Source organism: Tunturiibacter gelidiferens (genome assembly GCF_013410115.1).
Taxonomy (GTDB): domain Bacteria; phylum Acidobacteriota; class Terriglobia; order Terriglobales; family Acidobacteriaceae; genus Edaphobacter; species Edaphobacter gelidiferens.
On record NZ_JACCCV010000001.1, the window covers coordinates 1 to 57,671 of the forward strand.

Annotated in this window: 37 protein-coding genes and 1 pseudogene (1 of these 38 running past the window's edge); 11 read left to right on the forward strand and 27 right to left on the reverse strand. The window is 59.0% G+C overall.

Annotated elements, in window-relative coordinates; translation table 11 throughout:
* Nucleotides 1-15,073 (forward strand): Ig-like domain repeat protein (locus tag HDF12_RS00005; protein WP_179580186.1); only part of this gene is annotated, 15,073 nt, incomplete at its 5' end.
* Between the two features lie 29 nt (nucleotides 15,074-15,102).
* Nucleotides 15,103-15,723, forward strand: a complete 621-nt coding sequence (locus HDF12_RS00010; RefSeq protein WP_179580187.1) for an outer membrane beta-barrel protein — start codon at nucleotides 15,103-15,105, stop codon at nucleotides 15,721-15,723.
* A gap of 78 nt (nucleotides 15,724-15,801) precedes the next feature.
* Here the strand turns inward: HDF12_RS00010 and HDF12_RS00015 are convergent, their stop codons facing one another.
* The 3 genes and pseudogenes from HDF12_RS00015 to HDF12_RS22100 form a co-directional block, all read right to left on the reverse strand.
* Nucleotides 15,802-18,351, reverse strand: a complete 2,550-nt coding sequence (locus HDF12_RS00015) for a glycoside hydrolase family 31 protein (RefSeq protein WP_257025276.1) — start codon at nucleotides 18,349-18,351, stop codon at nucleotides 15,802-15,804.
* A gap of 397 nt (nucleotides 18,352-18,748) precedes the next feature.
* Nucleotides 18,749-19,105: a TetR-like C-terminal domain-containing protein gene (locus tag HDF12_RS22095; protein ID WP_257025533.1), complete on the reverse strand. Its 357-nt coding sequence runs from the start codon at nucleotides 19,103-19,105 to the stop codon at nucleotides 18,749-18,751.
* A gap of 33 nt (nucleotides 19,106-19,138) precedes the next feature.
* Nucleotides 19,139-19,339: pseudogene (locus HDF12_RS22100) on the reverse strand (helix-turn-helix domain-containing protein); the annotation flags it as partial.
* 107 nt (nucleotides 19,340-19,446) lie between these two features.
* Between HDF12_RS22100 and HDF12_RS00025 the strand changes: the two are divergent.
* From HDF12_RS00025 to HDF12_RS00035, 3 genes are read left to right on the forward strand one after another with little or no spacing between them, the layout of a single operon-like run.
* Nucleotides 19,447-19,827, forward strand: coding sequence for a DUF4267 domain-containing protein (locus HDF12_RS00025; RefSeq protein ID WP_179580190.1), 381 nt, complete (start codon nucleotides 19,447-19,449; stop codon nucleotides 19,825-19,827).
* 54 nt (nucleotides 19,828-19,881) lie between these two features.
* Nucleotides 19,882-20,205, forward strand: coding sequence for an NIPSNAP family protein (locus tag HDF12_RS00030; protein ID WP_179580191.1), 324 nt, complete (start codon nucleotides 19,882-19,884; stop codon nucleotides 20,203-20,205).
* On the forward strand, nucleotides 20,138-20,701 hold the full coding sequence (locus HDF12_RS00035) for an anthrone oxygenase family protein (protein ID WP_179580192.1): 564 nt from the start codon (nucleotides 20,138-20,140) through the stop codon (nucleotides 20,699-20,701). Before HDF12_RS00030 ends, HDF12_RS00035 begins: the two co-directional genes overlap by 68 nt.
* Nucleotides 20,702-20,806: 105 nt before the next feature.
* On the opposite strand, the gene HDF12_RS00040 is transcribed toward HDF12_RS00035, so the two are convergent.
* The 18 genes from HDF12_RS00040 to ku form a co-directional block, all read right to left on the reverse strand.
* A complete protein-coding gene (locus HDF12_RS00040) occupies nucleotides 20,807-21,223 on the reverse strand; it encodes a hypothetical protein (RefSeq protein ID WP_179580193.1) in 417 nt (138 codons plus the stop codon).
* 10 nt (nucleotides 21,224-21,233) lie between these two features.
* On the reverse strand, nucleotides 21,234-22,307 hold the full coding sequence (locus tag HDF12_RS00045) for an NF038122 family metalloprotease (RefSeq protein WP_179580194.1): 1,074 nt from the start codon (nucleotides 22,305-22,307) through the stop codon (nucleotides 21,234-21,236).
* A gap of 610 nt (nucleotides 22,308-22,917) precedes the next feature.
* Nucleotides 22,918-23,493, reverse strand: a complete 576-nt coding sequence (kdpC, locus tag HDF12_RS00050) for a potassium-transporting ATPase subunit KdpC (protein WP_179580195.1) — start codon at nucleotides 23,491-23,493, stop codon at nucleotides 22,918-22,920.
* An 8-nt stretch (nucleotides 23,494-23,501) separates the two neighbouring features.
* Nucleotides 23,502-25,541, reverse strand: coding sequence for a potassium-transporting ATPase subunit KdpB (gene kdpB, locus HDF12_RS00055; protein ID WP_179580196.1), 2,040 nt, complete (start codon nucleotides 25,539-25,541; stop codon nucleotides 23,502-23,504).
* Between the two features lie 20 nt (nucleotides 25,542-25,561).
* Nucleotides 25,562-27,337: a potassium-transporting ATPase subunit KdpA gene (gene kdpA / locus HDF12_RS00060; RefSeq protein ID WP_179580198.1), complete on the reverse strand. Its 1,776-nt coding sequence runs from the start codon at nucleotides 27,335-27,337 to the stop codon at nucleotides 25,562-25,564.
* 15 nt (nucleotides 27,338-27,352) lie between these two features.
* Entirely contained in the window at nucleotides 27,353-27,439 is an 87-nt protein-coding gene (gene kdpF, locus HDF12_RS22725; RefSeq protein WP_179583160.1) for a K(+)-transporting ATPase subunit F, read from the reverse strand.
* Nucleotides 27,436-27,648 carry a hypothetical protein gene (locus HDF12_RS00070; protein WP_179580178.1) on the reverse strand — a complete coding sequence of 71 codons (213 nt, stop codon included), beginning with the start codon at nucleotides 27,646-27,648 and terminating at the stop codon, nucleotides 27,436-27,438. The genes kdpF and HDF12_RS00070 overlap by 4 nt, the downstream gene beginning before the upstream one ends.
* A gap of 129 nt (nucleotides 27,649-27,777) precedes the next feature.
* Nucleotides 27,778-28,635: a DUF1003 domain-containing protein gene (locus tag HDF12_RS00075; RefSeq protein WP_179580200.1), complete on the reverse strand. Its 858-nt coding sequence runs from the start codon at nucleotides 28,633-28,635 to the stop codon at nucleotides 27,778-27,780.
* A gap of 163 nt (nucleotides 28,636-28,798) precedes the next feature.
* Entirely contained in the window at nucleotides 28,799-30,214 is a 1,416-nt protein-coding gene (locus tag HDF12_RS00080; protein WP_257025277.1) for a sensor histidine kinase, read from the reverse strand.
* Entirely contained in the window at nucleotides 30,204-31,610 is a 1,407-nt protein-coding gene (locus tag HDF12_RS00085; protein ID WP_179583162.1) for a sigma-54-dependent transcriptional regulator, read from the reverse strand. Before HDF12_RS00085 ends, HDF12_RS00080 begins: the two co-directional genes overlap by 11 nt.
* A 19-nt stretch (nucleotides 31,611-31,629) precedes the next feature.
* Complete coding sequence (locus HDF12_RS00090; RefSeq protein WP_373563823.1) at nucleotides 31,630-33,543, reverse strand: TolC family protein; 1,914 nt, start codon at nucleotides 33,541-33,543, stop codon at nucleotides 31,630-31,632.
* Nucleotides 33,540-34,247 (reverse strand): ABC transporter ATP-binding protein, encoded by a 708-nt coding sequence (locus tag HDF12_RS00095; protein WP_179580202.1) that lies wholly within the window; start codon nucleotides 34,245-34,247, stop codon nucleotides 33,540-33,542. Before HDF12_RS00095 ends, HDF12_RS00090 begins: the two co-directional genes overlap by 4 nt.
* Before the next feature lie 72 nt (nucleotides 34,248-34,319).
* Nucleotides 34,320-36,863 carry an ABC transporter permease gene (locus tag HDF12_RS00100; RefSeq protein ID WP_179580204.1) on the reverse strand — a complete coding sequence of 848 codons (2,544 nt, stop codon included), beginning with the start codon at nucleotides 36,861-36,863 and terminating at the stop codon, nucleotides 34,320-34,322.
* A gap of 192 nt (nucleotides 36,864-37,055) precedes the next feature.
* Entirely contained in the window at nucleotides 37,056-37,355 is a 300-nt protein-coding gene (locus HDF12_RS00105; protein WP_179580206.1) for a hypothetical protein, read from the reverse strand.
* Nucleotides 37,352-38,071 (reverse strand): ABC transporter ATP-binding protein, encoded by a 720-nt coding sequence (locus HDF12_RS00110; protein ID WP_179580208.1) that lies wholly within the window; start codon nucleotides 38,069-38,071, stop codon nucleotides 37,352-37,354. Before HDF12_RS00110 ends, HDF12_RS00105 begins: the two co-directional genes overlap by 4 nt.
* Before the next feature lie 37 nt (nucleotides 38,072-38,108).
* On the reverse strand, nucleotides 38,109-39,368 hold the full coding sequence (locus HDF12_RS00115; protein WP_179583168.1) for an efflux RND transporter periplasmic adaptor subunit: 1,260 nt from the start codon (nucleotides 39,366-39,368) through the stop codon (nucleotides 38,109-38,111).
* Nucleotides 39,369-39,496: 128 nt separating this feature from the next.
* The gene (ligD, locus tag HDF12_RS00120) at nucleotides 39,497-42,337 is read right to left on the reverse strand and encodes a DNA ligase D (RefSeq protein ID WP_179580210.1); all 2,841 of its coding nucleotides are present in this window, start codon (nucleotides 42,335-42,337) and stop codon (nucleotides 39,497-39,499) included.
* Nucleotides 42,338-42,345: 8 nt separating this feature from the next.
* On the reverse strand, nucleotides 42,346-43,242 hold the full coding sequence (ku, locus tag HDF12_RS00125) for a non-homologous end joining protein Ku (RefSeq protein WP_179580212.1): 897 nt from the start codon (nucleotides 43,240-43,242) through the stop codon (nucleotides 42,346-42,348).
* Between the two features lie 280 nt (nucleotides 43,243-43,522).
* Here ku and HDF12_RS00130 point away from each other — a divergent pair, with 280 nt between their 5' ends.
* The gene (locus HDF12_RS00130) at nucleotides 43,523-44,398 is read left to right on the forward strand and encodes a CPBP family intramembrane glutamic endopeptidase (protein WP_179580214.1); all 876 of its coding nucleotides are present in this window, start codon (nucleotides 43,523-43,525) and stop codon (nucleotides 44,396-44,398) included.
* Here HDF12_RS00130 and HDF12_RS00135 read toward each other — a convergent pair.
* Both HDF12_RS00135 and fusA read right to left on the reverse strand, forming a co-directional pair.
* Nucleotides 44,323-45,093 carry a CPBP family glutamic-type intramembrane protease gene (locus HDF12_RS00135; protein WP_179580217.1) on the reverse strand — a complete coding sequence of 257 codons (771 nt, stop codon included), beginning with the start codon at nucleotides 45,091-45,093 and terminating at the stop codon, nucleotides 44,323-44,325. The two genes, HDF12_RS00130 and HDF12_RS00135, sit on opposite strands and share 76 nt — an antisense overlap.
* Before the next feature lie 64 nt (nucleotides 45,094-45,157).
* The gene (gene fusA / locus HDF12_RS00140) at nucleotides 45,158-47,311 is read right to left on the reverse strand and encodes an elongation factor G (RefSeq protein WP_179580219.1); all 2,154 of its coding nucleotides are present in this window, start codon (nucleotides 47,309-47,311) and stop codon (nucleotides 45,158-45,160) included.
* Nucleotides 47,312-47,359: 48 nt separating this feature from the next.
* On the opposite strand from fusA, the gene HDF12_RS00145 reads away from it, so the two are divergent.
* Nucleotides 47,360-47,506 carry a hypothetical protein gene (locus HDF12_RS00145; RefSeq protein WP_179580221.1) on the forward strand — a complete coding sequence of 49 codons (147 nt, stop codon included), beginning with the start codon at nucleotides 47,360-47,362 and terminating at the stop codon, nucleotides 47,504-47,506.
* 195 nt (nucleotides 47,507-47,701) lie between these two features.
* Here HDF12_RS00145 and HDF12_RS00150 read toward each other — a convergent pair whose 3' ends face one another.
* On the reverse strand, nucleotides 47,702-48,676 hold the full coding sequence (locus HDF12_RS00150; protein ID WP_257025278.1) for a LacI family DNA-binding transcriptional regulator: 975 nt from the start codon (nucleotides 48,674-48,676) through the stop codon (nucleotides 47,702-47,704).
* Nucleotides 48,677-49,217: 541 nt separating this feature from the next.
* On the opposite strand from HDF12_RS00150, the gene HDF12_RS00155 reads away from it, so the two are divergent.
* The gene (locus HDF12_RS00155; RefSeq protein ID WP_179580225.1) at nucleotides 49,218-50,642 is read left to right on the forward strand and encodes a glucoamylase family protein; all 1,425 of its coding nucleotides are present in this window, start codon (nucleotides 49,218-49,220) and stop codon (nucleotides 50,640-50,642) included.
* 166 nt (nucleotides 50,643-50,808) lie between these two features.
* On the opposite strand, the gene ligA is transcribed toward HDF12_RS00155, so the two are convergent.
* Entirely contained in the window at nucleotides 50,809-52,959 is a 2,151-nt protein-coding gene (gene ligA, locus HDF12_RS00160) for an NAD-dependent DNA ligase LigA (RefSeq protein ID WP_179580227.1), read from the reverse strand.
* Nucleotides 52,960-53,032: 73 nt separating this feature from the next.
* On the opposite strand from ligA, the gene HDF12_RS00165 reads away from it, so the two are divergent.
* A complete protein-coding gene (locus tag HDF12_RS00165) occupies nucleotides 53,033-53,938 on the forward strand; it encodes a formate/nitrite transporter family protein (protein ID WP_179580229.1) in 906 nt (301 codons plus the stop codon).
* 81 nt (nucleotides 53,939-54,019) lie between these two features.
* Nucleotides 54,020-55,018 carry a zinc-dependent alcohol dehydrogenase family protein gene (locus HDF12_RS00170; RefSeq protein ID WP_179580231.1) on the forward strand — a complete coding sequence of 333 codons (999 nt, stop codon included), beginning with the start codon at nucleotides 54,020-54,022 and terminating at the stop codon, nucleotides 55,016-55,018.
* 144 nt (nucleotides 55,019-55,162) lie between these two features.
* Here the strand turns inward: HDF12_RS00170 and HDF12_RS00175 are convergent, their stop codons facing one another.
* Nucleotides 55,163-56,143 carry a substrate-binding domain-containing protein gene (locus HDF12_RS00175; protein WP_179580233.1) on the reverse strand — a complete coding sequence of 327 codons (981 nt, stop codon included), beginning with the start codon at nucleotides 56,141-56,143 and terminating at the stop codon, nucleotides 55,163-55,165.
* 218 nt (nucleotides 56,144-56,361) lie between these two features.
* A complete protein-coding gene (locus HDF12_RS00180; protein WP_179580235.1) occupies nucleotides 56,362-57,354 on the reverse strand; it encodes a substrate-binding domain-containing protein in 993 nt (330 codons plus the stop codon).
* Between the two features lie 153 nt (nucleotides 57,355-57,507).
* Here HDF12_RS00180 and mfd point away from each other — a divergent pair, with 153 nt between their 5' ends.
* Nucleotides 57,508-57,671, forward strand: the start of a protein-coding gene (gene mfd / locus HDF12_RS00185) for a transcription-repair coupling factor (protein ID WP_179580237.1). Its footprint extends 3,586 nt past the window's final position; the window shows 164 of its 3,750 coding nt (coding positions 1-164); the start codon lies at nucleotides 57,508-57,510; the stop codon falls past the right edge of the window.

Genomic DNA, 57,671 nt, shown 5'->3' on the forward strand with positions numbered 1-57,671 from the left:
TGGCACCGACACCCTCTCCGTCACCTTCACCCCCACCGACACCACCAACTACACCACCGCCACCAAGACCGTCCAGATCGTCGTCAATCAGGCAGCCCCCGTCATCACCTGGAACACTCCAGCCCCGATCACCTTCGGCACGGCGCTTTCGAACACCCAGCTGGATGCGAGCTCCTCCGTACCCGGCACCCTGACTTATACGCCAGCCGCGGGCACAATCCCGGCGGTCGGTACCGACACTCTGTCGGTCACCTTCACCCCAACTGACACCGCCAACTATTCCAGCGCCACCAAGACCGTACAGCTTGTCGTCAATAAGGCCACACCCGTCATCACCTGGCCCACACCCGCAAGCATCGTCTACGGCACCGCACTCTCCAACACTCAACTCGATGCCACGGCCTCGGTCGCAGGTACGTTTACCTACACCCCCGCCATCGGCGCGATCCCAGCCGCCGGCACCGATACCCTCTCGGTCACCTTCACCCCCACCGATACAACCGACTACACCACCGCTACCCAGACCGTCTCACTCACCGTAACCCAGGCCGCTCCGACCATTACCTGGCCGACGCCGGCGAGCATCACCTACGGAACAGTCCTCTCCAACACGCAGCTCAACGCGTCTGCCTCGGTCCCCGGCAATCTCGTCTACACTCCGGCAGCCGGCACCACCCCAGCAGCAGGTACCGACACCCTCTCCGTCACCTTCACCCCAACTGACACCGCCAACTACTCCTCCGTCACCAAAACCGTTCAGCTCGTCGTCTCCCAGGCCGCGCCCGTCATCACGTGGGCCACACCCGCAGCCATTACCTACGGCACGGTCCTTTCCAACACGCAGCTCAACGCGTCTGCCTCGGTCCCCGGCAATCTCGTCTACACTCCGGTCGCCGGCACCACTCCAGCAGCAGGAACCGACACACTCTCCGTCACCTTCACCCCCACCGACACCACCAACTACACCACCGCCACCAAGACCGTCCAGATCGTCGTCACCCAGGCTTCACCTGTCATCACCTGGGCCAACCCAGCCAGCATCACCTACGGAACAGCACTCTCCGCCATCCAACTCGATGCCACCGCCTCCGTTGCCGGCTCTTTCGTCTATACCCCCGCCGCGGGTTCCATTCCCAACGCAGGCATCGACACCCTCTCGGTCACCTTCACCCCAACCGACACCACCAACTACTCCACCGCCACCAAAACCGTGCAGATTACGGTCACTCAGGTTGGCTCAACCATCACCTGGTCGAATCCCGCCAGCATCGTCTACGGCACAACCCTCTCCAACACGCAGCTCAACGCAACTACTTCTGTCCCCGGTAGTTTCGTCTACACTCCCGCGGCCGGCACCACCCCTGCAGCCGGAACCGATAGCCTCTCGGTCACCTTCACCCCAACCGACACCACCAACTACACCAGCGCCACCAAAACGGTACAGATCGTCGTCACCCAGGCAACCCCGGTCATCACCTGGGCCAACCCCGCCAGCATCACATACGGCACTGCCCTCTCGGCAACCCAGCTGAACGCAACCGCCTCAGTCACGGGCAACTTGGTCTACACCCCGGCCATCGGCAACATCCCCGCCGCAGGAACCGACACCCTCTCGGTCACCTTCACTCCAACCGACACCACCAACTATTCCAGTGTCACCAAGACCGTTCAGATCGTTGTCAGTCAGGCTTCATCCACTCTCAGCTGGGCAACACCGGCGAGTATCGTCTACGGAACCGCCCTCTCGAACACCCAACTCGACGCCACCTCCACTGTCCCCGGAACCTTCACCTACACCCCCGCCGCAGGATCTATCCCTGCGGTCGGCACAGACTCTCTCTCGGTCACCTTCACCCCGACCGACACCACTAGCTACTCCACCGCAACAAAGACCGTTCAGATCGTAGTCACCCAGGCCTCACCAGTCATCACCTGGGCCAACCCAGCCAGCATCATTTACGGCACCGCACTCTCCGCAACCCAGCTCAACGCAACCGCATCGGTCCCCGGCACCTTCACTTACACCCCGGCCATCGGCAACGTTCCCGCCGTCGGCACCGACACCCTCTCCGTAACCTTCACCCCCACCGACACCGCCAGCTACACCACCGCAACCAAGACCGTTCAGATCGTCGTCACCCAAGCCTCGTCCAGCATCACCTGGGTCAACCCAGCCAGTATCGTCTACGGCACCGCTCTCTCCGCAACGCAGCTAGACGCCACCGCATCGGTCCCCGGCACCTTAACCTACACTCCAGCTGCTGGAAGTATTCCCGCCGTAGGCACCGACACCCTCTCCGTCACCTTCACTCCAACTGACACCACCAGCTACTCGAGCGCCACCAAGACCGTTCAGATCGTCGTCACCCAGGCCACGCCGACCATCACATGGGCCACCCCCGCCAGCATCACCTATGGAACCGCACTCTCCGCAACGCAACTGAACGCAACCGCATCAGTCCCCGGCACCTTCGTCTACACTCCCGCCATCGGCAACGTTCCCGCCGCAGGAACTGATACCCTCTCAGTTACATTTACCCCCACCGACACCACCGGCTACACCACCGCCACCAAGACCGTCCAGATAGTCGTCACCCAAGCCACATCCACAATCACCTGGGCCAACCCCGCCAGCATCACCTACGGCACCGCACTCTCCACCACCCAACTCAACGCAACCGCCTCGGTGCCAGGCTCCTTCACTTACACTCCCGCCGCAGGCAACATTCCCGCCGTCGGCACCGACACCCTCTCGGTCACCTTCACCCCAACCGACACCACCAGCTACTCCACCGCAACCAAAACCGTTCAGCTCGTCGTCACCCAGGCCACGCCAACCATCACCTGGGCTAATCCAACTGCCATCACCTACGGCACTCCCCTCTCCAATACGCAACTCGACGCAACCGCCTCGGTCCCAGGCACCTTTACCTACTCCCCTGCAGTAGGCAACGTGCCCGCCGCCGGAACCGATACCCTCTCGGCCACCTTCACCCCAACCGACACCACCAGCTACACCACCGCCACCAAGACCGTTCAGATCGTCGTCAACCCGGCCTCCTCCACCATCACCTGGGCGAACCCAGCCAGCATCGTTTACGGAACCGCACTCTCCGCCACGCAGCTCAACGCAACGGCCTCCGTCCCAGGCAGCTTTGCCTACACCCCGGCCGCTGGCTCTATCCCGGCCGTCGGTACCGACACCCTCTCCGTTACCTTCACCCCGACCGACACCGCCAGCTACACCACCGCTACCAAGACCGTCCAGATCGTCGTCACCCAGGCCTCACCGGTCATCACCTGGGCGAACCCAGCCAGCATCACCTACGGCACCGCTCTCTCCGCAACCCAGCTCAACGCAACCGCCTCCGTCCCAGGCAGCTTCACCTACACTCCTGCATCCGGCAGTATCCCCGCCGCAGGAACCGACACTCTCTCCGTCACCTTCACCCCCACCGATACCACCAGCTACACCACCGCCACCAAGACCGTTCAGATCGTCGTCAGCGCAGCGTCCTCCACCCTGAGCTGGGCCACTCCCGCCAGCATTGTCTATGGAACCGCCCTCTCCACCACGCAACTCGACGCAACCTCCACCGTTCCCGGAAGCTTCGTCTACGCCCCAGCGACAGGCAGCATTCCCGCCGCCGGTACCGACACCCTCTCGGTCACCTTCACCCCAACCGACACAACCAGCCACACCACGGCAACCAAGACCGTTCAACTCGTCGTCACCCAGGCCGCACCGATCATCACCTGGGCTAACCCAGCGAGCATCGTCTACGGCACCGCTCTCTCCGCGACCCAACTCAACGCCACCGCCTCGGTCCCAGGCTCCTTCGCTTACACGCCCGCAGCTGGCACCATCCCCGCCGCGGGAACTGATACTCTTTCGGTTACATTTACCCCAACCGACACCACCAACTACTCCAGCGTCACGAAAACGGTCTCGTTGACCGTCACTCAGGGCGCGCCCGTCATCACCTGGGCGAACCCAGCCAGCATCACCTACGGAACAGCGCTCTCCGCGACCCAGCTCAACGCCACCGCATCCGTCGTTGGTTCGTTCGCCTACACCCCGGCAGTCGGCAATATCCCCGCAGCGGGCACCGACACCCTCTCAGTCACTTTCACCCCCATCGACACCACCAACTACTCCAGCGCCACCAAGACCGTCCAGATCGTAGTCACCCAGGCTGGCCCAGTCATTACCTGGGCTACTCCGGCCAGCATCATCTACGGCACCGCACTCTCCGCCACCCAGCTCGACGCGACCGCCTCCGTCCCCGGCACTCTCGTCTACACCCCAGCCGTCGGCAACATCCCCGCAGCCGGAACCGACACCCTGTCCGTCACCTTCACCCCAACCGACGCCACCAACTACTCCACCGCAACCGCCACCGTGCAGCTCACAGTAACCCAGGCCGCTCCGACCATCACCTGGGCTACTCCAGCGAGCATCACCTACGGGACGGCACTCTCAGCCACTCAGCTCGACGCGACCTCTTCCGTCGCCGGTACCTTCGTCTACACCCCTGCAGTCGGTAATGTCCCCGCTGTTGGTACGGACACGCTCTCCGTAACCTTCACACCCACCGACACCACCAGCTACACCACCGCAACCAAGACAGTTCAGATCGTCGTCACCCAGGCAACACCCACCATCACCTGGCCGACCCCAGCCAGCATCACCTACGGCTCAACCCTCTCCAGCACGCAACTGAACGCTTCATCGCCCGTCGCAGGCACCTTCGTGTATACCCCCGCGGCTGGAACCACCCCGGCTGCCGGAACCGACACACTCTCGGTCACCTTCACCCCAACCGACACCACCAGCTACACCACCGCAACCAAGACCGTCCAAATCGTCGTCACTCAGGCCACACCCACCATCACCTGGCCGACCCCGGCGCCGATCAGCTACGGAACCACTCTCTCCGCTACGCAGCTCGATGCAACCGCCTCAGTCCCCGGTAGCTTTGTCTACACCCCGGCCGCAGGCACCACTCCGGCCACCGGAACCGATACCCTCTCAGTCACCTTCACCCCAACCGACACCGCCAGCTACACCACGGTGACCAAGACCGTTCAACTCACCGTCAATCCGGCAACCTCGGGCATCACCTGGAACACCCCGGCACCCATCACATACGGCACGACACTCTCCGCCATTCAGCTCGACGCGACTTCTTCTGTCCCCGGCACTCTCGTCTACACTCCCGCCGCAGGCACCACTCCGGCCACCGGCACCGACACTCTCTCGGTCACCTTCACCCCCACCGACACCACCAACAACTCCAGCGCCACCAAAACCGTACAGCTCGTCGTCAACTCGGCCACACCCGTCATCACCTGGAACGCTCCGGCCAGCATCACCTACGGCACCGTGCTCTCCGCAACGCAACTCAACGCCACCGCTTCGGTCGGAGGCACCTTCACCTACACCCCCGCCGCCGGAACCACTCCTGCCGCGGGCACCGACACTCTCTCGGTCACCTTCACCCCCACCGACACTACCGACTACACCACCGTTACCAAGACCGTTGACATCACCGTCACTCAGGCAACACCAACCATCACGTGGGCCACTCCAGCCGGCATCACCTATGGAACCGCTCTCTCAGCAACGCAGCTGAACGCAACCGCCTCGGTCCCAGGCAACCTGGTTTACACGCCCGCAATCGGCAACGTCCCCGCCGCAGGAACTGATACCCTTTCGGTAACATTTACCCCGACCGACACCGCCAGCTACTCCACCGTCACCAAGACCGTTCAGATCGTCGTCAACCAGGCCTCCTCCACCATCACCTGGGCGAACCCGGCCAGCATCGTCTACGGCACCGTTCTCTCCGCGACACAGCTGAATGCAACCGCTTCGGTCCCTGGCAACCTCGTATATACCCCGGCCGCTGGAACCACTCCTGCAGTAGGCACGGACACGCTTTCGGTGACCTTCACCCCCACCGACACCACCGACTACTCCTCCGCAACCAAGACCGTCCAGATCGTCGTCACGCAGGCCACACCCGTCATCACCTGGGCCACCCCTGCCAGCATCACCTACGGCACCGCCCTCTCTGCGACTCAGCTTGATGCAACCGCCTCCGTCCCCGGCACTCTCGTCTACACCCCAGCCGTCGGCAACATCCCCGCAGCCGGAACCGACACCCTCTCGGTCACCTTCACCCCAACTGACACCACCAGCTACTCCAGCGTCACCAAGACCGTCCAGATCGTCGTCACCCAGGCCTCCTCCACTCTCAGCTGGGCAACTCCTGCCAGCATCGTCTACGGAACCGCCCTCTCCAACACGCAGCTCGACGCAACCTCCACCGTCCCCGGCTCCTTCGCCTACACCCCGGCCGCAGGATCTATCCCCGCCGTCGGCACCGACACCCTCTCGGTCACCTTCACCCCCACCGACACCACCAGCTACTCCACCGCAACCAAAACAGTCCAGATCGTTGTCACCCAGGCCACGCCAACCATCACCTGGGCCAATCCCGCCGCCATAACCTACGGCACCGCCCTCTCCGCAACTCAACTCGACGCAACCGCTTCGGCCCCCGGCACCTTCGCCTATACCCCGACAGTCGGCAACATCCCTGCCGCTGGCACCGACACCCTATCGGTCACCTTCACCCCAACCGATACCACCAGCTACTCCACCGTCACCAAGACCGTTCAGATCGTCGTCAACCCGGCCTCCTCCACCATCACCTGGGCGAACCCAGCCAGCATCGTCTACGGAACCGCCCTCTCCGCCACGCAGCTCAACGCAACCGCCTCGGTCCCGGGCTCCTTCGCCTACAGCCCCGCTGCAGGCTCTGTGCCCGCCGTAGGCACCGACACCCTCTCCGTCACCTTCACCCCGACTGACTCGACCGACTACACCACCGCAACCAAGACCGTTCAGATCGTCGTCACCCAGGCCACGCCCAGCATCACCTGGCCAACTCCGGCCAGCATCACCTACGGCACAGCCCTTTCCGCCACGCAACTCAACGCCACCGCCTCGGTCCCCGGCACTCTCGTCTACACTCCCGCCATTGGCAACATCCCAGCCGCCGGTACCGACACCCTCTCGGTCACCTTCACTCCCACTGACACCACCAGCTACACCAGCGTCACCAAGACGGTCCAGATCGTCGTCACCCAGGCCTCCTCCACTCTCAGCTGGTCTGATCCAGCCAGCATCACCTACGGCACCGCACTCTCAGCAACTCAACTCGACGCAACCTCTACCGTCCCCGGATCCTTCACCTACACTCCTGCCGCAGGCAGCATCCCGGCCGTCGGCACCGACACCCTCTCGGTCACCTTCACCCCAACCGACACCACCAGCTACTCCACCGCCACTAAGACGGTTCAACTCGTCGTCACCCAGGCCACACCCACCATCACCTGGGCGACGCCAGCAAGCATCGTATACGGCACCGCACTCTCCGCCACACAGCTCAACGCAACCGCATCCGTCCCCGGCTCCTTCACCTACACCCCGGCCTCCGGCACCACTCCCGCAGTCGGAACCGACACCCTCTCGGTCACCTTCACCCCGACTGACACCACCAGCTACACCACCGCAACCAAGACCGTTCAGATCGTCGTCACGCAGGCCACTCCCACCATCACCTGGGCGACGCCAGCAAGCATCGTCTACGGCACCGCACTCTCCGCAACTCAGCTCAACGCAACCGCATCCGTCCCCGGCTCCTTCACCTACACACCCGCCGCTGGCAACATCCCCGCCGTCGGCACCGACTCGCTGTCAGTCACCTTCACCCCAACCGACACCACCAGCTACTCCAGCGCCACCAAGACCGTCCAAATCGTCGTCACCCAAGCCACACCCGTCATCACCTGGGCCAACCCAGCCAGCATCACCTACGGCACCACGCTCTCCGCCGCACAGCTTGACGCAACCGCCTCGGTCCTCGGCACCTTCGTCTACACTCCCGCAATCGGCAACATACCCGCCGCAGGCACCGACACCCTCTCCGTCACCTTCACCCCGACTGACACCGCCAGCTACTCCACCGCAACCAAAACAGTCCAGATCGTCGTCACCCAAGCCTCCTCCACCCTCAGCTGGGCGACTCCTGCAAGCATCACCTACGGCACCGCGCTCTCCGCAACTCAGCTCGACGCCACCTCCACCGTCCCCGGTTCCTTCGTCTACACCCCGGCCGCTGGCAATGTACCCGCCGCCGGCACCGACACCCTCTCGGTCACCTTCACCCCCACCGACACCACCAGCTACTCCACCGCTACCAAGACAGTCCAGATCGTCGTCACCCAGGCCACACCCACCATCACCTGGGCGACGCCAGCAAGCATCGTCTACGGCACCGCACTCTCCGCCACACAGCTCAACGCAACCGCATCCGTCCCCGGCAACCTGGTCTATACTCCGGCGATCGGAAACATCCCCGCCGCCGGTACGGACACCCTCTCGGTCACCTTCACCCCGACTGACACTACCAACTACTCCACCGTCACCAAGACCGTCCAGATCATCGTCACTCAAGGCGCTCCCACCATCACCTGGGCCAACCCCGCCGGCATCACCTACGGCACCGCCCTCTCTGCGACTCAACTCAACGCCACCGCTTCTGTCCCCGGCTCCTTCACCTACACCCCAACCTCGGGCACCACTCCTGCCGTCGGCACCGACACCCTCTCAGTTACCTTCACCCCAACCGACACCACCAACTACTCCACCGCTACCAAAACCGTCCAAATCGTCGTCACTCAAGCCACACCCACCATCACCTGGACGAACCCAGCCAGCATCACCTACGGCACCACCCTCTCCGCGACGCAACTCAACGCCACCGCCTCGGTCCCCGGCTCCTTCACCTATACCCCAGCCTCGGGCACCACTCCCGCCGTCGGAAGCGACACCCTCTCAGTAACCTTCACCCCGACTGACACCACCAGCTACTCCACCGCAACCAAAACAGTCCAGATCGTCGTCACCCAGGCTTCCTCCACCCTCAGCTGGGCAACTCCCGCCAGCATCGTCTACGGAACCACACTCTCCGCCACCCAGCTCAACGCAACCTCTACTGTCCCCGGCACCTTCACCTACACCCCAGCCGCAGGCGCTGTTCCCGCTGTGGGCACTGACACCCTCTCGGTTACCTTCACCCCCACCGACACCACCAGCTACTCCACCGCAACCACGACGGTTCAGATCGTCGTCACCCAGGCCACACCTGTTGTCACCTGGGCCAACCCAGCCAGCATCATCTACGGCACCGCACTCTCTGCAACCCAACTCAACGCCACCGCCTCCGTCGCTGGTTCCTTCACCTACACTCCCGCCGCAGGCAACACTCCCGCAGTCGGCACCGACACGCTCTCGGTCACCTTCACCCCAACCGACACCACCAGCTACACCTCCGCAACCAAAACCGTCCAGATCGTCGTCACTCAGGCCGCGTCCACCATCACCTGGGCAACCCCCGCCAGCATCACCTACGGAACCGCGCTCTCGGCGACTCAACTCAACGCAACCGCCTCGGTCCCCGGTAGCTTCACCTACACCCCGGCTGCAGGCGCAGTTCCCGCAGTCGGCACCGACACGCTCTCGGTCACCTTCACCCCCACTGACACCACCAGCTATACCGGCGCCACCAAAACCGTCCAGCTCGTCGTCACCCAGGCAACCCCGGTCATTACGTGGGCCAACCCTGCTGGCATCACCTACGGCACAGCACTCTCCACAACCCAGCTCGACGCAACCGCCTCTGTCCCCGGCAACTTCACCTACACCCCGGCGATCGGAAACATTCCCGCAGCCGGCACCGACACCCTCTCGGTCACCTTCACTCCCACCGACACCACCAGCTACTCCCCCGTCACCAAGACCGTTCAGATCGTCGTTACCCAGGCGTCCTCCAACCTTACCTGGGCAACTCCTGCCAGCATCACCTACGGCACCGCGCTCTCCGCAACCCAGCTCGACGCCAGCTCCACCGTTCCCGGTTCCTTCGTCTACACCCCCGCCGCTGGCAACGTACCCGCCGCGGGTACCGACACCCTCTCGGTCACCTTCACCCCCACTGACACCACCAGCTACTCCACCGCAACCAAGACCGTTCAGATCGTAGTCACCCAGGCCTCACCAGTCATCACCTGGGCCAACCCAGCCAGCATCATTTACGGCACCGCACTCTCCGCAACCCAGCTCAACGCCACCGCCTCCGTCGCTGGTTCCTTCGCCTACGCTCCCGCCATCGGCAATATCCCTGCCGCAGGCACCGACACCCTCTCGGTCACCTTCACCCCAACCGACACGACCAGCTACTCCACCGTCACCAAGACCGTCCAGATCGTCGTCAACCCGGCCTCCTCCACCATCACCTGGGCCAACCCAGCAAGCATTACCTACGGAACAGCTCTCTCCGCCACTCAGCTCAACGCAACCGCATCGGTCCCCGGTAGCTTCACCTACACCCCGGCTGCGGGCAACATCCCAGCCGCTGGCACCGACACCCTCTCGGTCACCTTCACCCCAACCGACACCACCAGCTACACCACCGCCACCAAGACCGTTCAGATCGTCGTCACCCAAGCCACACCCACCATCACCTGGGCCAACCCCGCCAGCATCACCTACGGAACCGCGCTCTCGGCAACCCAGCTCAACGCAACCGCATCGGTCCCAGGCAACCTGGTTTACACGCCCGCCGTCGGCAACATCCCCGCCGCAGGAACTGACACCCTCTCGGTCACCTTCACCCCAACCGACACCACCAGCTACTCCACCGTCACCAAAACCGTTCAGATCACAGTCACCCAGGCCTCCTCGAATCTCAGCTGGGCGACTCCGGCCAGCATCACTTACGGAACCGCCCTCTCTGCGACCCAACTCGACGCAACCTCTACGGTTCCCGGAACCTTCGTCTATACCCCGGCAGTTGGCAATATCCCCGCTGCAGGAACCGACACCCTCTCGGTCACCTTCACTCCAACCGACACGACCAGCTACTCCACCGCCTCCAAGACCGTTCAAATCGTAGTCACCCAGGCCACCCCGGTCATCACCTGGGCCACTCCAGCAGGCATCACCTACGGCACAGCGCTCTCCGCAACCCAGCTCAACGCAACCGCATCGGTCCCCGGCAACCTGGTCTACACCCCGGCGACCGGAAACATCCCCGCTGCAGGAACTGACACCCTTTCGGTTACATTTACGCCGACCGATACCACCAACTACTCCACCGTCACTAAAACCGTCTCACTCACCGTCACCCAGGGCACCCCGACCATCACCTGGACCAACCCCGCCAGCATCACCTACGGCACAGCTCTCTCCGCCACCCAGCTCAACGCAACCGCCTCCGTCCCCGGCAATCTGGTCTACACTCCGGCGATCGGAAACGTCCCCGCTTCCGGAACTGATACTCTTTCGGTTACATTTACCCCAACTGACACAGCCAACTACTCCTCCGCATCCAAGACCGTCCAGATCGTCGTCACCCAGGCCACACCGGTGATCACCTGGGCCAACCCAGCCGGCATCACCTACGGCACTGCTCTCTCCGCTACACAGCTAAACGCAACCGCCTCGGTAGCCGGCACCTTCACGTACACCCCGGCAGCTGGCAACATCCTTGCTTCCGGAACTGATACTCTCTCGGTTACATTTACCCCAACCGACGCCGTCAACTACACCACCGCAACAAAGAGTGTTCAGATCGTGGTCACTCAGGCGTCTTCGAACCTCAGCTGGGCCACTCCGGCCAGCATCACCTACGGAACCGCCCTCTCTGCCACCCAACTCGACGCAACCGCCTCCGTCGCTGGAACCTTTGTCTACACTCCTGCAGCTGGCAACATTCCCGCCGCTGGAACCGACACCCTCTCCGTTACCTTCACTCCGAACGACACCACCAACTACTCCGCGGCGACAAAGACCGTTCAGCTCGTCGTCACCCAGGCAACCCCCGTTATCACCTGGGCTAATCCCGCCGGCATCACCTACGGAACGGCACTCTCCGCAACCCAGCTCAACGCAACCGCCTCCGTCCCCGGCAATCTCATCTACACCCCGGCGATCGGCAACATTCCTGCGGCAGGAACCGATACCCTTTCGGTCACCTTCACCCCCACTGACATCACCAACTACTCCTCCGTCACCAAGACCGTCTCGCTGACCGTCAGCCAGGCCGCCCCCACCATCACCTGGACTAACCCAGCCAGCATCACCTACGGCACCGCACTCTCTGCCGTCCAACTCAACGCAACCGCCTCCGTCCCCGGTTCCTTCATCTACACTCCCCCCGCTGGCAGCACACCAGCCGCCGGCACCGACACTCTCTCGGTCACCTTCACCCCCACCGACTCATCCAACTACACCACCGCAACCAAGACCGTACAGATCGTCGTCACACAAGCCACTCCGGTGATCACCTGGGCTAACCCAGCCAGCATCACCTACGGCACAACTCTCTCCAACATCCAACTCGACGCCTCCACTCCCGTCGCTGGTAACTTCACCTACACGCCTGCCGCTGGCAGCACACCCCTCGCCGGCACCGATACGCTCTCGGTCGTATTCACCCCGACTGACTCCTCCAACTACACCACCGCAACCAAGACCGTACAGATCGTCGTCACCCAGGCCACTCCCGTCATCACCTGGGCCACTCCCGCTGCAATCACCTACGGCACCGCACTCTCCGCGACCCAACTCGACGCCACCGCATCCGTTCAGGGATCCTTCGTCTACAACCCGATTGCTGGAACGGTCCTGACCGCCGGCACCGACACCCTCTCGGTCACCTTCACCCCAACCGACACCGCCAACTACACCACCGTCACCAAAACAATCTCGCTCACCGTAAACCAGGCCACTCCAACCGTCACCTGGGCCGCCCCGGTCAGCATCACCTATGGCACAGCTCTCTCCGCCACCCAACTCGATGCAACCGCCTCGGTCCCCGGCTCCTTCGCCTACACTCCAGCAGCTGGCAGCGTTCCGACCGCAGGCACTGACACCCTCTCAGTCACCTTCACCCCGAGCGACACCACCAACTACGCCACCGTCACCAAGACGGTTCAGCTCACCGTCAACCAGGCCACACCAACCATCACCTGGACCAACCCTGCAACCATCACCTACGGCACTGCGCTCTCCAGCACACAACTGAACGCAACCGCCTCGGTCCCCGGCTCCTTCACCTACTCCCCGGCAGCGGGCGGCATCATCACCGCAGGCACTGACACCCTCTCGGTCACCTTCACCCCAACCGACACCACGGACTACACCACCGCCTCCGCCTCGGTTCAGATCATCGTCAATCAGGCCACTCCAACCATCGCGTGGACAAATCCGGCGCCCATCACCTACGGCACCGCGCTCTCTAACGCCCAGCTCAACGCCACCCCGTCGGTCCCCGGAGTACTCACCTACTCCCCGGCAGCGGGCGCCATCCTCACCGCCGGAACCGATACCCTCTCGGTCTCCTTTGTCCCAACCGACACCACCGACTACACCTCGGCCACCAAGACCGTCCAGATCGTCGTCAACCAGGCCACTCCCGTCATCTCATGGCCGACCCCATCCCTCATCGTCTACGGCACCGCGCTCTCTAACGCCCAGCTCGACGCCACCTCTTCCGTCCCCGGCAAGCTCGTCTACACTCCGGCAGCCGGCAGCATCCCACCCGCCGGAACCGACACCCTCTCGGTCACCTTCACCCCCACCGACACCACCGACTACACCTCGACCACCCGGACCACGCAGCTCACCGTCAGCCAGTACACCCCCATCATCACCTGGGCCACGCCGGCATCAATCGTGTACGGAACCCCGCTAAGCACCACCCAGCTGAACGCCGCCGTCTATCAACCCAACAGCACCAACCCGATCCCCGGCACCTACGTCTATAGCCCGGCAATTGGAACCAACCTCATGGTCGGCAACCAGCCCCTGTCCGTCACCTTCACCCCAACTGACACCTCCGACTACACCACCGCCACCAAGACCATCTCCCTCGTCGTCACCCAGGCCGGCCTCACCATCGAAGCCGACAGCTTCACCCGCCTCTACGGCACGCAGAACCCAGCCTTCACTGGCACCGTTACCGGCCAGCAGGATGGAGACACCTTCGTAGAGACCTTCTCCAACTCCGCGACGATCCAGTCCAACCCCGGTCAGTATCCGATCATCCCGTCGGTCAACGGAGCCAACCTCTCCGACTACACCCAGACCATCCAGGCCGGAAACCTCTCCATCACCAAGGCGCCAGCCCTCACCACGCTGAGCCTCAGCACCACCGCCATCCACTACGCCCTGCCCGTAACCTTCACCGCCAACGTCGCCTCCACCACCACCGGAACACCCACCGGAACCGTAATCTTCTTCGATAACGGCAACCCGCTCAACACCGCTACCCTCTCGAGCGGCGTCGCCACCTTCTCCACCACGTCCCTCTCCGTAGGCGTCCACACCATCACCGCCGTATACAGCGGAGACCTCGACTTCAGTTCCAGCACCGCCTCCGCCGCATCCGGAGCGAACACCATCACCATCGCGCCTCTCGACTTCACCATCGTCCTCACCAGCGCCCAGACCGTCGAAGGCACCTACGGCAGCACCCGTCTGTATACCTTCCACGTCTCTCCCGTCGGCGGATACTACCCCGGAACCATCAATCTCGCCGCCAGCCCGACCGGCCCCATCCTCGCCACCTATACCTTCTCGCCGTCAACCATCGCCCAGTTCGCCGGCCCAACCGACATCACCCTCACCGTCGCAACCCGCAAACTCGCCTCACTCGACTCCCCGCAGGATCGCTCGCGCCGCCTCTCTCACATCGCGCTTGGTCTCTTCCTCCTGCCTCTCCTCGGCCTCCGCTACTCGCGTCGTTCCAGCCGCAAACTCACACGCCTCATCATCCACTCGCTCCTCATCCTGTCCTCTCTCGGAGCCATCGGAACCATCACCGGTTGCGGCGCAGGTTACTTCGACCGCACCTACCCCATAGTTGTTACAGCCAACAGCAACGGAATCCAGCACACTGTGAACGTCGACTACCACATCGACCAGTCCCCACAGTAAAAATTGCAAGCTTCAAGAGAGACCTCCGCATGAGTAACAAATCGACTTCAAACAGATTCGCAAAGCTTGCAAAGGATCTCATCCCGGGAATCAAGATCTCTGCCCTGCTCTGCGTCGTGAGCTTCGCCGCCTCACACCTCCACGCCCAGGCACTTCCAACCGCCACCAGCGCCGGAGTCCTTCAGGCGGGCGGCGAGTTCAACTACGCCAACTCCGACTACGTGCCGCAAAAGATCAAAGGCGGAGGCGCATACGTAGGCTTTGACTTCAAATATCACTATGGAATCGAAGCCGAGTTCCATCAGATCAATGACCCCGACCCCACCACACAGATATACGAACGCACCTACGAGATCGGCCCGCGCTACGTCCTGCACTTTCACAGAATAGAACCCTTCGCCAAGGTCATGTACGGCCGCGGCGTCTTCAACTATCCGGAGGTCCCGAGCCTCACCCCCGGCGGTCCCCCGCAAGGCAACGCCGCCAACCTCGCCTACAACATCGCCGCCGCAGGCATCGGAGTCGACTACCGCCTGACGCGCTCCATCAACGTGCGCGCAGAGTATGAGTTTCAAAAATGGTTCGGCTTCCCGCCAAACGGTCTTTCCCCGCAGGTCTTGGGAATCGGCGCCGCCTACCGCTTCCACTAAAGTAAATAAGGTATACAAGTCACGAAGTGACCGCGCCACGCGCAGTGGGCCCGTCCGGCAGGACCTACAGAATCGAACCTACCTCCCGGCAACCTCCAACTCCCCGCCCTCAGGCCTCTCCGGCAACAGAATCGTCAGCGAGTGCATCGCCTCATCGAATCTAGAGTTCGCAATCGCTTCGCCGCCGTATGTAATCTTCCCCGGCGCAACGTTCCAACCGAAGATGGTCACCTCTACCCGATTCCACCAGGGCTGAAAACTCCCCTCTCGCGCCCCAACGTGAAGGCGCAAACCATCGCCAGTCGATTCGCAGCTATACTTCACGCGCAGAAAATCCTTCTCCTTATATGCGAAGCTGATTCCGTCATCCTGATACAGTGAGCCCGCGCATCCCTCGCCCGGATAGACCTTCAGCGTCAGCGGACCATCCGGCTTCTCCTGCGTACTCTCGACTAGCGGCGCAAACGGCAGGATCGACCCCGCCCGAACAAACACGGGCAACACATTCACCTCAGGCTTAATCGTCACCGACTGAAGCGCACCCACTCCCAGCGCCGCACCCGTACTCACCGCCACCGCCTCACGAGCACTAGCCGCAACTTTCGCTCCCGTCCAGTAGTCATACCAACCCACCGGAGGAAACGTTACCGCATAGCTATCCGGCGCCTCAGGATAAGGCGCAGGCGCGATCAACAGATCCGGTCCAAGCATAAACTCATTGGCAGCATCAAGATCAAGCGGATGCTTGTCTGCAGTCGCATCAGGAAACTCCAGAAACAGAGGCCGCATCATCGGAACACCTGTGCGGGAGTTCTCCTCCGCCAACGTATAAAGGTACGGCATCAACCGATACCGATCCTCAATGTACTTCCTCCGAACCGCCTCTACCTCAGGACCACCCACCCACGGCTCCTGATCCGCCGTGAACTTTTCGGTGTGGTCGCGATAGATTGGATTGAACTCCCCCACCTCAATCCACTTCGTCAGCAGATCCTGCGTGGACGAACCCGCATAGCCTCCAATATCGTCACCCGCCATCGAAAACCCGCTCAATCCCAGGTTCAGAAGCATCGGCGTACTCATGCGAAGGTGATTCCAACTGCTCGAGTTATCTCCCGTCCAAGTCGACGCATACCGCTGACCGCCCGCGTAAGTAGCCCGAGTCAAAACAAAAGGCCGCTGGTTCGGCTTCAACGCGAGCAGGCCTTCATAGGTCCCCCGCGAGTTCTCCATGCCATACACGTTGTGAATCTCCGCATGACGCGCAGTCCTCGCCACAAAGCCCGGCTCATCGATCCGATGCACCACATCCAGCGGCATCGTCTTCGTTGGCGTCTCGAACACCGAAGGCTCGTTCATGTCGTTCCAAAACCCAGCTGCTCCATCCTCATAGAAGTCTTTATAGAGAGTTCCCCACCACACCCGCGACTCTTTCCTTGTGAAATCAGGAAACACCGATGGCCCAGGCCACACCTTGCCCACAAACACCGACCCATCCGGATTCTTCACAAAATGATCGCCCGCTATCCCCGTGTCGTAAGGCGCGTATCCCTGATTCGCTCGATCCGCAATATGCAGATCCGTAATCAACACCAGCTTGAAGTGCTTCTCCTTCAACTCCTGAATAAACTCGGGAAACTTCGGAAACGCCTGCTGGTTCACCGTAAACGGCGCGTTCCGATCCTGAAAGTCGATGTCCAGATAGAGCGCATCACAAGGAATCCGATCCGCACGCATACGGTCTGCCACCTCGCGCGCCCGCGCCTCCGTCATGTAGGAGTAACGCGACTGCTGAAAGCCCAGGGACCACTGCGGAGGCAGCGGCGTAAGACCAGTCAACCAGGCATAACCCTCCATCACCTGCTTCGGCTTTGGCCCATAGATAAAGTAGTAGTCAATCGGTCCGCCATCGGCGCCAAACGAGTAAGCCTCCGAGTCTTCCTTCCCAAAATCAAAGCTCGTCCGCCACGTGTTATCCAGAAACAACCCGTACGATCTCCCCGCATTGTCCGCGACAAAAAACGGAATCGCCTTATAAAGCGGATCGCTGCTCTCCTGAAAGCGATATTGATCTGTATTCCACATCTCGTAGGCACCACCTCTGCGATCAAGCGGCCCCGTCTTATCTCCCAGGCCAAAGTAGTGCTCCTCTGCCGGCATCCTCTTGTAGACGCGGAAGTGATCGCCGTGAAACTCAACCGGTCGCGCATCCTGCAACAAAACTCCGCCGCTCCCATCGCTGATCGTGACGGCAAGCGTCGCGCGGTCCACAGAAACCTGCAGTGCCTTCGTACGAAAACCAGCCTTGCTCGCCTCCGCGCGATAGGCCGTGGCAACGGAGCTTGTTCGCGAGCCCGGAAGCACAGCCCACGACGCATCCTCCGGCATCTTCCCCGTCTTCGAGACTCGAATACGCAGAACATCCTCTCGCAGCGCGGTAATCTGAACCCTCGCCTCGCCATCCCTCAGCTCTAAGCCATTCGGCAGCGCCGCAGCACTCGTCGCACGATTCAGCGAAATCAGATCGCCCTTTTCACCCGTTGCGCTCTGTGCCGACAGACCGGGAACACTCATCACGCAGCCCAAAACAAACAGGACAGCAACTCTTCCAAAACGCAATCCATTCATATTTCCTTCAACCTCATTCACACATAGAAAAGCGGGAGTCTGACTCCGAAGAAGCATCCGAGTCACAAACCAACATTATGCACCTCCGCCCCCAAGTCTCCCCGCACTCCCCTAAACTAAACTCCGAGATGGACTAAACAAGGCCCACACTCTGTCATTTCCATGGCCTGCCTTTCGCGGGGCTGCCTCTGCATTAAGAGGGCCGCTGTCTTCTAGCGCCAACCGCCTGTTCAAAGATAGGATCTCTGACGGTGCCGCCCTGACTGCCGCTTGTCCGCTATGCCGACTATCCCTCCAAGTGACGAGAAGCGCGTTTGTGAGGACTCATCTCGCCTAGCTCGCGAAAAGACGAGAGCGCGCCTATTACAGTCATCGCGCTTTCACCACCTGTGCCGTTTCATCTTGGGAAAGTGAAGATCTCGACGAGCGCCCTCACGCGCTCTTTCTGACGGCTGCGCGGAAATCGCTTGGTTCTTGTTAGCTCGGCGATACCATGGAGGCTCGCCCAAAACAGTTCCGATATAACCTCTGACTTCGAGCTCTGCCCCGGAAACAACTCCAGGAGTTGGGAAAACGCGAAACGCAGCTCCGGAGGAGTAGCCGCGTCATCGAATGGCACGCTCAGGCTGAGCGAAAACATCACTTCATACAGTGCGGGTGAAGACGCGGCGAACTCCAGATACGCGGCCGCGACCGATTCGACCGTATTTCCACGCTTAACCCGTTTCCGTGCCTTCTCCAAAGCCAGGCCCATCTCCTGGAAACCCTCGATAGCAACCGCGGCGAGAATCCCTTCGCGGCTTCCAAAATGAGCGTACAAGACGGGTTGGCTGTATGAAATTTCGTCGGATAGCCGCCGAACGGTTACGTTGGACCACCCTTCAAGCTCCGCGATTCGTCGTGCGGCACTGATGATCTGTGCCCGGCGGGCCTGCTTGTCACGCAGTTTTCGTTCCGCAATTCGGTTAGGTGTTAGCGTCGACGCCATTGATAGAAATTATAGCACCGCTAGAATAATTTAGCGGACAGTGAAACTTTTCCAAATGCTTTGCATCTTATATAGCGTTGCTAGATTTTATAACAAGGAGACATATTATGCGTAACGCCATACCGCTTTCTCTAGCTGCTCTCATGGCTGTGGCGATCATTGTCATCGGTTGTTTCTACCTTATATCTCCTGAACGAATGACAGGATCATTTGGTCTTGAGCCGCCTGCATCCGATGCTGACACTCGTGCCTGGCTACGCCTTAAAGGAATTCGGGACATCGCATCTGGATTGGTCGTGCTGACGATGATGCTGACCATGGGTACGCGGTCGGTAGGCATAGCCCTACTCGTATTAGCCATCACCCCTCTTGGCGACATGTCAATCGTTCTGGGGTCGGGCGGGTCGAGGTCGAAAGCGCTCTCAATTCATGGCGTAACCTGCGCGGTGATGCTGGTCGTTGGCCTCTTGTTGATCCATGCCATTTGAGAGAAATGCCTCAACCAGTATTGCTAACCCATGTCTATGCAATAGGAGGCGACAATGCGAACCTTTGAACTTCGCGTGTACAAACTGCGCACCAAAGACGCGCTCGATTTCTACATGGAGCAGATTTATCCCCGTCATCTCAGCAGCTTTCCGCTGTTCGGGATTGAGGCCCACGGCTTCTGGACTGCCAAGGAGGATGTCGAGCCAAGGTTCTTCGTGCTGGCCTCCTATGCGGCGGGCGAAGAACCCGGCGAGGTCGTTCGGCGGTATATGCAAAGCACAGAATTCGCTGAGGACATCAGGAACTTTGATGTATCAGACATCGTTGGCGTTGAATCGACAATCCTTATACCTTCAACAAGCTCCCCTCTTAAATGATGTAACTCATTCCAAGGTGTTGTTTATGGAGGAATTCATGATGGAAGTCCTAAATGTCGTTGCAATTATCGTCGCTGGATTGATGGTTGGATCTGAACTGGCCATCGCCGCGTTTGTTCATCCAACGCTCGATAAACTTCCGGATGATGTTCATCTGCCAGCCGCAAGCGCCCTCGCTCGTGTGCAGGGGAGGTTCATGCCGTTTTGGTACATTCTTGTATTTTTGCTTACTTTAGCCGAGCTTGTAATCCAATGGCACCAATCTGGTCGCTTACCGATCTGGATCACTACATCGGCCGTTTTGTGGATGTTGGCGATTTTGTATACGGTCACCGCCCTCGTGCCGATCAACAACCGTATCGCATCGTGGGAAAAGTCCACTCCGCCTGCCGATTGGAAGACTTACCGGAGCAGATGGGATCTGCTTCACCGCTGGCGTGTTGTTCTCCTCACGATAGCTTTCGCGTTTCTAATCGTGGGATTCGTTTGCAAGTAGTCATCTTTGGCCTCTTCCCCAAGGCAGCTATCGCCGGAGATCGGGAGTCGTGGCAGTCTGCGCCATTCCGGCTCTTTCGCGTGGCCTATTACTTACCGCAAGTAATCACCGAGCTTTGCGAGGCTTCGGCTCGCTTCGAGCCGCTTTGCCGCCGGCACCGGGGGCGGGCATTACCTGGCCATGTGCTACCTGACCCAACGCTACGGGAGGCTTTTGAGCGATTTGGCTCCGGGTAAGTGCGACGCGAATCGCTATGCCGTTGTTCTTGCCGGTATCGATGAGATAGTCGGCGGTGACGGGCAGATTGTTCACGAAGGCGTCGCGCAGGAGGCCGAACATTGCCTGGCGGGCCGGAAGGTTGTCGTCGTTTCGGAGTTGAAAGCCATAGGCACCATCGCCGATTGCGTTGAGGATGAATACGGCCTCAACATCCAGGGCATCGTTGGGAGGACCGTAGCCGGTGCCGAGGTCGTGGGCGCGGAGAAAAACGATTTTTCCTGTCTTTTCGAGCAAGTTGGACATGGGTAGTCTCCTATGGGTTCGCGACGCGAATGATTTCACCTGCGCGGGGGCCGATGGTAACGTAATCGAGCCGGATTGGCCGCCCGGCGATGAAGGCGGATCGAAGCATGTCGAACATCTCTCTGCGCGTGGGTCCGTTCGGGTCGGCACGCAGTTGAAAGCCGAACGCACGCAGCGGTTCCTCAGCGAGCTGCACGACCACCTCACAGTCGAGAAAATTTGGCGATTTGCCGTATCCGCTGCCGAGTTCGTGAGCCCGCAGGAACGAGATCTGGCCCACCGTCTCGATCAGACTCCCGATCGGATCGACCCTGCCGTACCCGATTACATCCATAAGCTGCAAGTCGACAGCCGAGACGGGATTGACCACACCTGAGTCGGAAAACTGATTGAACGAGTCGTTGGTGCCTCCCGCCCAATCCCGGGTATCTAAATGATTTGCGGCAGAATCATTAAACTCCTTCAGCAGGGTGACCCCGTTGTCGATCGAGAAGAAGTTCCCGGCACCACCGCCGAGTGACTTCATTCCGGCACCAGTGTAGGAAAAACAGTCGATCAGACTGAACGAATTGTTTCCGCCGGAGAGGCCGGTGCGGCCCATCACTTCGGAGATCTCATGTGCAGCAACCCCCCGAAAATCAAATGTTCCCGGGGCGATTGGACCGGAGAACGTGAAAGAGTTTCCCACTCCGAAGGTCGTGCCTCCATCGTCAGTCATATCATCGGGAATATGGCCAAGCGCTTTGGCTTGCGCTCGCATCAGCTGCCAGGTTCCGGCGCCATTGGTGGGATCGGTTGCGGTCATCGAGCCGCCAGGGCCGATCGCGATGGCATCGTTTTGCGTCGATGCGTATGCAACGACCTGATCGTAAAGATCGGCATACGAGATAGACACGGTCGCCGGAAAGCTCTCTCCGAAAACTGTCGCCTTTGTTACCGCGTCAACCGTGATATTGACGTGAATGTCGTCAGAGAATGCGTCGGTGAAGACCTTGGCCGCCGCCGTCCATGCTGCCTTGGCCGCCGTTGCGTTGACTCCGAAATTCGTGTCGAACCCGGACGTGAATGTGGGAGTGATAATCAATTCGACCTCCCCTGAAGTTCAGACTGCTTGCCCTAAAGTTAAGGACCGTCAAGTAGGACCCGAATGGCTAGAACCCCGAATGGCTGGAACCCAATGGCCTATCGCGTCATTCGTCACCTCCCCAAAGGATGAACGATAGACGGATACGCACAGTAGGTGAACTGTGCACAATTGCCGAACGCTGAAAAGATAGCACGAAAAGTCGGCTTGTGTGTTTACCGATCCGCTCCATTTTGTGTGGAGGTACAACCGGTTTACCGGAGAAGTGCCGTCGATTCAATTGCGGGGGTTCCGTAGCAATGGAAGAAGCCGTCCACAGCGCAAGGGGCTTTAGCCCCGGAAAATTCTGTCAAGCCCCAAAATCACAAAAAGCCGCGCCATCCCTGCTCTTTCGCGTGGCGTATTAGTTACTCTCAAACCGCTACAATAGAACTATGCATAAAGAGAGCCCCGGCGAATACCGGGGCTCCTTGCTTTTAATCCCATAACCCTTTTGTTTGAACGAATCTGCACGCAACCCGTTTCTTATGAATATTTTGCCGGCCAAGACTATGCGCAAATCCATGATAATACTCAGCTTACGCGCAGGTAATAGGAGGGGGGTACCCATCTATCTTTGCGCAGGAGCCGCCTGATCGAGATCCAGATTCAGCATCAACACATTCACCCGCGACTCTCCGAGAAACCCAAGCTGACGCCCCTCGGTATGTTGTGCCACCAGACGTCGCACAGCATCTTCGCTCAAACGTCGCTCCCGCGCAACGCGAGCCACCTGAAACTCCGCAGCCGCTGGCGTAATGTGAGGATCCAGTCCCGATCCCGAAGCCGTGACCAGATCAATCGGCACGTTCGCTCCAGGATGATCGACCTGCAACGCCGCCACATCCCCCGCTACCCGGTCGATCAGCTTCTTGTTCGTCGGACCAAGATTCGACCCACTCGAGTTCGCAGCATCGTATCCAATGCCCGCCTCCGAAGGCCGTGAGTGAAAGTACTGCGGAGCTGTAAACGACTGGCCAATAATACGCGAGCCAATCAGCGTTCCACCCGCGTAAAGAAGCTGCCCGTTAGCCTTGTCATGAAACAGCACCTGCGCCAGCCCGGTCACAACAAACGGATAGACCAAGCCGAACAAAACAGTCGTAACAACGGTATAAAGCACAGCGGTGATCAGATTGCGACGCATAAAATTCCTTAGGCCAGATGAATGGCAGTGATGATGATGTCGATGAGCTTGATACCAAGAAAAGGAGCAACAAGACCGCCGAAACCGTAGATAAATAGATTGCGCTGCAGCAACGCCTGCGCCGACATGGCCTTATAACCAACGCCTCGCAGCGCCAGTGGAATCAACCCAACGATAATCAGCGCATTGAAGATCACCGCAGAGAGAATCGCCGACTGCGGCGTCTTCAGATGCATAATATTCAGCGCATTCAATACCGGAAACGTAGCGGCGAACATCGCCGGAATAATCGCAAAGTACTTCGCAACGTCATTCGCAATCGAGAACGTCGTCAGAGCGCCACGCGTCATCAGCAACTGCTTGCCGATCTCCACAATCTCAATCAGCTTCGTCGGGTTTGAGTCGAGGTCGACCATATTCCCCGCCTCCTTCGCCGCCTGAGTGCCCGTGTTCATCGCAACACCCACATCGGCTTGCGCCAGCGCAGGAGCGTCATTGGTTCCATCGCCCGTCATCGCGACCAGCTTGCCCTCGGCCTGCTCGCGGCGAATCAGGTCCATCTTGTCCTTGGGCTTCGCCTCCGCGAGAAAGTCGTCGACACCGGCCTCGCGCGCAATCGCCGCCGCAGTCAACGGATTATCACCGGTAATCATGATCGTCCGAATCCCCATCGACCGAAGCTGCGCGAACCGCTCCTTCATTCCACCCTTCACAATGTCCTTCAGATGGATCACGCCCAGTGCCTGCCGATTCTCAGCCACCACCAGCGGCGTACCCCCACTACGGGCAACCGTCTCAACCGCTGCGCGCACCTCATCCGGTAAACTTCCGCCATTCTCCTTCAAAAATGCGGCAATCGCGTCGGTCGAACCCTTCCGAATAATCCGCCCATCAAGGTTAACGCCCGACATTCTCGTTACCGCGCTGAACGGCACAAACTCCGCCTGCAACTCGCTCAACTCGCGCCCGCGAAGACCGTACAACTCCTTGGCCAACACCACAATGCTGCGCCCCTCCGGCGTCTCATCCGGCAGCGACGACAACTGCGCCGCATCCGCAAGCTGATCCTTGCTCACTCCTGGCGCAGGAATAAACTCCGCAGCCTGACGGTTGCCCAGCGTAATCGTTCCCGTCTTATCCAGCAGAAGCGTATTCACGTCACCCGCCGCTTCAACTGCGCGCCCCGACATCGCCAGCACATTATGCTGCACCAGCCTATCCATCCCAGCAATCCCAATTGCCGAAAGCAGCCCGCCAATCGTAGTCGGAATCAGACACACCAGCAACGAGATCAGCACAAACACCGTCTGCGGCGCAGTCGAATAGATCGCGATCGGCTGCAACGTCACCACAGCTAGCAAGAAGATGATCGTCAAGCCCGCAAGGAGGATGTTCAGAGCGATCTCATTCGGAGTCTTCTGTCGCTCCGCGCCTTCAACCAGCGCAATCATGCGATCCAGAAATGTCTCACCGGGGTTAGACGTAATCTTCACCTTGATCTGGTCCGATAAACACCGCGTTCCACCAGTAACCGCGGACCGATCTCCACCAGCTTCGCGAATCACCGGCGCAGACTCACCCGTGATCGCCGACTCATCCACCGAAGCCACGCCTTCGATTACTTCGCCATCGCCGGGGATCATATTACCAGCAATAACAATGACATGATCCCCCGCCCGCAGATCCGAGCTGGGAACCTCCTCCGTGCTCCCGTCTATGCGAAGCCGCACTGCAGTCGTCTCCGACTTCGCACGCCGCAGCGCGTCCGCCTGCGCCTTGCCGCGGCCTTCCGCCATCGCTTCCGCAAAGTTCGCGAATAGTACGGTGAACCAGAGCCACAACGTAATCTGCAGATCGAATTGAAACGACCCGCGATGCGAGAGACTATCGCGAAGCAGATAGATAGTGGTAATCACGCTGCCGATCTCAACAACGAACATCACCGGATTCTTCATCATCGTGCGCGGACTCAGCTTGACTAACGCGTCGACCAGCGCGCGGCGTACTATTTTGCTGTCCCATAAGGAGCGTTTGCGGGTATTTGCCATGGTTATCTGTTTTCTCTGGACTAGAAGCTTTTGCCAGCGTGCATCATTAGGTGCTCAAGAATTGGACCGAGCGAGATAGCGGGAAAGAAAGTAAGCGCGCCAACGATAAGAACAACGCCCACCAAAAGCACCGTGAATAGCGGCGTATGAACAGGAAAAGTTCCCGGCGATGGAGGAACCAGCTTCTTCTTCGCCAGACTACCGGCGATAGCCAGCATCGGAACGATCATCAGGAATCGGCCGATCAGCATCGCTGCCGCCAGCGATAAGTTGTACCAATGCGTATTCGCACTAAGGCCCGCGAAAGCGGATCCGTTATTTCCAGTCGCTGACGTGTAGGCGTAGAGAATCTCCGATAGACCATGAGGTCCCGTGTTCGCCAGCGACGAGAGGCCAAGTTGCGGCATCATCAGGGTCACCGCCGAAAATCCCAGAATCGACAAAGGAAAGATCAGCACATAAAGCATGGCCATCTTCACGTCATACGATTCGATCTTCTTGCCCAGATACTCAGGCGTCCGCCCAACCATCAAACCGGCTATAAAGACAGCCAGTACGACGAAGATCAACATCCCATAGAGCCCCGCTCCCACCCCACCGAAGATCACCTCGCCCAGCATGATGTTGACCATCGGGACCAAACCTCCGAGCGGCATAAACGAATCGTGCATGGCGTTTACCGCACCACAGCTCGCATCCGTTGTCACTGTCGCAAACAGGGCCGAATTGGCGATGCCGAACCGTACTTCCTTGCCTTCCATATTGCCGCCGGCCTGCGTTACGGAGACATGCTGATCCACCGAGTGGAGGAGTGGGTTCGCCTGCGCCTCCGCGTAGTACGCCACAAATACACCGACAAGAAAGAGCGAAGCCATCGCAGCAAAGACTGCCCAGCCATGCTTTGGTGCTCGCGTCATTCGCCCCAACGTGACCGTCAGCCCAGCGGGTATCAGGAAGATCGAGATCATCTGCATCAAATTGGAGAGAGGCGTTGGGTTCTCGAATGGGTGTGCGCTGTTCGTATTGAAAAACCCTCCACCATTTGTCCCAAGCATCTTGATCGCCTCTTGAGAAGCAACTGGACCCTGCGCAATGCTCTGCGTCGTCAGAGTCTGGGTCGTCGTCTTGCCATCAGGGCCTGCCACAGTTGTCGTCTGCGCCTGCACGAGCTTTGCCTGATCGTAGGGGCGAAAGTTCTGCACTACGCCTTGCGAGACCAACAAGAGCGCATAGATCAAACAACCCGGAAGAAGAACCCACAACGAGGCGCGCGTTGCATCAACCCAAAAATTTCCCAGCGTCTTCGACTCTCGCCGTGAAATACCCCGGATTAGCGCAACCGCCAACGCCATTCCGACGGCTGCCGAAAAGAAGTTATGGTAAGCAAGGGTGAGCATCTGAGTTAAATAGCTCATCGTCGTCTCAGGCACATAGGACTGCCAGTTGGTATTCGTCGTAAAAGACGCCGCCGTGTTCAACGCGAGATCAGGAGCTACGGATGCGAGATGCTGAGGATTGAGGGGCAGCCACTGCTGTAGCCGCTCTACCGCATACGTTGCCAACATAGAGACCAGACTGAAGAGCAACATGACAACCGCATATTCGCTCCAAGTCATCTCATGCGTTTCGTCGATGCGCGCCAGGCGATAGACGAGTCGCTCCATCGGACGAAAGATAACATCTACCCAGGTCTGTTCGCGCTCGAAGACGCGAGCCATGTACAGACCCAGTGGCTTTGCACATACCAATATCAATGCAAAAAAGACGAAAACCTGAAACCAGCCGTTCGCGGTCATGATAACTACTTCCTCTTAAAACTTTTCAGGGCGCAGCAGCGCATAAACCAGATAGATCAGTAACAGTACGGTTACAAGGCCAAGCAGCAATGTCTCGATCATCCCTGCTTCTCCTTCATCCCCAACCGCTCACATCCTGTCGTGTAGCCAATCGCGATCACAAAAAAAAACACACTAGCACCGACGCATCCTAAATCCCACATAATCCTGCCTCCGAACGAAGCCTTCCCATCCGAGCCTCCACAGCCACTCAACCCTAAGGTCTTCCGCTGCGCATGACGGAATCTCACGCTTCCGCGCGTATTCTTCATTCAAACAGTGGATCCATAAAGAAGGTGTAGAAAGGTCGTAAAGAAGTCGTATGTGCCGTGAGGCAACCTAACAATAACGAACACGCTCCGGCACGAGCTGCAAGCCTGTTGTTCTCTTTCTCTTCGTCACTACCTTCCAGGCAACTGTTCTTTCATCTTTAAATGTTCCCGCAAAAGATCATCAACGTCGCCGATCTTTTCCGACAGCATATTCAGCTTGCCCGACAGGTTTTGAATTTCGGATTCAGCACGAAGATTCACATCATAGTCCAACTCACCACGCACCCGGTCTTTCGTGTCCTGACGATTCTGGCTCATCATAATCACTGGAGCCTGGATGGCAGCCAGCATCGACAGAAACAGATTCAGCAAAATAAACGGATAGGGGTCCCAGGCTCTCCCCTTCAGAGCAATATTTGCCGAAGCGTAAACCACAAGTACAGATCCGAATAAGATGATAAAAATCCACGACCCACCGAATCGTGCGACCGAATCCGCGAGGCGGTCTCCAAAGCTCATCTCCTCTTCGATCACGTCATTTGAGTTGCGACTGGCTCGAAGCCGCACCAGCTCCTGTGACGCATGAAACTGACGGCTCACGACGGTCAACATGTCCATCCCCGCCATCGGTTTTTGCTGTAGCAGAGCCGCAATATCGTCACGGCTCACTTCAACACAGGTCGTCTCTTCCATCGCCAGTGCCGTGGTTTGGTGAGGTGTGTCCTCCAGCATCGAAGCAAAGCCAAAGAACTCACCATCGTGGGGTTCATCCACGAGCACCTCCTGGTGATCTCGGTCCACTGTCGTCACCCGCACCGTACCCGAAACCATCACGTAGGCGTGTTTCCCCGGTTCGCCCAGCTTGTAGATGCGTTGGCGTGCAGCAAACTTCTTGATCTCAACCTGTGCTGCCAGCACCCCTATCTCTTCATCGTCGAGCAGCGCAAACAGAGGAATCTGTCTCAGCTCTTCCGCCTTACAAGCCATAGTTCACCTCGTTCTGATCCTGTGCTATTTTGCACGGCGAACGAGCACTTGGCACACTCTCTTTCCTTCCACATTGCTAAAAGAAGCAATCCAGACCCACCAAAAGCAGGGATTACACGAAATCGACGCCTCTGTAATATCAGGAATCGACCATCACCCCTAGTCATCCGGCAATCGGCAATCGGAGATCAGCTCTACACCCAATCTGACCATCCGCACGATTAGCCAGTTGCACCGAACCTCGATGTGCCTGCGCAATCTGCTGCGCGAGAACCAAACCAATCCCCGTTCCACCCGGCTTGGTCGTATAAAACGGAACAAACAGATTGCTCGCGTTGGTCAAGCCAGGACCGTTGTCCAACACACCGATAACAACCTCTAACCCGGCGGTCCTCCAAACGATCTCTACGTGAGGACCACCTTTACCGACATCGTCCGGACTAAGCGCAGCATCGGCTGCATTGCGCACCAGATTAATCAGTGCCTGTTCAATATGGTCAGCATCCACCTGCACAACGACGTCTGGCGCCCCCTCTACAGTCACCGCGACCCGTCTCTCCAGCAGTGCGACCCTTTGCGCCAAAGTCGCCACCGATACCGAAGCCAGCCGCGGTGCCGGCAGACCCATCAGCTGCCGGTATGCCTGCAGAAACCGGTTCAGCGATTCTGATCGATTCTCGATAACCTCGAGGCCTCTTTCAAAGTCAGCGATCTCGCCTGATGCATTACTCATACCCGCAAGTCGACCACGCAGACTCCCTGCAATCGATTTGATAGGCGTCAGCGAATTGTTAATCTCGTGTCCCAGAACGCGAATCAACCTCTCCCACGCAAGCCGCTCCTCCTCCCTCAACGCGGCACTCACATCCGACAGCACAAACAGCGTATGCGGAACGCCGCGAAGTCGGAAGCTTGTTCTCTTCACCACCCACCGTACCGACTGCTGCCCGCTACCCAGCGACATGACTTCCTCATCCGCTACATCAAGCAGCTGCTCAAGCTTCAACCCTACAGCCGAGTGACCGAGCGCCGTCTGAACTTGCAACCCAAATGCCCGCTCCCCCGCCGCATTGAGCAACTTCAATCGACCCTCAGGATCAAACGCCAGCACCGGAGACTGCATCGACCCCATCACGCGTTCCACCAACGCCATTGCTTCTAACGCGCTTGCACGTTGCCCCTGTAGCATTCCCGCGAGTCGATTGATCTCAAGAGCAAGATCGCCCATGGCGTCATTTCTCCGCCCTCCTCGTGCTCTGAAAGAAAAGTCATCCTCCCGCAACGCAGCCACGACGTTCGCCAGCGTCTGCAGCGGTCGAATGATCTGCTCCATCAAAACCGAGACCGCAAAGATCCATCCCAGCGCCAGACCCAGCAGAACAATACTCTGCAGAAGAGCGTCAACCGAATGACGCCGTAACAGAAGCCAGCACATCACCAGCATCGGCAGCCCGGGAAGGCAAAGCCACAGTCGCAGCCTTTTTTCGAAACTCAGGCGCCGCGCCGATCTCCCCAGCGGCATACGGGTCCGCGGCCGGCTATTGCTGGATATCTCGCCGTCTGGATCTTCAGAGACCATATTTTTCGATGCGGCGGTAAAGCGCTCCTCTGCTCAATCCAAGCGCATCTGCCGCATGGCTCACATTACCACCTGTACGGGCGAGCGCCTTGCGAATCAGAATTGCCTCCACCGCCTCAAGGCTCATCTCGTCCATGCTCTGCGCCGAGCCCCTCTGCTGCGTATTCAACCCCAGGTCCGCAGGTTCAATGAGCGCTCCTCGAGCCATCAGGACCGCGCGTTCGATAGTGTGATCCAGCTCGCGCACGTTTCCCGGCCAGCCATACTGCAACATCATCTGAAGCGCTGTCGGCTCCAATCCCTGAATCGGCCTGCGATACCGTGCAGCGTATCGTGCCATAAAGTGACCCGCCAGCGCCGGAATGTCCTCACGCCGTTCCCGCAGAGGTGGCAGACTAATCTCGACCGTGTTCAGCCGAAACAACAGATCTTCTCGAAAGCGTCCCGCCGCGCACTCCGCTCGCAAATCCGCATTGGTCGCCGAAAGCATCCGTACATCCACCTTCTGCGTCTTCGAAGAGCCTACGCGCTCCAACTCGCCTGTCTCCAGGACCCGCAGCAACTTCGCCTGCTGCCGCACCGGAATATTCGCAATCTCATCAAGAAAGAGCGTTCCGCCGCTCGCCAGTTCGAATCGCCCGATGCGGTCAGAACGAGCATCGGTAAAAGCTCCCTTCACGTGACCGAACAACTCGCTCTCGAAGGTCCCCTCCGGCAGAGCGCCTGTATTGACGGCCACCAGTGTTCGCTCTGCGCGCGAAGACAAGCGATGCAGCGTCTGCGCCACAATCTCCTTGCCCGTGCCATGCTCACCTGTAATCAGCACGTTCGCATCCGACGGACCCACCCGAGCCATCGTCTCCAGCACAGGCCGCATCGAAGCCGCAGCAGCAATGAAATCCGGAGCGCCTGTAGCCCGCAGGATCCGATTCTCCGCCTCCAGCCATCGCATTTTCTTCTGACTGCGGTGCAGTTCCATCTGCGTCCGCAAAATACTCAGCAGACGTGCGTTCTCCCACGGCTTCTGAATAAAGTCTCCCGCACCCCGGCGCATCGCCTCCACCGCAAGATCGATATTGCCCCACGCCGTCATCACCACCACCGGCAGCTGCGCGTCGATCTCCTTGACTCGAGTCACGAGATCCAGTCCTTCCTGACCGGAGGTAGTATCCCGCGTGTAGTTGAGATCGATCAGTACTCCATCGAAGCTCTCATGTGCCAAAGCCTCCAGCACCAGCGCCGGCGTTCGCACCATCTCCAGCTGGTAGCCTTCCGGCTTCAATAACAGTCGCAGCGCCTCCAAAATATGTGGCTGGTCATCTGCAATCAGCAGTCTGCACGACGCCTCGGCATCTTCCGCACCCGACTCCTTCTTGTCAATCCGCTCCGCCAGCATGGTGACCTGCTCCTGCGCGCTACTGCCCACTTGGGGCAATACCCGTCTTCGCCGATTCTATCGAAATCTCGTTTGCTTCCAGCGTAGAGCCGACCGCGCGATCCACTTCAATCTTAGCCTTTTGATACGCCGTCATCGCGGCAACCAGCGTTGACTCAGCTGCCGCAAGATCCCGTCGCGCCGTCAGGGTCTGATAGTTCGATCCCGCGCCCAACTCCTGCTCCTTCGCCGTAATGTCGAAGGTCTTCTGCGCCAGGTCCCGTCCTTTGCGTGCGGAAACCACACGCGCTTCACTCTGCTCCAGCGCATATTGAGCGTTCCGAACCTCGATACGAATTTGCTTCTTCAACTGCTCCAACCGCAGCTCCGACTGTCTCGTCTCCAGCTCCGCGCGATACTGGTCCGACTTCGCCACTCGATTTCGCAGTGGCACGTTCACCGTCAGACCGACATAGTAATCAGGAGCACTATTGTTGAACGCCGTCTTCAACGCTCCGCCAAAATCCTGCGGCTTGGTCGAGATCGTGCCCGACTCAGGATTTTGCAACCCAGCCAGACCCGAGCCTCCATAGTATGCAGTCAACGCAACCGTAGGCAGCAAGGCATTACGAGCCGCATCTCGGCTCAGGCGTCTATTTTCAAGGTCAATATCCGACTCGCCCAACTCCAGCCGGTCCTTCAGTGCGTGCGCCGTCATATCCTCAGTCGGACCCTGCGGGGTCGCGTCGGTCATTGCGCTCTGGTCGGTCGGCCGCACCGGCATCGCCTCCAGAATCGGATCATCTAGATTTTTCGTCAGCGCATTCTTGATCAACAACTCCTGAAACTGCAACGTCGTCTTCGCAATCGTCAGATCCTGTTCACGGCTCGCCTCTTCCGCCTCGTCCTTCATCACATCCATCGCAGGAATCGCTTGCAACGCGAGCTGCTTGCGCCCACTCTCCAGCGCCTGACGGGCAAACTCGAGCGAGCGATTTTTGACACCTTCATCCTCGTAGGCAGCCACCAGATCCCAGTACATATTCGCAATCTGGGTCACCGTCGTCACCACCTGTAGCTTGAACGCTTCATCCGAAATGCGCTGATTGTTCTTGGCGATCCGCAGAAACCGCAGATTTGGTCCAAGACCGAAGCCTGCAAGCAGTTGCTGCTGTATTGCGAAGTGATAGTACGAGTTCAGCGTCGGGACGAGAAAGCTCTCAGGACTGTTTGTGGTTCCGCGATTGTTATCGAAGACCGCCGAAATCGAAGTTCCCGTCGGAAACGCCTGCGCATAACCAATGTCTCCCGTCGTCGTATTCTGCTGCAACTGCGGAACTCCATAGACGATCGTATTCGACAACGGCTGCGCATAGTGCTCGATACTGAACGTCCCCGTAATTGCAGGATCATACGAAGAAACGGTCGTCCCTGTACCGAGCGTCGATGAAACCAGCCCGGACGCACCTGAACCCGCACCACCAGCGCCACCCGACGTACCACCAGCTCCAGCTCCACTCGATCCCGAACCAAAGCCGCCGACACCACCTCCCGGCGTATTCTGCACCACACCAGTATTGACTCCGCGAAACGAGCCGCCCGCCTGCGTACGCAGAACGTCCGCGGCAGCAATCGGAATGTTGTATCGAGCGATCGCAATGTCCAGATTGTTTTCCAAAGCCAGAGAGATCGCGTCTTTCAGACTAAGTTCCAGAACACCGTCTTTCACTAGAGCGTCAATTCGTGGCGAGTTCGCCAGATTCGGTCGCGGCACCAGCGAAGCACGATACGTATCAAGCGGATTGCTGGAATGCGGAATATCCAGACGCAACGCAGGCGACTCCGCTGCTGGTGTGGCCTGGGTCACAGTAGCCTGCTGCACCTGCGCCAGCAAAGGCATCCCCAATAACGCCATCACGCCGAAGCAGCGAAGCAGCGAAGAACTTCCTTTCACGCCCGCACCCCCGCTCCTTCAGCCGCTGCAAGACCCGCCGTATCCCGGGATAGCCATCCGTCCCGCAGTTCGATCGTCCGCGTGCCGTACTCTGCGTTCGTCTCCGAGTGCGTCACCTGCACTACCGTTGTACCCTCTTCATTCAACCTGCGGAACAGCTGCATAATCTCCTTCGCCTGCTCCGAGTGCAGGTTTCCCGTCGGCTCATCGGCCAGTAAAAGATCCGGTTTATGGATGACGGCCCGTGCAATTCCAACCAACTGCTGTTGCCCACCAGAGAGCTGGTTCGGGAAAAGGTCCTTCTTGCCGACAATGTTGAAGCGATCCAACGTATCGGCAACGAGAGCCTGCCGTTCCGGCTTTGGAATGTCTTTGTAAGACAAGGGAAGATCGATATTCTCCGCCACCGTCAGATCGTCAAGGAGGTGATAGCTCTGAAACACCATCCCAATCCTTCGCCGCGCTAGTTCAGCCCTCTGTTTGCGATTCATCGCATGGACGGCATCGCCTGCAAAGTAAAACTCTCCCCTCCATTGATCGTCCAGCATCGCCAGCACGTTTAACAGCGAAGACTTCCCCGCTCCAGACGGACCCATTACGGTTACGAATTCACCTTCACGGATCGTGAGATTGATTCGTCGCAGCACCCATGTCTCCGTGTGGCCCGTCTTATAACTCCGCTCCAGCTGTTTCAACTCAATCATGCTCTGCTCCATCTTCAAAACTTCCATCTATTCGAATGGCGATATCCTTAGCCTATGATTCGCCGGCCTGCGTTACTCAGTCCTCAACGCCTTGACCGGATCAGTCGAAGCCGCACGCCGCGCCGGAATCAAACCCGCAACACACGCAGAAACGATCAGCACTACAACTGCTCCAGCAAGGACAACAGGATCCTGTCCACCAGTTCCATACAGTTGAGTCTTCAAAAATCGCACGCACAATAACGCAACAGGCAAGCCGATCGCCAGCCCCACTCCGGCCTGCAGCATGGCCTCGCGCAGCACCATACTCACCACGCTGCCACGTCCAGCACCGAGCGCCATCCGTATCCCAATCTCCGGTGTTCGTCGAGCTACGGTATAAGCCGTCACGCCATATAAACCAACCGAAGCCAGCACCAGCGCCAACAAGCCAAACATCAACGTCAACCGCGCAATCAACTTCTCCTGGCTGAACTGACCCTCAATCTGACTGCCGAAGGTGTTGTAGTTGATCACGGTCAAGTTCGGATTGATATTCGCAAGTGTCCGCCGCACCTGCGCCTCCAGTCCCTCCGAAGGCCCTCTCATCTGCAGCATGATCGCCCCCGCAAAGAGCGACCTCACATCGACGTTGTCCGACAGTGGAGCGTGCTGCAGAAATGGCCGGAAGTACATCGGCCGCACAGCCTCACGCGGTTCGACATACTTCACATCCGACACCACGCCGACGATCTCGATCTCACCCGCGCTCTTCACGCCATCCAACCCGAAGTGAGCGCCAATCGGGTCTTCGCCCTTCGAAAAGAATCGCTTCACGAAAGCCTCATTCACGACTGCCACCATCGGCGAAGTATCCGTATCCTGATCGGTAATTCCGCGACCACGCAAAACCTGTTGCCCGATCAAATGAAAGAAGTCCGGGGTCACACGATCCCACGATGCACCGATATGATCTTTCGGCCCAGGCTCAGGTTGCCCCTGGATCGTAACGCCCTCACCCCAATTGTCGCCTTCGAGCGGAGTGTAAAGCGACAAACCCACTCGTTCGACTCCCGGTAATGCCCTGAAGCGTTCCAGCATCTCTCCATAGAGAGCCTGCAACTGATCCGGCTTATAACCCGCATTGTCCGGACTGATATGGATCACCACGCGATTCTCTGTCTGCAATCCAAAATCTTGATGCTCGAGCTTATTCAAACTTCTCGTTAGTAGACCGGCCCCCACCAACAACACCAGCGACAAGGCAGCCTGCGTCACCACCAACGATCGCTGCAGCAAAGAAGCGCTGTCCCGAGTCGATCGATTCGCGCCGCGAAGAGACTCCGCAGGCTCCGAGTGAGATGTGATCCAGGCCGGCGCGATCCCGAAGATCAGCCCTGTCAACAGCGACAAGCCAAACGCAAACCCCAGAACCGGCAGCGAAGGGCTTGCATGTATCGGCAGGCCCGGAGAATCAGGAAACGCGAGCGTAAGCAGCATCCGCGTTCCCGCGTACGCCACCGCAAGTCCAGCGATACCTCCAAGGCACGCCAGCAACACACTTTCAGTTAACATCTGACGAATGATTCTCTTCCGCGCCGCACCGAGAGCCATTCGAATCGAGGTCTCAGCCCGTCGCGCCATCCCACGCACCAAAATCAGGTTCGCAATATTCGCACATGCAATCAGCAGCACCAGCGCGGAGATCCCCATCAGCAGCAGCAGTCCGCTTCTGTATTGGGTCTGCATATTCGCAATCCCAACGCCACCTGGCGTCAAAATCAAGTGAGTCTTTGGCAGCGCCTTCTTTCCCTCCGCGCTCTGATATGACTTGATCGGGACCAGCCAGTCCCGCAACAAACCGCTCATCTTCTCTTGCAGCGGACCAATCTGCGTGCCAGGCTTCACGCGGCCGAGCACATAAAGCCAATTCGACTCCGGGCGATTCAGCAACGCACCAGGATCGAGAATCGGCTCCATCGTCACCGGAAGAAAGAAATCCGGCGGCGTATCGGTCATCCGGTCCCCATAAAAAGAAGGCGGCGCGATTCCCACCACCGTCACCGGATGTGTATTCAATTGGAACGTGCTGCCCACCACAGAGGGGTCCATGGCGTAATCGCGCTGCCACGCCCTGTAGCTCAACACCGCAGCCATCGGAGCTCCCGCCGCGTCATCAGACGGCACCAGAAGTCGTCCTGCGAACGGCTGCAAACCAAAAGTTTGAAAGTAATTCCCGGAGACAAACTCCCCGGATGAGGCCTTAGACAGACTGTTGCTTGATCCACGCCGTGCCGTCAGCGTTCCTGGGTTGACACCCGCCTGCATCGCCGCCAGCTGCTCAAACTCGGGAGTGCTATCGCGCAGATGCTTATACAAATCATAAGAAAATAGGGAGTAGTCCTCCTCTTCAGGCCGTCCCCCCATCACGCAGCAATCATCTTTATCGCCTAGACGTATCAGCGTCTTCGGATCGCTCACAGGCAGGTTCTGCAGCAGCACCGCATGTACCAGCGTGAAGATCGCCGCATTCGCGCCAATGCCAAGCGCAAGCGTTAGGACAGCCGTCAGGGTAAATCCCGGCGCCTTCCTCAACTGTCGCAGCGCATACTTCACATCCTGTATCAACCCGTCCATCCCTTGCTCCATTCCACTCTCTTGCGCCACGTCAAGTTGGCAACTTCGCAATCGGTGCGTCGCCCTTGGGCGACAAAATCAAACTCTGCCTTTTCCCCGAAGCCGCGAAACGACTCATTGCGTTGGAGCACTGCGCTTCACAGCAGCGGTACGGTACACATTCCGTCCGGCCTCGCCGCTCCCGAACTCTCGCTAAAGGCCCTCAACCCACTCGCTCGCACACAATCTTCGCTGCGCTTGGCCGATCGCCTTCATCGTTGAAACCACCGTTCGCACAACCTTCCACTCCGTCTGCGCCGCGGCCCGCAGCGTAGTCCTCTGACATACCGGTTGTTTCCCAGTCCGCACGCTCGCCACCAAGCCGAGAGCAGCGACGTTCAACGCAACGCCGAGCACAACCACCGGCACCACATTCACCGCCGTTCCTGACATTCCAATCGCTCCGCACATCTGCCTGAGAAACAGACGCATGTCCTCGATCAGTGCCATCATCCCTCTACCTCCGCTAACAGCCGATTCAGCTCACCCTCCGCCACCACCTTGCCGTCGAACAGATGCACCTGCCGCTCCGCATGTGCCGCAAACCGCGGATCGTGCGTCACCATACAGATCGTCGCGCCCTCTGCATGCAGCTCCTGCAGCAGCTTCATCACAGCCTCACCATTCTTCGAGTCCAGATTTCCCGTCGGCTCATCAGCCAGCAGAATCGATGGCGACCCTGCAAGCGCTCTCGCCACCGCTACCCTCTGCTGCTGACCGCCCGAGAGCTGCGCAGGATAGTGCCGCATCCGGTGAGCCATATTCACGCGCTCCAGCGACTCCTGCACTCTCTTCTTCCGCTCCGTCGCCGGCATTCCAGCTCGATAGGTCAACGGCAGCTCCACATTCTCAGCAACCGTCAGATCGCCAATCAAATTAAAGCTCTGGAAGATAAACCCAATCTCCTGGTTTCGAATCCGCGAGCGATCCGCGAAGTTCAGATTTGCGACTTCCTTGCCGTTCAGCGTGTACCGTCCGCCCGTAGGCGTATCCAGCAACCCGATGATCGACAGCAGCGTGGATTTCCCACACCCCGACGGCCCGGACATCGCCACATACTCCCCGCGATTAATGTTCAGATGAACGCCCGACAGCGCATGCGTCTCAATCTCGTCCGTATAAAAGATCTTCTTCAAGTCCTCAATCTGAATCATCGTCTCCGTCGCCATTCCTGCTCTCCTTTATCCCGGCCGTCGCCTGGACTCTCTAATTCAAGCGAATCCGATCCGTGTTATCCCACCGGCTCATGTCCGACAGAATCACCGTATCGCCTTCCTGCAATCCTTCCAGCACCTGGATACTATTTACCGAAGCCCGTCCGACCTTCACCGGAACTCTCACCGCCGTCTTGCCGTCAGACGCAGCCTTGAACAGGCTGATCGTACTGTTCTCATTCCCGAACGCCGGACGGCCCACATACAGCACATCCGTCATCCGATCCAGATCGATCGTTCCGTCAACACTCAAGTCCGGCCGAGCACCCTGCGGCAGAGCTCCAGCGAGTTCTACGTCAACTGTCACCGTTCCGTTCAATACCGCCGGATCAATTCGCATCACCTTGCCGTTGATCACGCCGTTATGTGTATCAATCTCCGCTGGCTGTCCAATCTGAATATCACGCGCCTGCGTCTCTGCAATCTTCAAACTCGCCTTCAACTGGTCCGGCTGTACCACTTTTGCCAGCGTCGTTCCTGGAGCCACATGCTCTCCCACCTGGTGCGGCAACTCAACCAGCACTCCGCTGATCCCTGCCCGCACGCTCAACGCATCCAGCTGCTTCTGCTTCAACCCAAGCAGCGCCTTCGCCTGATCCACCTTGGTCTGCTGCACTGCAAGCTGTGTCTCGATCGCTTTCTCGTTCAGCGTAAGCCGCTGCTTCTCCAGATCGTTCCGCGTCGTCAACTCATCGGCCTTGCCCTTCGAAGCGCTATAGGTCAACCCACTAATCACACCCAGATCAAACAACGACTTATCCGTCTGCGCCTGCAGTTGAGCCTGATTGTGGTCCGCTCCCACCGTCGCCGCTGCAGCCTTCTGATCCATCAGATCGCTCTGCACCTTCGCGCGCGTATTGATGTAGTCCGCCTCTGCGCCCTTCATCTGCAGCTGCGCATCCAGCAACTCCTGCTGCAGCTGCGGATCAACAAGGTCCATCAGAATCGTATCCGGCTCAACCTTCGCACCTGGCAGCACGCGAATCCGCACCACCGTCGCTTCAGTCTCAGAAGGAATCAGCCGAATCTTGTCTTCCCGCGGAACAAGTGAACCCGGGCCCCGCACCTGGCGCAGCAACGGCCCGCGCTTCACTGCATCGGTCCACACAGTCGCACGATCGACCTCAGGCGCGGCTGGCTTCAGCCGGGTCACAAAAAACGCAATCACCGCAAGCACCACGAGCGCGCAGCCACCTGCGATCCACTGCCGACGCATCTTCTTCTGCTTTATATCTGGTCTGGAGATATCCATTGCGCCATGTCTAAGTGCATGCACAAGGCCATTCTCCCCCGAACGCTTTCAATCACTTAGAGAGCACCGCACCATGCCCCTCGTCCGCAATCGAAACAAACTGTCCATTATCGAACACACAAACGCCGCTATGCCGACGGAGTTATCTTCAAACCTTCCAGCATCTTGGGCGTAATTCTCTGTCGCAACTTGAAGAACTGATTCCACGGATCGCGGCTCAACCGTCCCTTCCACCCTTCGAAGTCCGCAACACGAACGATAGTTCGCTCCGGCGACTTCAGCTCACTCCACTCAAGCGGAAGCGAGACCGCAGCCCCCGCACGCGCCCGCGGAGAGAACGCCGCCACGGCTGTCGCGCCACGTTCATTCCGCAGATAATCCAGAAAAATTCTGTCCTTGCGCGCCGCCTTGCTCATCTTCGTCAGATAAGCGCCAGGCTGATCCTTCTCCATCTTCAACACGAACGCATGGGCGAACTGCTTGACCACCGCCCAGTCGTACTCCGGCTCAATCGGAATCACCACATGCAGCCCCTTGCCCCCTGTGTTCTTCAGGAAGCTCTCCAACCCAAGCTCCTTAAGCTCTCTACGAACCTCGCCGGCGCTCTCGGCCAACCTCGGCCACGCAATCGAAGCATCCGGATCAAGGTCGATGATGATCCGGTCTGGATGCTCAAGATCCTCATTCCTCGATCCCCACGGATGAATCTCCAGCACGCCCATCTGCGCAAGCCCGGCAAGCGCCTCCGCGGTCGAAAGCGTAATGTACGGCTCAATCTTCCCCGTCTTCTTATCAGGTACATCCACCGCGGTGATCCCCGGCGGCAGCGTAGCGTTCACATGCTTCTGATAGAAACACGGCTTCTCGCTCCCATCAGGACAACGTACCAGAGACACCGGGCGGCCCTCGATATGCGGCAGCATATGCGATGCAATCGCCCAGTAGTAGTCGGCCAGTTGCTGCTTCGTAAGCTGCGTCTCCACATCCAGAACCTTCTCAGGATGCGTCAACCGCACCGGTACATTCTCCGAAGCAGATTTCTTCGATACTTTTCCAACAACTTTCTTTGCAGCGACAGCCTCTACAGGAACGTCCTTCGCGGTATCCGCCTTTACACCACCAGCCTTCGCCGCAATCCCGGTCGACGCCGAATGCGAAGCGCTTTTCGTCCCGCGAACCCGGGCCGCAACGGTCAGCTCCTCTCGCCGAACCTCGTTCGCAGGCTTATCCTCTCGCAGTCCTTTAAACGAAGCCTGGCGCACCAGATCATCCGCAGTCCAGGTTGCAAAGTTGACCTGAGCCACCAGCTCTGGCTTCACCCAGTTCGCTCCCCGACGCGCCTCAGCCGGAGGATTCTCAAACGGATTCTCGTTCTCACGCAGCTCTTCTAACTGATTGCGAAGCACACGGTGTGTCTTCTGCGTAAATCCTGTACCCGTCCGCCCCGCATAGATCAGCTTCCCGCCGTCGTAGTACCCCAACAGCAAAGCCCCAACTCCGTGGCTCCCATTCGACGGCAAAGTAAACCCGCCAATCACGAACTCCTGCTCGTGGACGCACTTTACCTTCAGCCAGCTCCCACCTCTCCCACTCGAATACCTGCTTGCAGCGCGCTTGGAGACGATTCCCTCGACATGCATCTCGCAAGCTTTCTGAAAGATGACCCCGCCGTCCGACTCCAGGTGTTCGCTAAGCCGCACAAACTCACCATCGCCTTCGAGAAGTGTGGCCAGCAAACTCTTTCGCTCAATCAGCGGCAGACCCCGCATGTTGTGTCCGTTCAAATGAAGCAGATCAAACACAAAATAACTAAGCGGCTTCTTCACGCCCTCCTGAAACGCAGCCTGCAAATCGGCAAAGCTGGTGGTGCCGTTCTCTGCCAGCACCACAACCTCGCCGTCAAGAATCGCCCGCTCCACCGGCAACTCTCCCACCAGAGCCGCAATCGTCTTCATCCGGTGCGTCCAGTCCAGCCCTGTACGCGTCAGCAGTTGAACTCTATCCCCATCCTTGCGAGCCTGAATGCGATAGCCATCCAGCTTCAACTCATGCAGCCATCCAGTACCACTAGGCGGAGTCGCCGCCTGTAACGCCAGCTCCGGCGTAATAAACTCAGGCATTTTTTCCTTCGGCGCACCCGCCGGCACCGTCAACTTCCCGGCAACCCTCTTCGACTTGCGAGACTTCGCGCCTTTATCCGTAGAGACGGTCTCACTCGAAGCGTTCTCCGCAACCACCCCTTTCGCAGCCGCATCCCCCGCATCCTTTCGATACCAGGCATTCCCCCTCGCAGTCTCCTTCGAGTTCCACACATGATCTTCATTCCGCGCAATCTCCTCGAGACCTCGCCCCGTCACGACACTGTTCGGTTCCTCATCGGTTACTGCGGCTTCATCCTTCGTCCGCTCAAAATCATCATGCTCTTTGATCAGCAGCCAATTCGGCTTGCTCTCATTCGCAGCCTTGCCACCCATGCGAATCAGAGCCCACTTCCCCTTCATCTTCGTCCCATGCAGGATGAACTTCAGTGAGCCCGTACGCAGTCCCTCATCCACATCGGTGTGTCCAGCCTGCGGCTCCCACGTCCCTTGATCCCACACCATCACCGTGCCGCCGCCATACTGGCCCTTCGGAATAATCCCCTCAAAGCCCCCATAGTCGATCGGATGATCTTCCACCTGCACCGCCAGCCGCTTATCTGCCGTGACGTAGCTCGGCCCCTTCGCCACAGCCCAGCTCTTCAGCACCCCATTCCACCCAAGCCGAAAATCATAGTGAAGCCGCGTAGCCGCATGCTTCTGAATCACGAAGGGCAGAGGCTGATCGTTAAAGAACTTCTTTTTCGCCGACCCGCTAGGCTCCCCGGTGACCTCGAAGTCCCGCATCGAGCGATAGAGTCCAAGCTGCTCATCCACAGCGTCCGCAGCAGACACCATGGACTTCGGCTTGGCTCGCTTCTTCGTAGCCATAGCGAACTCTACGCCGACTTACGCGGTTTGGTCGCCTTTGCAGGCTTCACCAGCTCAATACCCTTTTGCGCTTCCGCCGCCGTGGCCCTTGCCGGAGCCTTCTTCTTACCCGCAGCCGCCTCGTCGCCCTGCACACTCTTCCGCAGCGCGTCCATCAAGTCAATAACCTTGCCCGATGCAGGTGCAGGCTCATCCTTCGGAATCGGCGCATGCTTTACCTTCGCCTCAACCATCTCGCGCAACGCAGCCTCGTACTCGTCCTTGAACTTCTCCGGCTCGAACTTCGACGCTTTGCGCTTGATCAACTCCTTCGCCAGCGAGAGCTGATCTTCATCCACCGCGACCTTCTTGATGTCTTCGAAAAACTCCTTGGGATCGCGAAGCTCCTCCGCATAACGCATCGTGTACGCCATCATGCCCGGCAGCTTGTCGTCAGTGGCAGCCGACACCGCCACCAGGTGCTCGCGCCCACTGAAAGCAATCTTCCCCAGCGCAATCTTCTTCGTCGTCTGCAGAGCCTTGCGAACAACCGCGAACGCCTCTGCCTGAACATCGTTCTCCGGCACTACAAAATACGGCTTCTCGAAGAACTCAGGATCAAGCTCGCCCTCATCGACGAACTGCGTCACCTCAATCGTGTGCTTCGAAGGAATTCGAATCTGCTCGATCTCCTCCGGCTCGACCATGACGTACTCGCCCTTGCGATACTCGTAGCCCTTCACGATATCGGAACTCTCCACCTTGCCCTCATCACCTGAGACCTTCTGGTGCTTGATCCGCTCACCCGTCTTGCGACTCAATTGATGAAAGCGAATCTCGCTCTTCGACTCGGTCGCCGTAAACAGCTTGACTCCAAACGAAACAAGCGAGATCTGTATCTGACCTGACCAGTAAGGACGCGGCATGAAGGGTTCTCCAAAGTAAGTTGGAAGCAAACAAAGGCCCGGAAGATGCTTTTATCACCATAAAGCCCACAAATTCAAGCCTTAAAGCGCAACGCCCCTGGTTTACAACCTCTTACCCTCCTCTCCGACCACCGGGAGGACGGGTGAAATCAATCCCATCGAGACAAGGTACACAAGTCACGAAGTGACCGCCCCGCGCGCAGCGGGCCCGTCCGGCAGGACCTGGTTCGCGGAGAATCTACCTGAGCCACCATCTCCTCCCTATACTGAATCCCAGCAGATGTTCACGCCCGTCAACGTATTCGCTGCCATCCTCACTCTCATCCCTTACCTGTCCTTCGCCTTCTGTAGCGACACGATTCAGCGACGAATTCAAGCTCTCCCCGCACCACTCAGGCTACTTCTTCCCTCGGCGCTAAGCCTTCCCTACCTCCTCATCACCCTCGCCGCCTCCAGCTTTCATTGGTACTGGTTCTGCCTCTACACTCTCCTCCCCATCGCCATCGCACTCCTCCTCCAACAAGCCCGGCAGCTTGATCCTGGCCAGACCGGCAACTGGCGAGACTATCTCGTCCTTCTCACCCTCGGCCTTGCCGTCGACCTGCGCTGGTTCGAGCCCGCATGGCCTCCGCACCTGGCCGTCTTCAACAAGATCATTCTGCTCAACGCCGGAATCTATGGCTTCCTGTTTATCCGAGAGTTACACGGAGTCGGCTTCAATCTCCGTCTCAACCTGCGCGACCTTCGCATCGGCCTGCGCGAATGGGCCTTGTACACGCCTATAGTCATCGCTCTCGGCCTCAGCCTCAGCTTTCTCCACTTCCACCCGCACTGGCCGCGCCTCTCCCAACTCGCCGGAGCCTACCTTTTCACCTTCCTCTTCATCGCTGTCCCCGAAGAACTCTTCTTCCGCGGCTGGCTGCAGAATCTCCTCGAACGGCGCATAGGCCGCAATCAGGCATTGCTTCTAACCAGCGCCCTCTTCGGTCTCTCCCACTTCAACAAGCGCGCCCTTCACTTCAACTGGCGCTATGTTCTTTTAGCCGCGATCGCCGGCATCTTCTACGGCAGAGCCTGGCGTCAGGATCGCCGTGTCGGCGCCTCAGCCATCACCCACACCACGGTCGACACCTTGTGGTCCATCTGGTTCAGGTGATGCTGCCCATGCGGCCGATACCTCAGGTAACCAAGCCCGACCCGCATATTGTGCTGCACCGACGCCGGCAGAGTAACCGCAACACAGATCCCGAGAACCGCATGCGCCATCCCCAGCGTAAACAAGTTCCGATACCGCAGAAAGATCAGACAAGCCGCCAGTCCCCACACCAGCGTCATCACCGTCAGAACCGGATTCGGCAAGTGCGCTAATGCAAAAAGTCCAGCCGCCCCCGCAACCGCAATCCGCCGATCATTCGTCAGCTTCAACAACCGCCTCATCACAAAATCATTCAACAAAAACTGTTGAAAGAAGGACCAAACCGTATATCCCCAGAACCCTTGGATCAGCCGCACCGCGCTATGCGGCCCATGCAGCGTCTGCTCTCGCATTGCAAAGATCACCGCCCCTGCCGCAAGAAGAACAGCAATCCCCACCACCCACAGCGAACGAAAAAAACCCGCGACCCGCAATCCCATCGCGTCCCAGCCGCTAAAGGAGCTCCACGTCGTATACCCAATCCAGCCAAGCGTGACGAAATAAAGAACGGTCCGCAGTGGTGCCGGAGTCCAGATCACCACCAGGATCAACCCATACCCCACCACGAGATCAAGCAGGGTACGTCTCTTCCACCCCGCAGCCCCCGGCCGCTCTGGCCCGGAGAAGTCCAACGCACTGGCTGCACTCGCACTCATAACACCCGATCCGAGAAATTCATCGAATGTTTATATTAGCGCCGAGCGGCCCCTGCGTCAGCTTCTATTCCTCCGCCTCGTCATGCACCGGCTGCTTCGCGTTCGCCAGGATCTTCTGCGCCAGCAACGCCGGCACCACCTCGTAGTGATCCATCTCCATCCGAAAACTCCCCCGCCCCTGCGTAATCGAGGTCAGCGTCGTCCCATAGCTCAGCATCTCCGCCATCGGAACTTCAGCCCGCACCGTCGTTCCCGCGCCGCCGCTCTCCATCCCCTGCACTCGCCCCCGTCGCCCATTCAGATCGCCAAGCAACGCCCCGGCAAAGTCGTCCGGAGCCTCGATCTCCACCCGCATCACCGGCTCCAGCAACACCGGCCTCGCCTGCTCCATGCACTTACGAAACGCCAGGCGCGCCGCCATCTTGAACGACATCTCGCTCGAGTCCACATCGTGGTAGCTGCCGTCGAATACCGTCACCTTCAAATCCACCACCGGATACCCCGCCAGAAACCCACGCGCCGCCGACTCTCGAACACCCTTCTCTACCGCCGGAACATACTGCCGCGGAATCGCCCCGCCAAATATCTCATTCCCAAACACCACTCCGCTTCCCCGCGGCATCGCCTCCATGCGAACCTTGCAGTCCCCATATTGTCCATGCCCGCCAGTCTGCTTCTTGTACCGTCCCTGCGCCTCCGCGCGGCCGAGCACAGTCTCCCGATAAGGTATCTTCGGCGCCTTCAGCGTGACATCCGTGTGGTATCGCCGCTTCAGCTTCGAAACCACCGCCTCAATATGCTGCTGTCCCGCCCCGGCCACCAGAAACTCATTCGTCTGCGGATCACGGAAGAACTTCACCATCGGATCTTCTTCCATCACCTTATGCAGAGCCGGCCCAAGCTTATCCTCGTCCGCCCGCGACTTCGGTTCAATTGCATAGGTCATCGCCGGTTCCGGCATCGGCACCGGCTCCAGATAGACCTCATGAGCCTTATCGCCCAACGTGTCTCCCGTCAAAGTCACCCGCAGCTTCGCCACCGCCCCAATATCTCCCGCATGCAGCTCCGAAACCTCAACCGCCTTCCGCCCCTGCATGATCGACAGATGCGCCAGCCTCTCCGGCTCATGCCGGGTAAAGTTCTGCACCGTCTTGTCCGTCGTCATCATTCCACTCACAACTTTAAAAAACGAGATCCTACCCGCAAACGGATCGGTCATCGTCTTGTACACATAAAGAGCCAGCGGCTCCTTATCATCCACCTTGCGCATCACAATCTCGTCCTGATCGCCCCCCGCACCGCTCCCGTTCACGCCGTTCGAAGCCGAATGCAAGATCCCCCGCGTAGCCACCGGCTCCCTCTCCGTCGGCGCTGGCGCATACACCTTCAAAAAATCCAACAGATGATCTGTCCCAACATTCCGCAAACCGCTCACATACAGCACAGGAAAGATCCTGTCCTCGCGAATCGCCTCGTGCAGCGCGACGATCAGATGCTCCTCCGGAATTGTGCCCTCGCGAAAGAACTCCTCCATCAACTCGTCCTTCCCCTCAGCGACAAGCTCCACCAGCGCCTCATGCGCCGCCTTGGCATCGGCCTTCAACACCTCCGGAATCACCCCAACCTCACCGCGCCCATCTCCATCCGGCTTGTACAGATAAGCCTTCATCGTCACCAGGTCCACCACCCCATGGAACCCATGCTGATCCACAATCGGCAGTTGCACCGGCACCACCTGCCGCCCCCACTTCTCCTGCAACTGCTCAATCATTTTTTGCCGGCCCATCCTGCTATCAGCCTTCGGATGATCCACCTGGTTGATCGCGATCACGCGCGGCAGCGTCACTTCGGCTGCGTACTTCCACACACGATCAGAGACCGCCTCCGCCCCGCACTGCGCGTTCACCACCACCAGTGCAACCTCCACCGGCAGCATCGCCGCACGCGTCTCATGCACAAACATATGAAATCCCGGCGTATCGATCAGGTTGATCTTAATCCCGCTCCACTCCGCAAACGCAACCGCGTTCGACATCGTCGTCCGCCGCGCCACCTCTTCCTCGTCATACGCCGTCACCGCCGATCCGTCCTCAATCCGTCCGCGTGTCGCCGTCATCTTCGCCGCATGCAACATCGCGCAGATCAACGTCGTCTTCCCACTGTGTGCATGGCCCACCACAGCCACATTGCGAATGTCGTTTCCCAGATAGACCTTCATGTCAGACTCTCCTTCACATCAGAGCTGATAAATCTCCATCGGTTACAAATGAAATCTCACGAAAGGGGAGCGATCCGCACCATCTCCAGCCAACGGCGGACGCCTTCACTCGCCATCGAGTTCAGCCCCCGCAAGGACCGCTATCTCGAGGAGCAGGGATGCTATCACAAACAGGGATTCAGCTTCCCCCTCTAATTTGCGTCTCACTTGCGCGAGACACGACCGAACCAAACAGCTTTGAAATAAAAAATCTTAGAGACGCTTCCAGCTGTTTCGAAGCATCGACAGCGTCGCAAAGATCAACCCCTCGAAACGCTTTTCAACAAGCCAGCCCATCACCAGGGACCAGCCGGAGCGGCTCCGCAAGTGGCATAAGCTCTCCACCCGAAGCTATCTCTTCCCCGTCCCAGGAGGGCACGTCGACTCCCGCACCACCAGTTCGGGATCGACGACGATCTCCTGCGCGTGGTTCCCGCCAGCTGCCGTCCCAATCTGCAGCAACACCGTCTGCGCCGCCAGCATTCCCATCGTCCGTAGCGGCTGCCGCACCGTCGTCAGCGCGGGATTCTGAAACGCTGCCGATTGCACATCGTCAAACCCCACGACCGAAACATCCTGCGGCACGCGCAGCCCAGCCTCCCGCAGCGCCTTGATCGCACCGATCGCCGACACGTCATTGAACGCAAACAACGCGGTAAACGTCTCGCCACACGCCATCAGCTTCTGCGTCGCCAGATAGCCCGGCTCATGCGTCGGCTGATCTCCCTCAAGCTGCGTCACCAGCTGCGGAAGAATCGTCAACCCTCTCCTCTCCATCGCGTGCCGAATTCCCCGCCACCGCGACTCCGTATCGGAGCTGAACTTCTGCCCTTTGATAAATGCCAGCCGTTTATGCCCCAGCCCACTCAGGTGATCGATGGCAAGCTCCGCCGCCAGCCGGTGGTTCAGGACAATGTTGGTCACACCCTTCGGTTCATGATGGCCCGAAACCGTCACCGTCGGAATCGCCCATCGATCCCGCAGCAGTGTGTCCACCGCGATCACGCCCTCCACGGCCCGATCGCGAAACAGCCGTTCGCTCCTCTGAATCATCTCTTCGCGATGATGATGGCTGATCAAAAAGTAAAAATAGTCCGCCTGCATCAGCTCATGCTCGATCCCACTTAGCACCAAGGTCGCGTAGCCTTCGCTTACCTCCGGCACAATCACTCCAACTGTCTGACTACGCCGGTTGCGCAGCGAACGGGCAAACAGATTCGGCCGGTAGTTCAGCTCCTCGGCCGCCTTCAAGATCCGATCCTGCGTCGCCTTCGGTATCGAACGAGCAGCTGGCGCTCCACTTAGAACCCGAGAAATTGCAGCCATCGACAATCCGAGATGATCCGACAAGACCTTTAGGCTTGCAGGCTTGTGTTCTTGCGTCTTCAGTTCTTGCGTCGTAGTCTTTTTCACGCGTCCACGCATTCATGCAGTCTGTCACAAGTACAGCTCTTTGTGAGCGTTCCTTAATCCTTGACGGATTACCTTCGGCGGGCTCGACAGGATCCTCGGTACTCTGTCGGAACCCCGACTTGACGCGATCCTCACGCGGATTCTTGACACTTATTTTCCGAAGTGGGCAATATCCACGTAGGCAAACCTTTGCCCAACCAGCCGACAATGCGATCGCCGTCCCACAACTCAACTCCACATGCGAGTTCCAGCCACTCGACTCGAAGTCTCTGGCAAAGCCTCTGCCCGGGGAAAAATCGCACAGCATCGACCTGCCCACCCGCAGCATCCAAGTAGCAAGTCTGTTCCAGCTCCTCACCAGACCGGGACATGCTCTACAACGTCCGCGTTACTTTTATACGATTCACAGCGTCAGACACGTCTGCAGTCCTGGCAGGAACGTACGATAGAGAGAATGAGTTTCAGCACCTCGACTCCGCCTAAAATCACGCGACGCAGCGCGACTAAACTCCTCGGCGGAGCCATTCTGTCTGGTTTTGCAGCATTCCCTCTCGAGGCGCAACAGGCAACCTCGCCCCAACCGTCATACACACGGCTGCTAAGCGACGAAGACATCGCCTTTCTCGAAGAGATGGAACGCGCGGGCTGCCTCTACTTCACCGAACAGGCCGACGCGGCCACCGGACAGGTCCTCGACCGCGCCACCAACAAGACCGCCACCGGCGAGTTCGACCAGCACTTCGCCGCCAGCATCGCCGCCACCGGCTTCGGGCTCACCTCACTCTGCATCTCCGACAGGCGCGGCTACCTCGACACCAATCGCATCAAAAAGCAAGTCATCACCACGCTCGACTTCCATCTCAACAAGATGCCGAACGAGCACGGCTTCTTCTACCACTTCAGCGACGTTAAAACCGGCAAGCCCCTCATCAACGTCGAAGTGTCCTCCATCGACACAGCCATCTTCCTCTGCGGCGTCCTCACCGTCCGCGCCTACTTCGCCGATCCCCAAATTACCTCCCTCGCCACTCAGCTCTACAACCGCGTCGACTGGCCCTGGATGCTCAACGGCGGCAAAACCTTCTCCATGGGCTGGCGCCCCGAGACCGGCTTCATCTCCACCCGGTGGGACCACTACAGCGAACTGATGATGCTCTATCTCCTCGCCATCGGTTCGCCCACCAATCCCATCCCCCCAGACTCCTGGAGCGCCTTCACCCGGCCTCCCATGACCTTCGGCCCCTACTCCTACATCAGCGGACGCGACCCTCTCTTCATCCACCAGTTCTCCCACGCCTGGTTCGACTTCGCCGGCAAGCGCGACGCCTACGCCAACTACTTCTCCAACTCCATCACCGCCACGCGCGCCCACAAGGCCTTCTGCCTCGGCCTCAAACGCGGCTACACCGACGACTACTGGGGCGTCTCCGCCTCCGACTGGGAGCACGGCTACTCCGCCTGGGGAGGCCCTCCCCTCATGGGTCCAGTCGACGGGTCGGTCGTCCCCTGCGCCGCCGCCGGTTCGCTCCCCTTCCTCCCCCACGACTGCGTCCGCGTCCTCCGCGCCTTGCGTGACAACTTCGGCAAAGACGCCTGGGGACGCTACGGCTTCTGTGACGCCTTCCACCCAGATCTCCACTGGTACGACCCCGACGTGCTCGGCATCGACCTCGGAATCAGCGTCCTCATGGCAGAAAATCTCCGCAGCGCCTTCGTCTGGGACACCTTCATGCAGAACCCCGAACCGGTCGCCGCGATGAAGGCATGCGGATTCCACAGCGCTCGTCAAACCACCAACCCCTCCGAGCCAAAACCCACCGCCATCCCCAGTCCCAATCAGCCCGTAACTCCAAGCACCAATCGCCCACCCAGTCTTTAGGAGGCCCGTCTCCAGCAGCCCCGCCTTAGCCCATCTGCGAATGCACCAGGATCCCTTCCGACCAACGGGAGGACCATGCCGCAAACCTATCAAGACCGGTATACACGTCACGAAGTGACCGCTCTCCGCGCAGGAGGCCCGTCCGGCAGGACACGCTCTCTCGCAACTACCCCAGCAGCTCCAGCAACCCCGCCTCATCCAACACCTTCACACCCAGCGAGTTCGCCTTATCCAGCTTCGAACCCGCCTCTTCCCCCGCCACCACATAGCTCGTCTTCTTACTCACACTCCCCGAAACCCGCCCACCCGCCGACTCGATCTTCTCCTTCGCCGACTCCCGCGTAAGATTCGGCAGCGTCCCCGTCAGCACAAACGTCAGCCCCTCCAGCGTCGAAGTCGTCACCCGCTTCTCCGCCGTCATCTCCAACCCCAGCGCCGCAAGATCCTTCACCAGATCCTTGTTCTTCTCCACCGCAAAAAACTCCGCAATCGCCTGCGCCACCTTCGGCCCCACCTCATTCACCGCCTCCAACGCCTCGCTCGCCTGCACTGCCTCCTGAGTCGCCTCCGTCATCAACTCATCCATCGAGCCGAAGTGCTCCGCCAGCAATTGCGCCGTCCGCTCACCTACAAACCGGATCCCCAGCCCCAGCAACACCCGCGCCAGCCCCCCATCCTTCGAGCGCTTAATCTGTTCCAATAGCGCATCCGCCGTCTTCTCGCCCACTCGCTCCAGCCCCAGCAGGTCCTCGCGCTTCAACCGGTACAAATCGCCAATCGTATGAATCAGCGGCTTCCGCACCACGACCGGCGCACCCTCCTCCGTCACCGCCTCCGGATCGCCACCCAGCTCCGCACTCTGGCCAAGCAGCTGCGCCACCATCGCATCGCCCAGCCCCTCAATGTTCATCACCCCGCGCGCCGACCAATGCAACAACTCTTCGCGAACACGCGCCGGACACGAGTTGTTGACGCACCGCCAATCCACCTCGCCCTCAATCCGCTGCAGTTCGCTCGTACAAACCGGGCAGCTCTTCGGAAACGCAATCTCCTTCGTCCCTCGCGGATGCGCCTTATCCTCCACCACCTCTACAATCTTCGGAATCACATCCCCGCCCCGCTCCACCTGCACAAAATCGCCAATGCGAACGCCAAGCCGCGCAATCTCATCCGCATTGTGCAACGTAGCCCGCGACACCGTCGTCCCCCCAATCAACACGGGCGCAAGCGCCGCCACCGGAGTCACCTTCCCTGTACGCCCCACCTGAAACAACACATCCTCCAACTTCGTAATCCCAGCCCGCGCCGCAAACTTGTATGCAATCGCCCACCGCGGAGCCTTCCCGGTAAACCCCAGCCTCCGCTGCTGCGCCGTAGCATCCACCTTGATCACAACACCATCAATCTCATACCCCAGCGAATCACGCAGCGGCTCCGCATCCGCAATAAACTTCACCACCTCGTCGATGCTCTTCAAAGCCCTGACATACTTGTTCACGCGAAAACCCGAAGTCTTCAAGGCATCGAGCGCGGTCGACTGCTGCGGCAACAAAAACTCCCCATCCCGCAACAAAAAGTAGGCATAAAAATCCAGCCGCCTCTGCGCCACAATATTCGGCTCCAGCGTACGAATCGTCCCCGCCGCTGCATTCCGCGGATTCGCTGCCGGAGCCTGTCCCGCCGCCTCCCTCTCTTCATTCAGCTTCAAAAACGACGCCTGCGGCAATACCACCTCACCGCGAACTTCAAAGCTGTGCGGCAAACCCGCCGCTTTCAACTTCGCAGCCGAGATACTCAGCGGCACAGACCGAATCGTCCGCACATTGCTCGTCACATCCTCGCCAATCGACCCATCCCCCCGCGTCAGCCCCCGCACCAGATGCGCCGAGCCATCTTTCGCGCCATGCGCCTCGCCTTTGTCAGATCCAGCCCCATACTGCAGCGCCAGCGACAGACCATCCAGCTTCAACTCGCACACATACCGCACGGCCTCCGTACTCGGCAGAGCATCCCGCACCCGCTGATCCCACGCCCGCAGCTCCTCTTCGTTGTACGCATTGTCCAGCGACAGCATCGGCCGCGAGTGCGGCATCTTCGTGAATCCCTCTTTCGGTTTCCCACCCACACGCTGCGAAGGCGAGTCCGCCGTCACCAGCTCCGGATGCTTCTCCTCGAGCCCCTTCAGCCGGTTCATCAGCGCGTCATACTGCGCATCCGTCAGCTCCGGCGCGTCTTCAACGTAATACAAATATTCATGGTGGCGAAGCTGATCGCGCAGCTCCTGTATCGCCTGATCGGGTGTAAGCTCTGAAGCCATAGCCAGAATTATAGAGAGCCGCGCTCTACACTCTCGCACCTCACTTCAACCTGTCCCTGCATCTCACTCTTATATGCCCTACCGCCTTCGCCGCTACCCACCGCCGCCTCCGGCCAACCAGGACGCGCAGAAAAATCTCGAGCGCCCCAGCGCCCAGGACATCTACGAGCAGGTCGCCAACAACGCCCGCCAGGAGCTCGGCCGATCCAGCGTCTCCCTCGCCATCTCCGGTCTCGCCGGCGGCATCTTCATGGGCCTCTCCGCTCTTGGCAACGCCATCGCCATCGCGCTCCTCACCACCCCCGGCACCGTCCCCTCCCACACCATCTTCTTCGTCGGCAAGATGTTCTACCCCCTCGGCTTCATCGTCGTCATCCTTGGCCGCTCCCAGCTCTTCACCGAAAACACCCTCTACCCAGTAGCCCTCGTCCTCGCCGAAAAGAAGCACTTCTGGAAGACCCTTCGTCTCTGGGCCACCGTCCTTCCCGCAAACGTCCTTGGCGCTCTCACCTTCGCCGCCCTCGCCGCCCTAACCGACGCCGTCAACCCAAGCGTCGTGCAAGCCCTCGCAGGCCTCGGCCTCGAAGCCATCCACAACCCCGCCGCCACCATCTTCTGGAGCGGCGTCATGGGCGGCTGGATCATCGCCACCGTCGCCTGGCTCGTCTCCGGATCACACTCCATCACCGGCTCCGTCATGATCATCTGGATGTTGACCTTCGTCGTCGGTCTCGGCAACTTCGCCCACTGCATCGCCACCAGCGGCGAAATCCTCACCGCCGTCCTCATCGGCAAAGCCGCATGGACCAGCTATCTCACCTGGCTCCTCTTTGCCGTAGCCGGCAACATCTGCGGCGGCGTTGGCATGGTCACCCTCCTCGAATACGGTCAGGTCATCTACGGTGGCGACGCCGACGCCGAAGCCATCGCCCCCCATCCGAAGGAAGAGTCAAAGACCGAAGAGTCTGCAAAAGCCTAAGCCCTTCCCTCTGAAATTCGCGCCCTTTCGCCAGCGCAATCATCCAAAACGTACGCCTAAGACCGCAGGAGCGTACTCAACATGCCCGACACAGTAAAGATGGTCCGCTTTCACAAAATCGGTGGCCCCGAAGTCCTCCAGTTCGACGAACTCCCTCTCCCCGAACCAGGCAAGGGCGAGGTTCGTCTCCGCGTCAGAGCCATCGGACTCAACCGCGCCGAGAGCATGTTCTTCCACGACCGCTACCTGGAAACGCCCGTTCTCCCGTCCACAAACGGCTACGAAGCCTCCGGCATCGTCGAAGCTGTCGGTCCCGGCGTGGACCCCAGTTGGATAGGCAAGAAAGCCAGCACCACCCCGGCCTTCTCTCTCAACCACTACGGCGTCTACGGAGAGGTCGCCATCGTCCCCATCCACGCAGTTGCCGAGTACCCTTCCAAGCTCTCCTACGAAGAAGGCACCAGCATCTGGATGCAGTACATCACCGCCTACGGCGCACTCATCCACTACGGCCACCTCACCAAGGGCGACTACGTCATCATCACCGCAGCCAGCAGCAGCGTCGGATTAGCCGCTATCGAGATCGCCAAAGCCGAAGGCGCCATCAGCATCGCCACCACGCGCACCTCAGCCAAAAAAGCCGAACTCCTCGCCTTAGGCGCCGATCACGTCATCGTCACCGACGAAGAGAACCTCGTAGCCCGCGTCAATCAAATCACTTCCAATCAAGGTGCACGTCTCGTCTTCGATCCCATCGGGGGCAAAGGTCTCGAAGCGCTCGCCAACGCCACCGCAGTCCAGGGCACCATCTTCGAATATGGCGCGCTGGCCATGGAGCCAACTCCCTACCCCCTCTTCACCGCACTGAACAAGCGCCTGATCATCCAGGGCTATACCCTGCGAGACATCCTCGCCAACCCAATTAAGTCACAAAATGCGAGAAAGTACGTCTTCGACAACCTCGTCGCCGGCAACTTCAAACCCCGCATCGACAAGACCTTCCCCTTCGCACAGATCGTCGAAGCCCACCGCTACATGGAATCAAACGTGCAAATAGGAAAAATCGTAGTCACACTCTAGAGTCGATAGCTGTAGAGAAAATCTCTAACGTCGCTGGATTGTGTGATCCGTCATCTCGACCGTAGTCGCGCAGTCATATCGCGCGACGCAGTGGAGAGATCCCTGTATTTCGTCTTTACGCTCGCAGCTGCTGCATCTCCGCTGCTACGGCGTCTTATCTTCACCGATATTCAGCATCCTATCCACGTTGTTTTTATCGATCAACGAAACGCCCGTATCGATAAAGGTAGGAACCGGCGCAAACGAATCCAGCGAATAGTCCTGCACCAGCGGCTTCAAGGGATAGTGATGGATGTCGTCCAGCGCCTTCAGCCCCACCAGCGCCATCGTAAAGGGCTTCTGCGAGATGGTCGAATCGATCGTTCCATCCTTCACCCCCTGCAACACCGTCTGGTCCGTGTCCATCCCCACCAGCAACCGGTCCTTCACACCCGCCCGCCGAAACGCCTCGGCCACATCTCTACCCGACGCCGCCTCCAGGCACACGATCGCATCAACCCGGTTCGCTCCCGTTCGCGACAGATAGTCCCGCGTCTGATCCATCGCCAGACCCGAGTCTCCCTTCATATCGAAGACGTCGACAATCTTGATCCCTGGATAGTGCGAGAGCGCATCTTTATAGCCCTTCAACCGCTCATCAATGTTGGGCTGTCCCGGAATCGAAAAGAAAGCCACGTTCCCCTTGCCATTCAGCTTCGCCGCAACCCGTTGTCCGCCCAGCCGCCCCGCCTGCAGGTTGTTCGTCCCGATGAAGTACAGCCGGCCACTCCCCGGAGCATCGGAGTCCATCGTGATCACCGGAATCCCCGCCCCCAGCGCAGCTCTAATCTCCGGAGCCATCAACTCCGCGCTCGCCACCGACACCAGGATCCCCGCAGGCTTTCGCGCCACCACCGTACGAAACTCCGCAACCTCGCCCTGCGGATCGAACGTCGTCGTCCCGCGCATCTCGGCCGAAACCCCATACTGAACCGCCGCCTTCTGAAACCCGGCATTCGCCGCCTTCCAGTAGGGCAGGTTGATGTTCGTAGCAATCAGGTAATAATGTTCGTCTTTGCTGTGTCGGGTGCATCCCGCAAGCACTGGAAGGAACATAGCCAAGAGCACAAAAAGAGGTCGTCTCATAAAAGAGTTCATCGTCATCCTCTGGCAAAAACTTCTGTCCGAAGCCAAAGACGTTGAATCAGGCATCGGCTCAGATCACATCTCGCGGGCCAAGATACAAAATCCAAACCACGGAACGAAGGAACCGTCCCGAAATCTCCGCGGCCGCCGAAAGAGTCCATCTCTTTGCGGCAACCGGAAGACTCTCAGACAAATCGCCAGATACCAAACAGCAAAATCTACTGATTTACCGATCTCTGCTTCTTCATCACAGCGTCCAGATTCGTCTTATCCACCAGCGCAACTCCCGTATTGACGAAGGTCGGGAACGGAGAATAAGGATCCAGCCCAAAGTCCTGGTCCAGCGGCTTCACAGGATAGTGATGAATATCGTCCAGCGCCTTCAATCCCAGAAACGCCATCGCGTACGGCTTTTGAGAGATCGTCGAATCGATCGTTCCATCACCCACCAGCTTCAGTGTGTCAGAGTCCACATCCATCGCTATCAACAAGCGGTCGGTGACATTTCTCCGTTTGAAGGCCTCCGCTACGTTCGCACCCGACCGGGAGTCCAGGCAGATGAACGCGTCGATCTTCGCCGGCCCCTTCCGCTCAAGGTACTCACCCGCCTTATCCATCGCCGTCCCCGCATCCGTCTTGATATCGAACACCTCTACGATCTTGATCCCGTGATAATCCTCTAAGATGTCCTGATAGCCCTTCAACCGCTCATCCAGGTTCGGCTGCCCCGGATTCGTGAAGAACACAACATTTCCTTTCCCGTTCAGTTGCGCCGCCGCGCGCCTCCCGCCCAGCTTACCCGCCTCGAAGTTGTTTGTCCCGATAAAGTACAACCGCTTGCTCTCCGGCGAATCCGAGTCGATCGTAATCACCGGAATGCCCGCCGCAATCGCCGCATCGATCTCCGGCTGCATCAGCTGGGAGTTCACAACCTGGACCAGAATCCCTGCAGGCTTCCTCGCCACCATCGCCTTGAACTCATCCACCTCTGCCTGCGCGTTCAACCCCGCCGGTCCGCGCGTGTCCACAGACACCCCATACTCCGCACCCGCCGCCTCAAATCCGCTCGCAGCCACCTTCCAATAGGGCAGCGCCGTATTTGTGGCGATCAGATAGTACTGCTCGCTCTTGCTGTGACGGGTGCACCCCGCAATCAGTGGGAGCACCACCGCTAAAAGCGCAAAAAGATACCGCTTCCTCAAAGTATTCATGTCCATCCTCCGGCAGTATCTCTGTCCGAAGCCGAAAAAATGTCGAAATCGGGCAGCAGCGCAGGCTCTATTTCCCTGCGGGAGCCAGATACTACTCCAAATCACTCTGCGGAGTAAACCCGTGCAGACTCCGCTTGATAAACTCCATACAGCATGGTTCTTCCCTTCGTCCGCGAGCTCCTCGCAGACTTGGAGCATTCTGAAGCTTTTGAGCGTGTACGCCGCCACCTCAGCGGAGGCACGGGGCGCAGACGTGTCTCCGGACTCACCTTCACCGCACGCGCCCTCTACCTTCCCTTCTTCGTCCGCGTCGCGCA

Bases quoted from the DNA above. Each gene is read 5' to 3' on its own strand.
- HDF12_RS00010 (WP_179580187.1), top strand. From the start codon at position 15,103: ATGAGTAACAAATCGACTTCAAACAGATTCGCAAAGCTTGCAAAGGAT.
- HDF12_RS00015 (WP_257025276.1), bottom strand. From the start codon at position 18,351: ATGAATGGATTGCGTTTTGGAAGAGTTGCTGTCCTGTTTGTTTTGGGC.
- HDF12_RS22095 (WP_257025533.1), bottom strand. From the start codon at position 19,105: ATGGGCCTGGCTTTGGAGAAGGCACGGAAACGGGTTAAGCGTGGAAAT.
- HDF12_RS00025 (WP_179580190.1), top strand. From the start codon at position 19,447: ATGCGTAACGCCATACCGCTTTCTCTAGCTGCTCTCATGGCTGTGGCG.
- HDF12_RS00030 (WP_179580191.1), top strand. From the start codon at position 19,882: ATGCGAACCTTTGAACTTCGCGTGTACAAACTGCGCACCAAAGACGCG.
- HDF12_RS00035 (WP_179580192.1), top strand. From the start codon at position 20,138: ATGTATCAGACATCGTTGGCGTTGAATCGACAATCCTTATACCTTCAA.
- HDF12_RS00040 (WP_179580193.1), bottom strand. From the start codon at position 21,223: ATGTCCAACTTGCTCGAAAAGACAGGAAAAATCGTTTTTCTCCGCGCC.
- kdpC (WP_179580195.1), bottom strand. From the start codon at position 23,493: ATGCGTCGCAATCTGATCACCGCTGTGCTTTATACCGTTGTTACGACT.
- kdpB (WP_179580196.1), bottom strand. From the start codon at position 25,541: ATGGCAAATACCCGCAAACGCTCCTTATGGGACAGCAAAATAGTACGC.
- kdpA (WP_179580198.1), bottom strand. From the start codon at position 27,337: ATGACCGCGAACGGCTGGTTTCAGGTTTTCGTCTTTTTTGCATTGATA.
- kdpF (WP_179583160.1), bottom strand. From the start codon at position 27,439: ATGATCGAGACATTGCTGCTTGGCCTTGTAACCGTACTGTTACTGATC.
- HDF12_RS00070 (WP_179580178.1), bottom strand. From the start codon at position 27,648: ATGAAGAATACGCGCGGAAGCGTGAGATTCCGTCATGCGCAGCGGAAG.
- HDF12_RS00075 (WP_179580200.1), bottom strand. From the start codon at position 28,635: ATGGCTTGTAAGGCGGAAGAGCTGAGACAGATTCCTCTGTTTGCGCTG.
- HDF12_RS00080 (WP_257025277.1), bottom strand. From the start codon at position 30,214: ATGGTCTCTGAAGATCCAGACGGCGAGATATCCAGCAATAGCCGGCCG.
- HDF12_RS00085 (WP_179583162.1), bottom strand. From the start codon at position 31,610: ATGCTGGCGGAGCGGATTGACAAGAAGGAGTCGGGTGCGGAAGATGCC.
- HDF12_RS00095 (WP_179580202.1), bottom strand. From the start codon at position 34,247: ATGATTGAGTTGAAACAGCTGGAGCGGAGTTATAAGACGGGCCACACG.
- HDF12_RS00100 (WP_179580204.1), bottom strand. From the start codon at position 36,863: ATGGACGGGTTGATACAGGATGTGAAGTATGCGCTGCGACAGTTGAGG.
- HDF12_RS00105 (WP_179580206.1), bottom strand. From the start codon at position 37,355: ATGATGGCACTGATCGAGGACATGCGTCTGTTTCTCAGGCAGATGTGC.
- HDF12_RS00110 (WP_179580208.1), bottom strand. From the start codon at position 38,071: ATGGCGACGGAGACGATGATTCAGATTGAGGACTTGAAGAAGATCTTT.
- HDF12_RS00115 (WP_179583168.1), bottom strand. From the start codon at position 39,368: ATGGATATCTCCAGACCAGATATAAAGCAGAAGAAGATGCGTCGGCAG.
- ligD (WP_179580210.1), bottom strand. From the start codon at position 42,337: ATGGCTACGAAGAAGCGAGCCAAGCCGAAGTCCATGGTGTCTGCTGCG.
- ku (WP_179580212.1), bottom strand. From the start codon at position 43,242: ATGCCGCGTCCTTACTGGTCAGGTCAGATACAGATCTCGCTTGTTTCG.
- HDF12_RS00130 (WP_179580214.1), top strand. From the start codon at position 43,523: ATGTTCACGCCCGTCAACGTATTCGCTGCCATCCTCACTCTCATCCCT.
- HDF12_RS00135 (WP_179580217.1), bottom strand. From the start codon at position 45,093: ATGAGTGCGAGTGCAGCCAGTGCGTTGGACTTCTCCGGGCCAGAGCGG.
- fusA (WP_179580219.1), bottom strand. From the start codon at position 47,311: ATGAAGGTCTATCTGGGAAACGACATTCGCAATGTGGCTGTGGTGGGC.
- HDF12_RS00145 (WP_179580221.1), top strand. From the start codon at position 47,360: ATGAAATCTCACGAAAGGGGAGCGATCCGCACCATCTCCAGCCAACGG.
- HDF12_RS00150 (WP_257025278.1), bottom strand. From the start codon at position 48,676: ATGGCTGCAATTTCTCGGGTTCTAAGTGGAGCGCCAGCTGCTCGTTCG.
- HDF12_RS00155 (WP_179580225.1), top strand. From the start codon at position 49,218: ATGAGTTTCAGCACCTCGACTCCGCCTAAAATCACGCGACGCAGCGCG.
- ligA (WP_179580227.1), bottom strand. From the start codon at position 52,959: ATGGCTTCAGAGCTTACACCCGATCAGGCGATACAGGAGCTGCGCGAT.
- HDF12_RS00165 (WP_179580229.1), top strand. From the start codon at position 53,033: ATGCCCTACCGCCTTCGCCGCTACCCACCGCCGCCTCCGGCCAACCAG.
- HDF12_RS00170 (WP_179580231.1), top strand. From the start codon at position 54,020: ATGCCCGACACAGTAAAGATGGTCCGCTTTCACAAAATCGGTGGCCCC.
- HDF12_RS00175 (WP_179580233.1), bottom strand. From the start codon at position 56,143: ATGAGACGACCTCTTTTTGTGCTCTTGGCTATGTTCCTTCCAGTGCTT.
- HDF12_RS00180 (WP_179580235.1), bottom strand. From the start codon at position 57,354: ATGAATACTTTGAGGAAGCGGTATCTTTTTGCGCTTTTAGCGGTGGTG.